The 56,399-nt window shown below is 76.4% G+C and carries 51 protein-coding genes and 1 pseudogene (1 of these 52 running past the window's edge); 24 read left to right on the forward strand and 28 right to left on the reverse strand.

The features are described 5' to 3' along the window. Together RM780_RS11890 and RM780_RS11895 are read left to right on the forward strand one after the other, a co-directional pair. The coding region (locus RM780_RS11890; protein ID WP_311630615.1) for a ThiF family adenylyltransferase at window positions 1–1,151 on the forward strand (1,151 nt) is incomplete at its 5' end. Window positions 1,152–1,201: 50 nt separating this feature from the next. Continuing rightward, the gene (locus RM780_RS11895; RefSeq protein ID WP_311630616.1) at window positions 1,202–2,659 is read left to right on the forward strand and encodes an ABC1 kinase family protein; all 1,458 of its coding nucleotides are present in this window, start codon (window positions 1,202–1,204) and stop codon (window positions 2,657–2,659) included. Between the two features lie 101 nt (window positions 2,660–2,760). Here the strand turns inward: RM780_RS11895 and RM780_RS11900 are convergent, their stop codons facing one another. From RM780_RS11900 to RM780_RS11915, 4 genes are all read right to left on the reverse strand, one after another. Further along, a complete protein-coding gene (locus tag RM780_RS11900; protein ID WP_311630617.1) occupies window positions 2,761–3,069 on the reverse strand; it encodes a hypothetical protein in 309 nt (102 codons plus the stop codon). Then, the gene (locus RM780_RS11905; RefSeq protein WP_311630618.1) at window positions 3,066–3,416 is read right to left on the reverse strand and encodes a WhiB family transcriptional regulator; all 351 of its coding nucleotides are present in this window, start codon (window positions 3,414–3,416) and stop codon (window positions 3,066–3,068) included. Before RM780_RS11905 ends, RM780_RS11900 begins: the two co-directional genes overlap by 4 nt. A 131-nt stretch (window positions 3,417–3,547) precedes the next feature. Continuing rightward, window positions 3,548–3,874, reverse strand: a complete 327-nt coding sequence (locus RM780_RS11910) for a hypothetical protein (RefSeq protein ID WP_311630619.1) — start codon at window positions 3,872–3,874, stop codon at window positions 3,548–3,550. Between the two features lie 150 nt (window positions 3,875–4,024). Then, window positions 4,025–6,217 carry an ATP-dependent DNA helicase UvrD2 gene (locus tag RM780_RS11915; protein WP_311630620.1) on the reverse strand — a complete coding sequence of 731 codons (2,193 nt, stop codon included), beginning with the start codon at window positions 6,215–6,217 and terminating at the stop codon, window positions 4,025–4,027. A gap of 170 nt (window positions 6,218–6,387) precedes the next feature. Between RM780_RS11915 and RM780_RS11920 the strand changes: the two genes are divergently transcribed. Beyond that, a complete protein-coding gene (locus tag RM780_RS11920) occupies window positions 6,388–6,651 on the forward strand; it encodes a mycoredoxin (RefSeq protein ID WP_394812943.1) in 264 nt (87 codons plus the stop codon). Window positions 6,652–6,688: 37 nt separating this feature from the next. Here RM780_RS11920 and nudC read toward each other — a convergent pair whose 3' ends face one another. The 4 genes from nudC to RM780_RS11940 all read right to left on the reverse strand — a co-directional run bounded on the left by nudC (window position 6,689) and on the right by RM780_RS11940 (window position 15,271). After that, a complete protein-coding gene (nudC, locus tag RM780_RS11925) occupies window positions 6,689–7,639 on the reverse strand; it encodes an NAD(+) diphosphatase (RefSeq protein ID WP_311630622.1) in 951 nt (316 codons plus the stop codon). Window positions 7,640–7,649: 10 nt separating this feature from the next. Then, the gene (locus RM780_RS11930) at window positions 7,650–11,015 is read right to left on the reverse strand and encodes an ATP-dependent DNA helicase (protein ID WP_311630623.1); all 3,366 of its coding nucleotides are present in this window, start codon (window positions 11,013–11,015) and stop codon (window positions 7,650–7,652) included. Window positions 11,016–11,093: 78 nt separating this feature from the next. Further along, complete coding sequence (locus RM780_RS11935; RefSeq protein WP_311630624.1) at window positions 11,094–14,612, reverse strand: UvrD-helicase domain-containing protein; 3,519 nt, start codon at window positions 14,610–14,612, stop codon at window positions 11,094–11,096. A gap of 269 nt (window positions 14,613–14,881) precedes the next feature. Next, the gene (locus RM780_RS11940) at window positions 14,882–15,271 is read right to left on the reverse strand and encodes an MGMT family protein (RefSeq protein WP_394812940.1); all 390 of its coding nucleotides are present in this window, start codon (window positions 15,269–15,271) and stop codon (window positions 14,882–14,884) included. An 89-nt stretch (window positions 15,272–15,360) separates the two neighbouring features. On the opposite strand from RM780_RS11940, the gene RM780_RS11945 reads away from it, so the two are divergent. The 6 genes from RM780_RS11945 (at window position 15,361) to RM780_RS11970 (ending at window position 24,059) form a co-directional block, all read left to right on the forward strand. Then, entirely contained in the window at window positions 15,361–18,249 is a 2,889-nt protein-coding gene (locus tag RM780_RS11945) for a lysylphosphatidylglycerol synthase transmembrane domain-containing protein (RefSeq protein ID WP_311630627.1), read from the forward strand. Window positions 18,250–18,360: 111 nt separating this feature from the next. After that, entirely contained in the window at window positions 18,361–18,765 is a 405-nt protein-coding gene (locus RM780_RS11950; protein WP_311630628.1) for a TOBE domain-containing protein, read from the forward strand. A 5-nt stretch (window positions 18,766–18,770) separates the two neighbouring features. Continuing rightward, the gene (modA, locus tag RM780_RS11955) at window positions 18,771–19,559 is read left to right on the forward strand and encodes a molybdate ABC transporter substrate-binding protein (RefSeq protein ID WP_311630711.1); all 789 of its coding nucleotides are present in this window, start codon (window positions 18,771–18,773) and stop codon (window positions 19,557–19,559) included. A 5-nt stretch (window positions 19,560–19,564) separates the two neighbouring features. Further along, the gene (locus tag RM780_RS11960) at window positions 19,565–20,395 is read left to right on the forward strand and encodes an ABC transporter permease (RefSeq protein ID WP_394812941.1); all 831 of its coding nucleotides are present in this window, start codon (window positions 19,565–19,567) and stop codon (window positions 20,393–20,395) included. A gap of 108 nt (window positions 20,396–20,503) precedes the next feature. Beyond that, window positions 20,504–22,156 carry an alpha/beta hydrolase gene (locus tag RM780_RS11965; protein ID WP_311630629.1) on the forward strand — a complete coding sequence of 551 codons (1,653 nt, stop codon included), beginning with the start codon at window positions 20,504–20,506 and terminating at the stop codon, window positions 22,154–22,156. Between the two features lie 253 nt (window positions 22,157–22,409). Continuing rightward, entirely contained in the window at window positions 22,410–24,059 is a 1,650-nt protein-coding gene (locus tag RM780_RS11970; RefSeq protein ID WP_311630630.1) for an alpha/beta hydrolase, read from the forward strand. A 30-nt stretch (window positions 24,060–24,089) separates the two neighbouring features. On the opposite strand, the gene moeZ is transcribed toward RM780_RS11970, so the two are convergent. From moeZ to RM780_RS12000, 6 genes are all read right to left on the reverse strand, one after another. Beyond that, window positions 24,090–25,268, reverse strand: coding sequence for an adenylyltransferase/sulfurtransferase MoeZ (gene moeZ / locus RM780_RS11975; protein WP_311630631.1), 1,179 nt, complete (start codon window positions 25,266–25,268; stop codon window positions 24,090–24,092). Window positions 25,269–25,429: 161 nt separating this feature from the next. Then, window positions 25,430–26,371, reverse strand: a complete 942-nt coding sequence (locus RM780_RS11980) for an NAD-dependent epimerase/dehydratase family protein (protein WP_311630632.1) — start codon at window positions 26,369–26,371, stop codon at window positions 25,430–25,432. 95 nt (window positions 26,372–26,466) lie between these two features. Continuing rightward, complete coding sequence (locus RM780_RS11985) at window positions 26,467–27,492, reverse strand: hypothetical protein (protein ID WP_311630633.1); 1,026 nt, start codon at window positions 27,490–27,492, stop codon at window positions 26,467–26,469. Continuing rightward, window positions 27,489–29,228 carry a DUF3492 domain-containing protein gene (locus RM780_RS11990; protein WP_311630634.1) on the reverse strand — a complete coding sequence of 580 codons (1,740 nt, stop codon included), beginning with the start codon at window positions 29,226–29,228 and terminating at the stop codon, window positions 27,489–27,491. The genes RM780_RS11985 and RM780_RS11990 overlap by 4 nt, the downstream gene beginning before the upstream one ends. A gap of 190 nt (window positions 29,229–29,418) precedes the next feature. Continuing rightward, complete coding sequence (locus RM780_RS11995; RefSeq protein ID WP_311630635.1) at window positions 29,419–30,246, reverse strand: DUF3152 domain-containing protein; 828 nt, start codon at window positions 30,244–30,246, stop codon at window positions 29,419–29,421. 272 nt (window positions 30,247–30,518) lie between these two features. Continuing rightward, complete coding sequence (locus tag RM780_RS12000; RefSeq protein ID WP_311630636.1) at window positions 30,519–31,478, reverse strand: alpha/beta fold hydrolase; 960 nt, start codon at window positions 31,476–31,478, stop codon at window positions 30,519–30,521. Between the two features lie 345 nt (window positions 31,479–31,823). Here RM780_RS12000 and RM780_RS12005 point away from each other — a divergent pair, with 345 nt between their 5' ends. From RM780_RS12005 to RM780_RS12035, 7 genes are all read left to right on the forward strand, one after another. After that, the gene (locus RM780_RS12005; RefSeq protein WP_311630637.1) at window positions 31,824–32,069 is read left to right on the forward strand and encodes a hypothetical protein; all 246 of its coding nucleotides are present in this window, start codon (window positions 31,824–31,826) and stop codon (window positions 32,067–32,069) included. 133 nt (window positions 32,070–32,202) lie between these two features. Next, the gene (locus RM780_RS12010; RefSeq protein ID WP_311630638.1) at window positions 32,203–32,829 is read left to right on the forward strand and encodes a TetR/AcrR family transcriptional regulator; all 627 of its coding nucleotides are present in this window, start codon (window positions 32,203–32,205) and stop codon (window positions 32,827–32,829) included. Between the two features lie 146 nt (window positions 32,830–32,975). Beyond that, window positions 32,976–33,203 (forward strand): DUF3107 domain-containing protein, encoded by a 228-nt coding sequence (locus tag RM780_RS12015; RefSeq protein ID WP_311630639.1) that lies wholly within the window; start codon window positions 32,976–32,978, stop codon window positions 33,201–33,203. A 118-nt stretch (window positions 33,204–33,321) separates the two neighbouring features. Further along, on the forward strand, window positions 33,322–34,341 hold the full coding sequence (locus RM780_RS12020; protein ID WP_311630640.1) for an EamA family transporter: 1,020 nt from the start codon (window positions 33,322–33,324) through the stop codon (window positions 34,339–34,341). After that, window positions 34,338–34,940, forward strand: coding sequence for a suppressor of fused domain protein (locus RM780_RS12025; RefSeq protein WP_311630641.1), 603 nt, complete (start codon window positions 34,338–34,340; stop codon window positions 34,938–34,940). The genes RM780_RS12020 and RM780_RS12025 overlap by 4 nt, the downstream gene beginning before the upstream one ends. Before the next feature lie 78 nt (window positions 34,941–35,018). Beyond that, window positions 35,019–35,657: a DUF6758 family protein gene (locus RM780_RS12030; protein ID WP_311630642.1), complete on the forward strand. Its 639-nt coding sequence runs from the start codon at window positions 35,019–35,021 to the stop codon at window positions 35,655–35,657. Window positions 35,658–35,666: 9 nt separating this feature from the next. Next, window positions 35,667–36,509 carry a PHP domain-containing protein gene (locus tag RM780_RS12035; protein ID WP_311630643.1) on the forward strand — a complete coding sequence of 281 codons (843 nt, stop codon included), beginning with the start codon at window positions 35,667–35,669 and terminating at the stop codon, window positions 36,507–36,509. Window positions 36,510–36,948: 439 nt separating this feature from the next. On the opposite strand, the gene RM780_RS12040 is transcribed toward RM780_RS12035, so the two are convergent. Then, window positions 36,949–37,851 (reverse strand): alpha/beta fold hydrolase, encoded by a 903-nt coding sequence (locus RM780_RS12040; protein ID WP_311630644.1) that lies wholly within the window; start codon window positions 37,849–37,851, stop codon window positions 36,949–36,951. Continuing rightward, window positions 37,848–39,648, reverse strand: a pseudogene (locus RM780_RS12045) (DEAD/DEAH box helicase). The gene RM780_RS12040 and the pseudogene RM780_RS12045 overlap by 4 nt, the downstream one beginning before the upstream one ends. A gap of 229 nt (window positions 39,649–39,877) precedes the next feature. On the opposite strand from RM780_RS12045, the gene RM780_RS12050 reads away from it, so the two are divergent. Together RM780_RS12050 and RM780_RS12055 are read left to right on the forward strand one after the other, a co-directional pair. After that, complete coding sequence (locus tag RM780_RS12050) at window positions 39,878–40,600, forward strand: ferritin-like fold-containing protein (RefSeq protein ID WP_311630645.1); 723 nt, start codon at window positions 39,878–39,880, stop codon at window positions 40,598–40,600. Window positions 40,601–40,625: 25 nt separating this feature from the next. After that, the gene (locus tag RM780_RS12055) at window positions 40,626–41,165 is read left to right on the forward strand and encodes a hypothetical protein (protein WP_311630646.1); all 540 of its coding nucleotides are present in this window, start codon (window positions 40,626–40,628) and stop codon (window positions 41,163–41,165) included. A gap of 141 nt (window positions 41,166–41,306) precedes the next feature. Here the strand turns inward: RM780_RS12055 and RM780_RS12060 are convergent, their stop codons facing one another. Next, complete coding sequence (locus tag RM780_RS12060) at window positions 41,307–42,074, reverse strand: hypothetical protein (protein ID WP_311630647.1); 768 nt, start codon at window positions 42,072–42,074, stop codon at window positions 41,307–41,309. Window positions 42,075–42,157: 83 nt separating this feature from the next. Here RM780_RS12060 and RM780_RS12065 point away from each other — a divergent pair, with 83 nt between their 5' ends. Next, window positions 42,158–43,333: an Mrp/NBP35 family ATP-binding protein gene (locus tag RM780_RS12065; protein WP_311630648.1), complete on the forward strand. Its 1,176-nt coding sequence runs from the start codon at window positions 42,158–42,160 to the stop codon at window positions 43,331–43,333. A gap of 57 nt (window positions 43,334–43,390) precedes the next feature. On the opposite strand, the gene RM780_RS12070 is transcribed toward RM780_RS12065, so the two are convergent. The 5 genes from RM780_RS12070 to sigE all read right to left on the reverse strand — a co-directional run bounded on the left by RM780_RS12070 (window position 43,391) and on the right by sigE (window position 47,951). Next, window positions 43,391–44,065 (reverse strand): hypothetical protein, encoded by a 675-nt coding sequence (locus tag RM780_RS12070; RefSeq protein ID WP_311630649.1) that lies wholly within the window; start codon window positions 44,063–44,065, stop codon window positions 43,391–43,393. A 145-nt stretch (window positions 44,066–44,210) separates the two neighbouring features. Then, a complete protein-coding gene (locus RM780_RS12075; protein WP_311630650.1) occupies window positions 44,211–44,672 on the reverse strand; it encodes a sec-independent translocase in 462 nt (153 codons plus the stop codon). Between the two features lie 159 nt (window positions 44,673–44,831). Beyond that, on the reverse strand, window positions 44,832–46,244 hold the full coding sequence (locus RM780_RS12080; protein WP_394812942.1) for a S1C family serine protease: 1,413 nt from the start codon (window positions 46,242–46,244) through the stop codon (window positions 44,832–44,834). A gap of 46 nt (window positions 46,245–46,290) precedes the next feature. After that, window positions 46,291–47,133, reverse strand: coding sequence for an anti-sigma factor family protein (locus tag RM780_RS12085; RefSeq protein WP_311630652.1), 843 nt, complete (start codon window positions 47,131–47,133; stop codon window positions 46,291–46,293). Continuing rightward, window positions 47,130–47,951 carry an RNA polymerase sigma factor SigE gene (sigE, locus tag RM780_RS12090; protein WP_311630653.1) on the reverse strand — a complete coding sequence of 274 codons (822 nt, stop codon included), beginning with the start codon at window positions 47,949–47,951 and terminating at the stop codon, window positions 47,130–47,132. The genes RM780_RS12085 and sigE overlap by 4 nt, the downstream gene beginning before the upstream one ends. 166 nt (window positions 47,952–48,117) lie before the next feature. Here sigE and RM780_RS12095 point away from each other — a divergent pair, with 166 nt between their 5' ends. Further along, window positions 48,118–48,768 carry an O-methyltransferase gene (locus RM780_RS12095; RefSeq protein WP_311630712.1) on the forward strand — a complete coding sequence of 217 codons (651 nt, stop codon included), beginning with the start codon at window positions 48,118–48,120 and terminating at the stop codon, window positions 48,766–48,768. 107 nt (window positions 48,769–48,875) lie between these two features. Here RM780_RS12095 and RM780_RS12100 read toward each other — a convergent pair whose 3' ends face one another. Further along, on the reverse strand, window positions 48,876–49,043 hold the full coding sequence (locus RM780_RS12100) for a DUF3117 domain-containing protein (RefSeq protein ID WP_019434894.1): 168 nt from the start codon (window positions 49,041–49,043) through the stop codon (window positions 48,876–48,878). Between the two features lie 438 nt (window positions 49,044–49,481). Further along, window positions 49,482–49,880, reverse strand: a complete 399-nt coding sequence (locus RM780_RS12105) for a DivIVA domain-containing protein (protein ID WP_311630655.1) — start codon at window positions 49,878–49,880, stop codon at window positions 49,482–49,484. A 273-nt stretch (window positions 49,881–50,153) separates the two neighbouring features. Here RM780_RS12105 and folP point away from each other — a divergent pair, with 273 nt between their 5' ends. Next, entirely contained in the window at window positions 50,154–50,966 is an 813-nt protein-coding gene (gene folP / locus RM780_RS12110) for a dihydropteroate synthase (RefSeq protein WP_311630713.1), read from the forward strand. Between the two features lie 31 nt (window positions 50,967–50,997). Here the strand turns inward: folP and RM780_RS12115 are convergent, their stop codons facing one another. Both RM780_RS12115 and dapE read right to left on the reverse strand, forming a co-directional pair. Continuing rightward, window positions 50,998–51,750: an LOG family protein gene (locus RM780_RS12115; protein ID WP_311630656.1), complete on the reverse strand. Its 753-nt coding sequence runs from the start codon at window positions 51,748–51,750 to the stop codon at window positions 50,998–51,000. A gap of 42 nt (window positions 51,751–51,792) precedes the next feature. Beyond that, window positions 51,793–52,902: a succinyl-diaminopimelate desuccinylase gene (gene dapE, locus RM780_RS12120; RefSeq protein ID WP_311630657.1), complete on the reverse strand. Its 1,110-nt coding sequence runs from the start codon at window positions 52,900–52,902 to the stop codon at window positions 51,793–51,795. Between the two features lie 71 nt (window positions 52,903–52,973). Here dapE and RM780_RS12125 point away from each other — a divergent pair, with 71 nt between their 5' ends. Beyond that, window positions 52,974–53,945: a hypothetical protein gene (locus RM780_RS12125; RefSeq protein ID WP_311630658.1), complete on the forward strand. Its 972-nt coding sequence runs from the start codon at window positions 52,974–52,976 to the stop codon at window positions 53,943–53,945. 302 nt (window positions 53,946–54,247) lie between these two features. Further along, complete coding sequence (locus RM780_RS12130; protein ID WP_311630659.1) at window positions 54,248–54,646, forward strand: ATP-binding protein; 399 nt, start codon at window positions 54,248–54,250, stop codon at window positions 54,644–54,646. A gap of 59 nt (window positions 54,647–54,705) precedes the next feature. On the opposite strand, the gene dapC is transcribed toward RM780_RS12130, so the two are convergent. Beyond that, complete coding sequence (gene dapC, locus RM780_RS12135; protein ID WP_311630660.1) at window positions 54,706–55,830, reverse strand: succinyldiaminopimelate transaminase; 1,125 nt, start codon at window positions 55,828–55,830, stop codon at window positions 54,706–54,708. After that, window positions 55,827–56,153, reverse strand: coding sequence for a ferredoxin (gene fdxA, locus RM780_RS12140; protein WP_120697453.1), 327 nt, complete (start codon window positions 56,151–56,153; stop codon window positions 55,827–55,829). The genes dapC and fdxA overlap by 4 nt, the downstream gene beginning before the upstream one ends. 129 nt (window positions 56,154–56,282) lie before the next feature. On the opposite strand from fdxA, the gene RM780_RS12145 reads away from it, so the two are divergent. After that, a protein-coding gene (locus RM780_RS12145; protein ID WP_311630661.1) for a GNAT family N-acetyltransferase crosses the window boundary here: on the forward strand, window positions 56,283–56,399 show its 5' end (the start). It continues 852 nt past the right edge of the window; the window shows 117 of its 969 coding nt (coding positions 1–117); it begins with the start codon at window positions 56,283–56,285; its stop codon lies off the right edge, out of view.

The raw sequence follows: 56,399 nt of genomic DNA on the forward strand, positions 1-56,399 counted from the left end.
GGCACACCGTCCGGTACGGCGTGACACCCGCCCACGCCGTGCTCTTCGGGCCGGTGGACACGGCCACGGAGAGCTTCCTCGGACTGCTGGACGGCACGCGGGCGCTGCCCGCGCTGCGCCGGGCCGCCACCGCCCTGGGCCTGGCCGACGGCGCTGCGGACCGGCTGACCGAGCAACTGGCGGCGGCCGGCGTGCTCGACGACGCCACCGCCGAGCGCGAGGCCGCCTGCCGGGTCACCGACGGGCTCCGGCCCGACCTGGCCACCCTCTCGCTGCTGCACCCCGAGCCCGGCGAGGGCCTGCGCAGGCTCCTGGCCCGCGGCCGGACCCGGGTGCAGGTCAGGGGCGCGGGGCGGGTGGGGGTGGCGGTGGCCGCCGCGCTGGTAGAGCACCATGCTGCCCTGGAGGGCGAGGGCCGCCTGCTGGTTGCCCGCGGTGAGGTCGACGCGGATGAGGCGGGGGTTCTGCAGGGCCCAGCGCTGGCCCAGGCCGGGGTGGGCGAGGTGGAGGTGGTCGACGGCGGCCGGGTCGAGCCGGAGGACCTGCTGCCCGCCGGGCTGCGGCCCCAGGACGCAGGGCAGCGCCGGTCCGACGCGGCGCGGCGCGTGGTGCGGGCGGCCGGGGCCTGGCGGGCGCGCCCGCCCGCCGCCGCGGGCGCCTCACGGGAGGGCACGCGGCTGGTCGTACTGGCCCCTCGTGACGGCCTGACGGCCTACGCCCCCGACCCGGCCGCCGCCGAGGAGCTGATGGAGGCGGGCACGCCCCACCTGTACGCGGGCGTGGTGGAGGCCACCGGCTTCGTCGGGCCGCTGGTGCTGCCGGGGGTGACGGGTTGCGCCGACTGCATGCTGCGGGAGCGGGCGGCGCGCGAGCCGGCCTGGCCCCTCCTGGTCGGCCAGTGGCGGAACGCCCGGCGCGCCGGCGTTCCCGCCTGTGACGGCGCGCTGGCCACGGCCGTGGCGGGTCTCACGGCCTGCGCGGCGCTGAGCTTCCTGGACGGTTCGGCGCCGCCGGGGCCGGCGGTCCGCACCGAGGTGGCGCTGCCCGGGCCGGCGACGAGCTGCCGGGAGATCCAGCCGCATCCGGAGTGCGCCTGCCAGGCCGCCCTGTCAACCCGGCCGCCGCCGGCAAGGTCCACAATGAACGGATAGGAGACGCAGAGCCGCGCTTCCTGCGTGCCATGGGAGTTGGAGGGACCGCTATGTCTGACCTACCCCGCAAGGCGGTGACCAGGACCGCGAAGCTGGCCACGCTGCCGCTGAGCTTCGCCGGCCGGGCCACCTGGAGTCTGGGCAAGAGGATCGGCGGGCGCTCCGCGGAGCTGGTGGGCAACGAGCTTCAGCAGCGCACCGCGCAGCAGCTGTTCGCGGTCCTGGGCGAGCTCAAGGGCGGCGCGATGAAGTTCGGCCAGGCCCTGTCGGTCTTCGAGTCGGCGCTGCCGGAGACCGTGGCCGGGCCGTACCGGGCGGCCCTGACGAAGCTGCAGGAGGCGGCGCCGCCGATGCCTTCCGCCTCGGTGCGGGCGGCGCTGGCCGAGCGGCTGGGCCCGGACTGGCGGGAGCTGTTCCTGGAGTTCGAGGAGCGGCCCGCGGCGGCGGCCTCCATCGGCCAGGTGCACCGGGCGGTGTGGCACGACGGCCGGGAGGTGGCGGTCAAGCTCCAGTACCCGGGCGCCGGGGAGGCCCTGCTCTCGGACCTGACGCAACTGGGCCGGTTCGCGCGGCTGCTGGGCCCCCTCATACCCGGCATGGACGTCAAGCCCCTGATCGAGGAGCTGCGCGAGCGGGTCGCCGAGGAGCTGGACTACGGGCTGGAGGCGGAGACGCAGCGGGCCTTTGCCGAGGAGTTCCGCGACGACCCGGACGTGGTGGTGCCGGAGGTGGTCTGTGAGCGCGAACAGGTCCTGGTCACCGAGTGGCTGGAGGGCGTGCCGCTGGCCCGGGTGATCGAAGAGGGCAGCCGGGAGGAGCGGGACCGCGCCGGGCAGTTGCTGGCCAGGTTCCTCTTCTCCGGCACGGGCCGCACCGGCCTGCTGCACGCGGACACCCACCCGGGGAACTTCCGGCTCGTCCCCGAGGATGACCGCCCTGTGGAGGAGTGGCGCCTGGGCGTGCTGGACTTCGGCGCGGTGAACCGCCTGCCCGGCGGCCTGCCCCCGGTGATCGGCCGGGCGCTGCGCCTCACGCTGGAGGGCGACGCGGACGAGGTCTACGACCAGCTCGCCGCGGAGGGCTTCGTGCGCGAGGGCATCGAGCTGGACCCGGACGCGGTGCTGGACTACCTGCTGCCGATCATCGAGCCGGTCCGGGAGGAGGAGTTCGCGTTCAGCCGGGAGTGGATGCGGGAGCAGGCCGGGCGGATCGCGGACCCCCGTTCGGCGGCCCACCAGCTGGCGCGTCAGCTGAACCTCCCGCCGTCCTACCTGCTGATCCACCGGGTGACGCTGAGCACCATCGGGGTGCTGTGCCAGCTGGGCGCGCGGGTGCGGATGCGGGACGAGCTGGTCGCGGGGCTGCCGGGATTCGGCCCCGACCCGGAGGAGGCCGAGGACCCGGCCGAGGATGCCGTCGAGTCGGCTGCGGCCGACGGGGACGCCCTGGAGTACGACGGGGAGGACGCCGGGGCGGACGAGCGGGAGGACCGGCGGGAGCCGGCCTAGCGTTCCCGGGCCCGGGGATCGAACCCGGGCATGGGGAAGCCCCCGGACCGGGGTCCGGGGGCTGGGTGCCGGGGCGGGCCGCCGGCTCTGGGGATCGAGGGTTACTGCATGACCGCCAGGGCCATCGCCCGGCGGGCGCGCCGGGAGGCGCGGTCCGCCCGGCGCTGGAGCCGCCGCGACTTGCGCTGAAGGCGCGCGGCGAGGGCCAACTGCCGTACGAGGCGTTGGGATTCGGCCTCGTGGATCCGTTCCTGCATTTGGGAGCGGGCCAGGGCTTCGGGGATGAGATGCATGGTCGTGGTCCTGTTCTGTTCCCGGCGGGCTGCCGGTTCGCTCTGAGTGAAGGTCATCTCGGTGTCTCGCCGGGGGTCGTGCGGGGCCGGGCGTCCGATGGTGCCGTGGACGTTCATGCCGTGACCGGGTTCTTCCGCGGGCGGCCACGGGGCCGCTTGCGGGGCACGACGACGCCCTGGACGAACAGCTCGCCGCCCCAGACGCCCCAGGGCTCACGGCGGTCCTTGGCGCCGGCCAGGCAGGCCGCGCGCAGGGGGCAGGCGCCGCACAGCGACTTGGCGTACTCCACGTCCTCGGGGGTCTCGGCGAAGAAGACCTCGGGATCGTAGGAGCGGCAGGGCACCGACTGGTCGAGGCGGTCGATGGCCTCGTCCAGCTCGTTGAGGGTGTAGAGCGGGGTCACAGAAGTCTCCGGATCGGGCGGTGAGTTCAGGTCGGGTCGGGCATACGGCGCGAGTGGCACTGTCTTGTCCTCGTGTCGTTCGGTTGTCGGGTCTGCCCGGCGGGTGGCCGGGCGGGCTGTCGAAAACAGAAGGGCCGCGGATCCCGGTGTGGGTTCCGCGGCCCTGGAAGGTGCCGACCTGATCTCGCCGATCAGGCTGGATCACTCCAGGGGTCGAGCCCGCGGAGGGCCCACATCGTGTGAAGCTGCGTCTTCTGCTGTCCAAAGAGCTGGTGTCCGGCGCCGGCGACATCGGCGGTGACGACATAGCCGGTCGTGCCGGCCACTGCCGCTACCTCGGCCACGGGCGCCGTGATCGGTCGCTCATTGGCCGCCGCGCGCGCCACTGCCAGGGAGGCTGCGGGGACGGCCGCGACGGCGGACACACGGGTGCCGGACAGGCGGGCGTCACCGATCGGCGCGCAGGCGAGGTCGACGCGCCGGCGGCCGGACAGTTTGGTGTTGATCTCGATGGCCACGTGACTCGCCTCCTCTACGGCGTCTCGGTGGGAAGGACCTCTCCTGCCCCACGGGGGTTGACTCTCAGTACAGCATGGCTTTCCAGGGAGGGGAACCCTCCTCCGGTGCCACGTGGAGCACGCTATGCGCATCGCTCCGGCGTGCGCAAACTATTTTTCGGCGGCTTCTTCGGGAAGTTCTTCGCGGGCCTGGGCGGAGGCCGAGGGCGGCTCCTCGCCCGCGCACAGCGCCAGGACGTCGGCGCCGAACTGGGCGAGCTTATGGGGGCCCACGCCGGAGATCCGGGCCAGGGCGGACTCGGCCTCCGGCACCTCCTCGGCGATGGCCATCAGGGTCACGTCGGTGAAGACGGCGTACGCCGGGCGGCCCAGCTCCCGGGCCCGCTCCAGGCGCCACTCCCGCAGCCGCTCGTACAGCGCCTCGTCCATCGAGGAGGGGCACTCCGCGCAGCGCCGCAGCTTCACCTCGGGGGCTTCGGTCAGCGTCCGCCCGCACACCCGGCACTGCACCGGCCCGCGCGGGCGGCGCTGCCGGCCGCCCGAGCCGCGGTCCACGCCCCCTCCCCCGCCGGCACTCCGCTCCCCCGGCCGCCCGGAGCCGGGCCTCAGCCCGTCCAGGAACCGGCTGGGCCGCCGCCCCGCCCGGCCGCCCGGCGAGCGGGCCAGCGCCCAGGACAGCGACAGGTGCTGCCGGGCCCGGGTGACGCCGACGTACAGCAGGCGGCGCTCCTCCTCGACCTGCTCGGGCGTCTTGGCGTGGGAGATGGGCAGCATGCCGTCGGTGAGCCCGACGAGGAAGACCGCGTCCCACTCCAGGCCCTTGGCGGTGTGCAGGGAGGCCAGGGTGACGCCCTCCACGGTGGGCGCGTGCTGGGCGGCGGTCCGCTCGTCCAGCTCGCCGACGAACTCGCCGAGCGTGGCCTCCGGGCGGGCACGGCCGAAGTCCTCCGCCAGCCGCACCAGGGCGCGCAGCGACTCCCAGCGCTCGCGGACGGCTCCGGAGCCCGCGGGCGGGTCCGGCGTCCAGCCGGTGGAGCCCAGCACGGCCCCGACCTGGCCCGCCAGGCCGTCGGCGCCGTCCAGGGCGTGGTCGTTCCCCCCCGCGCGGGCGGCGCCGCGCAGCGCGAGGACCGCCTGGCGGATCTCGGCCCGCTCGAAGAACCGCTCGGCGCCGCGCAGCTGGTACGGCACGCCGGCGTCGGCCAGGGCCTGCTCGTAGATCTCGGACTGGGCGTTCGTCCGGTAGAGGATGGCGATCTCGCTGGCGGGCACGCCCGCGCCGCCCTGCTCGGGCGGGGCCAGCAGCCGGGCGATGCGCGCGGCCACCGCCTCGGCCTCGGCGGGCTCGTCGGCGTGCTCGCTGTACTCCGGCTCGGGCCCGGGGGGGCGCTGGGAGATCAGCTCCAGGCGGTGCTCGGCGGCCCGGCCCCTGGCCTGGGCGAGCAGGCCGTTGGCCAGGTGGACGACCTGCGGCGAGGAGCGGTAGTCGCGGACCAGCTTCACCAGCGTGGCCTGGGGGTGGCGGGCGCGGAAGTTCAGCAGGTGGTCGGGGGTGGCGCCGGTGAAGGAATAGATCGTCTGGCTGGCGTCCCCGACCACGCACAGGCTGTCCCGCTCGCCCAGCCACAGGGTCAGCAGCCGCTGCTGGAGGGGGCTGACGTCCTGGTACTCGTCGACGACGAAGTGCTGGTACTGGCGGCGGACGGTCTCCGCGATGTCCGGCCGGTCCGCGAGGATGCCGACGGTCAGCAGCAGCACGTCCTCGAAGTCGATGGCGTTCCGGTCGCGCTTGAGCTGCTCGTACGTCGCGTAGACCAGGGCGGTCTCGGCGGGGTCGCGGGGGGCCTCGCGGCCGGCCTTGACCACCGCCGCCGGATAGTCGTCGGGGACGGTCTGGGTGACCTTGGCCCACTCGATCTCGCCCGTGACGTCCCGCAGCGCGGCCCGCTCCAGCCGCAGGCGGCTTCGGGCGGCGGCCTCCGCGACCAGCGTGACCTTCCGCTCCAGCAGCCGGGGCACCTCCCCGCCCACGGCGCGGGGCCAGAAGTACTGCAACTGGCGCAGGGCGGCGGCGTGGAACGTCCGCGCCTGCACCCCGGCCGCGCCCAGCTGCCGCAGCCGCCCGCGCATCTCCCCCGCGGCCCGCTGCGTGAAGGTGACGGCCAGGACGGTGGCCGGCTGGTAGACCCCCGCGCGGACCCCGTAGGCGATGCGGTGGGTGATCGCCCGCGTCTTGCCCGTCCCCGCGCCGGCCAGCACGCACACCGGGCCGTGCAGCGTCGTCGCCACGGCGCGCTGCTCCGGGTCGAGCCCGTCGAGCACGGCGTCGGCGGAGTCCGGCACCGGTGGGAAGGGAGGGGGCTGCGTTGCTGAAGTCACCCGGCCATGCTGCCAGGTCCGGCAAGAGCGGGGCAGCGGGTTGTCCACAGGCGCCGGAATTACTCATACCGGCCGCCGTGTTCTCCTGGGGCGACCGCGAAGGACGCGGCGGACACGTGAGGAGCGCCGAGACGATGACCGCGCAGGGCAACGTGATCATGTACAGCACCACGTGGTGTGGCTACTGCCGCCGGCTCAAGAGCCAGCTGGACCGCGAGGGCATCGCCTACACCGAGATCGACATCGAGCAGGACCCCTCGGCGGTGGCCGTGGTCGAGAAGGCGAACAACGGCAACCGCACCGTCCCGACGGTGGTCGTCACCCCCGCCGGCGGCGCGCCCGACGTCACCATGACCAACCCCTCGCTGGCCGAGGTCAAGCAGGCCCTGGCCGCCTGACCCCGCGCCGCGCCGGCGCGCCCCGCCGGAGCGCGCCCTACCAGGGCGTGGTGGCCAGCGGCTTGCCGTACCACTGCTCGATCAGCACGGCGGCGATGGACACGCCGTAGGGCGGCAGCACGTCCCCGGCGTCCATCGCCGCCCGCAGGTCCTCCCGGGAGAACCAGCGGGCCTCCTCGATCTCGTCCCCGTCCACCCGCACCTCGGTCGAGGTCGCGTGCGCGACGAACCCGAGCATCAGGCTGGAGGGGAACGGCCAGGGCTGGCTGGCGACGTACTCCACCTCGCCGACCGCGATGCCCGCCTCCTCCGCGACCTCGCGGACGACGGCCTGTTCTATCGACTCCCCGGGCTCCACGAAGCCGGCCAGCGTCGAGAAGCGCCCCTTGGGCCAGTGCACCTGCCGCCCCAGCAGCGCCCGGTCCTCCTCGTCCAGCACCAGCATGATCACGGCCGGGTCGGTGCGCGGGTAGTGCTCCGCGCCGCAGGCCGGGCAGCGGCGGATGTGGCCGGCCGCGGCGATCACCGTGCGCTCCCCGCAGCGGGAGCAGAAGCGGTGCATGCGCTGCCAGTTCTCCAGGGCGACCGCGTGCACCATCAGCTGCCCGTCGCGCGGCGAGAGCAGCGCCGCGGCCTCCCGCAGGCCCGCCGGGCGGGCCACGTCGTCCATCCGCCCGGGCAGGGCGTCCTTCTGGAGGGCGAAGTACCGCACGCCCTCGGCGTCCGAGCCCAGGAAGTACCGGTGGGCCTCGGTGACGGGCGCGTCGAAGGAGGGCATCATCACCAGCTCGGTCCGCCCGTCGGCGGTCTCCTCGACCAGCGCCTGGCCGCCGGAGACGACGAAGACGCGCGTCGAGGGATGGCTCCACGCCGCCCCCAGCCACGCCTCGTCCAGCCGGTGATGGGCGTCGCGGTCGATGCCGCCGGTACCGGCGAGGGGAATCGGCCGGACGGCGCTGTCCTGGGAAGCCGAGCGGGGGATACGCATGCCAATGAGCCTAACCGGGGTCGTTGGGCTCCCACTCATCCTCCCCCAGCAGCAGTCGTTCGAGTCCGCGCCGCCCGGGCAGCACGGTCGGGCGCACCAGCTCGCCGCTGCGGACGTAGAGAAAGGCCGCCGAGACCGCCGACAGCGGCAGGCCGTGCCGCTCGGCCCAGGCCACCCGGTAGATCGCCAGCTGGAGGGGGTCGGCGTCCTGGCGGCGGGAGGTCTTCCAGTCGACGATCTCGAAGCCGCCGCCGACGGTGCGGTACACCGCGTCGATCCGGCCGCGGATCAGCCGCCCCGCCAGCCGGATCTGGAACGGCGCCTCGACCCGGTACGGCGTGCGGGAGGCGTAGGGCGTGCGCGCGAACGCCTCCTTCAGCAGCGCGAGATCGCGCTCGTCGCGGATCTCGGCGTCCTCCTCCGGGTCGCCGCCCGGCAGCTCCTCGGGGCCGAGCAGGGGCAGGGCCAGCGTCTCGAAGCGGGCCTCGACCCAGGCATGGAAACGGGCGCCGCGCCGCGCGGCCGGCTGCGGCGGGCGTGGCATGGGCCGGGCCAGCTCGCGCGCGAAGCCCTCCGGGTCGGCCGCCAGCCGCTGGACCTGCGAGGCCGACAGGCTGGCGGGCAGCGCCACGTCCCGCACCGCGGCCCTGGCCTGGCGCAGCTCGCGGGAGAGGGCGGCGAGGTCGCGGTCCCAGGAGGCCACGGCCCGCTGCTCCTCGGGGGTGAGACCACCCACATGCTCGCCCTCCCCCGGCGGCCCGCCCTCCGGCTCGCCGTCCGCGGCCGGACGCGCAAGGCCCGTGGCGGGCCCGCCGCCGTCCTCCGCCCCGCCCCGCTGCCCCGGCACGCCGCCGGCCAGCCGCTCCAGCACGGCGTCCGCCGCCTCCCGCCGCCGGGCGTACGCCTCCGGGTCCAGCGGCAGCGGCCAGGCCAGGTCCCGGCGCGGCCCGTCGAGGGCGGGGTTCTCCGCGTCCTCCTCCGGCGCCTCGGCCCAGCGTTCGACCTCGCCGTGCGCGGGGTCGGCCTCGCAGTGGGCGCGCAGGGCCTGGAGGAAGGGCGAGGGCCCGCGCCGCCGCTTCTGGCTCGGCCCCCACCAGTGCCCCGAGCCCAGCAGCAGCGAGCGCGGCCGGGTGACCGCGACGTACCCCAGGCGCAGCTCCTCCAGGTCCAGGTGCGCGCCGACCCGCGCCGTGTACTCCCGCAGGGCGGCGGGCGTCCACTCCGTGATCCCGGGCAGGGTCGCGGCGTCCCCGCGCAGCGGGTGCGGCAGCGCCCGCGCCTGCCGCAGCCAGGAGTCGCGCGAGGCGCGGGCGGGGAACTGCCCGGCGCACAGCCCCGGCAGGGCCACCACGTCCCACTCCAGACCCTTGGCCTTGTGCGCGGTCAGCACCTTGACCGTGTCCTCGCCGCCGGGCAGCGAGCCGTCCAGCCCCTTGTCGTAACGGTCGGCCGCGCGCAGGAACGCCAGGAACGCCGGCAGCGTGGCCTCCCCGCCCTCCGCCGCGCCGCCGCGCCCGGCGGCGAAGCCCGCGGCCAGGTCGAGGAACGCGCCCAGGGTCTCCCGGCGCCGCGCCGCCAGCGCCTGCGGGGAGGCGGCCAGCTCGACCTCGAGGCCGGTGACCGCCAGCACCCGGTGCAGCACGTCCATCAGCGGGTCGCCCAGCGCGCGGCGCAGCTCCCGGATCTCCGCGGCCAGGTGCGCGAAGCGGACCCGGGCCGCGGGCGAGAACGGCAGCCCGTCCGCCGGCCCGCCGCCTCCGGGCCCGCCCTGCGCGGGCCCGCCACCGCCCGGCCCGCCCTGCACGAAGGTGTCCAGCGCGTCCGCCAGGGACACGGTCTCCGAGGGGTCCGTGCCGGCCACTGCGGCGGCCAGCCGCCCCGCGTCCGCCGCGTCCACACCCCCGGCGCGCACCAGCACCCGGGCCAGCCGCCCCAGCAGCGCAAGGTCGCGCGGCCCGATCCGCCAGCGCGGCCCGGTCAGGAGCCGGACCAGGGCGGCATTGGCCGTGGGGTCGGCCAGCACCTCGCACACGGCCACCAGGTCCGCGACCTCCGGCAGGTGCAGCAGGCCGGAGAGGCCCACCACCTCCACGGGCACCTCGCGGTCCACCAGGTGCCGCTGGATCTCCCCGAAGTCGCCCGCGGTGCGGCACAGCACGGCGATCGCGCCCGGCGGGGTGCCGGTGCGCACCAGGTGCGCCACCGAGTCGGCCAGCCAGGCCAGCTCCTCGGCGTGCGTGGCCAGCAGCGCGCAGCGCACCAGCCCCTCGTGCTCGGCTCCCTCGGCCGGGCGCAGCGGGGCCACGCCCGGGTGGCGCTCGCGCAGCGGGGCTGCCAGGTCGTTGGCCAGGCGCAGCAGCCGGCCGCCGCTGCGGCGGTTCTCGCTGAGGGAGTCCTGGCGGGCGGGGCTGCCGTCGCGGTGCGGGAAGTGCCGGGGGAACTCGTCGAGGTTGGCCACCGAGGCGCCGCGCCAGCCGTAGATCGCCTGGCAGGGGTCGCCCACGGCGGTGACGGCGTGCCCGGTGCCACCGCCGAACAGCCCGGCCAGCAGCACCCGCTGGGCCACCGAGGTGTCCTGGTACTCGTCCAGCAGCACCACGCCGAACTCCTCGCGCAGGGCCCGCCCCACCTCGGGAACGTCCCGGGCCAGGCGGGCGGCCAGCGCGATCCGGTCCCCGAAGTCCAGAAGGTCGCGGGCGCGTTTGCGCGCGCGGTACGCCTCCACCACGCCCAGCAGCTCGCCGCGGGCCCGCGCGGTCTCCGGGATCAGCCGCAGGTCGGCGTTGCTCAGCTTCGCGCCCTCAAGATCGGCCAGGAGCGCGCGGTCGAACGCCCGGAGCGCGGCGGGCTCCACCAGGTGCTCCGCCATCTCGGCCTCCAGCGCGACCAGGTCGGCCACCAGCGTGGCGAAGCCCCGCCCGCCCGGCTCGAATTCGGCCGGGGCCGCGCGCAGCGCCTCGGCCGCGAGCTGGAACCGCCCGGCGTCCGCCAGCAGCCGGGAGGCGGGCTCCACGCCGAGGCGCAGGCCGTGCTCGCTCAGCAGCCGCCCGGCGAAGGCGTGGTAGGTGGAGATCTGCGGCTCGCCCTCCTCGGCGGTGTCCACCCCGGCGCGGGCCAGGGCGCCACGCACGCGCTCGGCCAGCTCGCCGGCCGCCTTGTTCGTGAACGTCAGGCCCAGGACGCGCGCGGGCTCCACCTGCCCGGTGCCGGTGAGCCACACCACGCGGGCGGCCATCACGGTCGTCTTGCCCGAGCCGGCGCCCGCGACGATCGCCTGGGGGGCGGGCGGCGCGGTGATGCACGCCATCTGCTCCTCGGTGAACGGGATGCCCAGCAGCTCCCTGAGCTGCTGAGGTTCACTGAGTCGGGCGGGCACTCCCAGAGACTAGCCGCCGCCACTGACAGTTCCCGCCCGCCGCCCGCGCAGTCCCCGTGCGCGGCCGTTACGCCACCCCTACTCCACCACCTGGCGCCCCTCGGGCCGCGCGCTGCACGCCCCGCGGAAGGAACAGGCCCCGCACTGCTGCCCGGTGGCGGGGCCGAAGCGCTCGTCCAGCACGCGGCCCGCGGCCGTGGTCAGCAACTCCGCGACCCAGTCGCCCCCTTCGGCGCCGGGCGGCTGCTGCCGCTGCACGGCCGGAAGCGCCTCGCCCCCGTCCCGGCGCGCCGCGCCCTGCCGCAGGTGGACCAGCTCGGCGCCGCCGGGCTCGCCCCACGGGCCCCCCCCGGCGCCGTCGCCGCCCTCGCGCTCGCCGTGACGGACGGCCAGCTGGTAGACGGCGAGCTGCGGATGGCGTTCCACCTCCGCGCCCGTGGGCCGGGTCCGGCCGGTCTTGAAGTCCACGACGTAGGCGCGGCCCTCGGCGTCGCGCTCCACGCGGTCCAGCACGCCGCGGATGCGCACCCGGTGCTCCCCGGCCTCCAGGGTGATGTCGAACGGCGCCTCGCTGGCTACCGGTTCGCGCCCGGCCTCGCGCTGGGCGACGTGCCAGCGCAGGAAGCGCTCCAGCGCGGCGCGCGCCTCGGTGCGCTCGCGCCGGGACTGCCAGGGCGCCTCGAAGGCCAGGGAGTCCCAGACGGTCTCCAGCCGCTCCATCAGCACCGACAGGTCGGCCGGGGTGGTGCCGGAGGCGACCTCGTCGGCGAGGACGTGCAGGACGTTTCCGAAGCCCTGGGCCGTGGTGGCGGGCGGCTCGGCGTGCGCCTCGCGGCCCAGGAACCACTGCAGCGAGCAGGCGTTCGCGAGCTGGCCCAGGGCGCTGCCGCTGAGCGCGACCGGCTCCTCGGGGTCGCGCAGCGGGGCGGGGGAACGCGTGGGTCGGCGCAGGCCCCACCAGCGGTCGGGGTGGGCGGCGGGCACCAGGGCGTGGCCGTCCTCGTCGGTCAGCGCGGCCAGTTCGGCCAGGCGCCGGGCCGCGGCGCGGCGCAGCGCCGGGGAGGCGGCCGGGTCGACGGTGGTGGCGCGCAGCTCGGCGACGAGGGCGGCCGGGGAGAGGGGGCGGCGCGGGCGGCCCGCGATCTCCTGCGGCTCGACGCCGAGTTCGCGCAGGAAACGCGAGGGCTGGTCGCCGTCCTCGGCGCCCCGGACGGCGGTGACGACCAGGCGCTCCTTCGCGCGGGTCACGGCCACGTAGAACAGGCGCCGCTCCTCGGCCAGTAGGGCGGCGGGGGTGAGCGGCTCGGCCAGGCCGTCGCGGCCGATGCGGTCGGCCTCCAGCAGCGAGCCGCGCCGCCGCAGGTCGGGCCACAGGCCCTCCTGCACGCCCGCCACGACGACCAGGGACCACTCCAGGCCCTTGGCGCGGTGGGCGGTCATCAGCCTGACGGCGTCGGGGCGCGCGGCGCGCGCGTGGAGCGTGTCGGCGGCGATGTCGTGCGCCTGGAGCTCGCTGAGGAAGTTGCGCGCGCCCCGGCCGCCGGTGCGCTCCTCGGCGTGGGCGGCGACCTCGAACAGGGCGCAGACGGCGTCCAGGTCGCGGTCGGCGTTGCGCCCGGCGGCGCCCCCGCGCAGGGCGGCGCGCTCCAGCCGCTCGGGCCAGCCGGTGCCGTCCCACAGCAGCCACAGGGCCTCCTCGGCGGTGCCGCCGCCCTCCAGCAGCTCGCGGGCCTTGCGCAGCAGCAGGCCCAGGCGCTGTGCGCCCCGCGCGTACGCCGGGTCGTGCGCGACCAGGCGCTCCGGCTCCGCGAGCGCTCGCGCGATCAGCTCCCCCGAGGGCGGGGGCACGGCGGCCCCGGCCGCGCGCTCCTCGTTGCGCAACGCCCGCCCCAGCCGCCGCAGATCCGCCGCGTCCATCCCCCCCAGCGGCGAGGTCAGCAGCCGCGCGGCGCTCTCGGCGTCGAAGGCGAGCCTGCCGACGCCTGCGGCGTCGGCGGCATCCTCCGGGGCCCGCCCCGGGGGGCCGTTGCGCTGCGCGCCCAGGCCGCCTCCGGCGGGCCCGGGCCCGGCGGCGCGCCGGGTCGCCGGACCGTCCCCGGCTCCGGACGCCTCGTCGGCGAGCCCGCCGCCCCGGACGGCCGCACCGCCGTCCACGCCCTCCGGCGCTCGGGCGTGCGCCGGGTCGGCCGAGCCTGCGGACCCGCCGCTTGCGGCTTGTGCGACGGCCGTCCCCGGGGCCTCCGTCGGCTCCTCCGCCGTGGGCGGCGGCGCCTCGTCCGGGGACGGCTCGCCCGCGATCGCCTGGAGGGCGGCCAGGAGGGGGGCCACGGCCGGCTCCTGGTGGAGAGGGAGGTCCTCGCCGTCCACCTCGACGGGGACGCCAGCGGAGGTCAACGCCCGGCGCACGCCCGGCAGGGAGCGCGCGCCCGCGCGCACCAGGACGGCCATCTCGCCCCAGGGCACGCCGTCCTCCAGGTGCGCCCGGCGCAGCAGGTCCGCGATGTTCTCCAGCTCGGCCCCGGGCGTGGGGTAGGTGAACACCTCGACCCGCCCGCCCTCGCGCTCGGCCGTCAGCGCCCGGTGGCGGCGCACCGCCTCGGCCGGGAGCCGGGCCAGCGGCATCCGCTGCGCCACCTGCCGGGTGGCGGCCAGCAGCGCCGCCCCGCTGCGCCGCCCCGTCGTCAGCACCGCGACCGGCGCGGGCCGCCCGTCGGCGGTGCGGAACGCGTCCGGGAAGCCGAGGATGCCGCCGACGTCCGCGCCGCGGAAGGCGTAGATGGACTGATCCGGGTCGCCGAAGACCATCAGGTCGCGGCCGTTCCCGGCCAGCGCCCGCAGCAGCTCGGCCTGCGCCGGGTCCGTGTCCTGGTACTCGTCGACGAAGACGGCGTCGTAGCGGGCCCGCACCTCCGCGGCGGCCTTCGCGCCGGCCAGCAGCCGCGCGGCGTCGCGCACCAGCCCGGCGTAGTCGAGGACACCCTGCGCCTGGGTGACGTCCAGGTACTCGGCCATGAAGCGGGCCGCGGCCTCCCAGTCGGGCCGCCCGGTGCGGCGGGCGAACGCGGCCAGGCGCTCGGGGTCCAGGCCCAGCTCCCGGCTGCGGGCCAGCACGGCGCGCAGCTCGTCCGCGAAGCCGCGGGTGGTCAGGCAGGCGCGCAATTCCTCGGGCCACGCCGGGGCGGGCAGGCCGGCGCGCTCCAGCTCCCGGTGTCCCGCGAGGAGTTCGCGCAGGTAGAGGTCCTGCTCCGGACCGGTCAGCAGGCGCAGCGGCTCGGCGAACAGCTCGCGGTCCTGGTGTGCGCGCACCAGCGCGTAGGCGAAGGAGTGGAAGGTGCTCGCGGCCGGGGCGGTGCCCTCCAGGCGGGCGGCGAGGCGGTCGCGCAGCTCGACGGCGGCCTTGCGGCTGAACGTCAGCACCAGGACGCGCTCGGGGTCCGTGCCGCCCTCCACCCGGCGCGCGACCGCCTCCACGAGCGTGGCGGTCTTGCCCGTCCCCGGCCCGGCGAGCACCAGCAGCGGGCCGCCCCGGTGGTCAACCACCGCGCGCCGCGCTGCGTCCACCGTGGGGACGCGCGCTTCGCCCAGCGGCGTGCGCACCAGTCGGTACGCTCCGGGGACGGACGGCGGCCGGTCAGTGAACGGGACGGAGTGACTCACGTGGATGGCGCATTCTCGGGGACGTCGGGGGTGCTGCGGATCCCGCGGACGGTGCGGAGGCGGCGGACGCGGGTGCGGCGCGCGCTCCCGACGCTACGCCAGTCGGCTCCCGTGGCGCAGCCCTTCCCCGCCGTCCCCCGCCGGGCCGCCTCCAACGGCGGTGCGGGAAGCCGGTGTCCATGAGCCGGTGCGCTAACGGCCGGACCGCCTCAGCCGCCCGACCAGTCCCAGCGCGCCCGGCGCAGGTCGATGCGGCAAGGCGCATCGGGGCGCGCGCCGTCGCGCAGCGGGGTGCCCTCCGCGCGGTAGTGCTCCAGTGCGCGGTGCTCGTGGCCGGGCAGCGGCCGGCCGTCCGCGCGCACCACGCGCCACCACGGCGCGGCGCCGCCGTACAGGGCCATCACCCGGCCGACCTGCCGCGGGCCGCCCTCCCCGAGCAGGGCGGCGATGTCCCCGTAGGTGACCACGCGCCCCGGGGGCACGCTGTCGGCGGCCTCCAGCACCCGCTCGGCGTAATCCGGGAGCCGGTGCGCGGCGCGCGCCCCGGACGCGTCCGCGGGGTCGGGGGCGCCCTGCGCGCGGGCGTTGCTGCGGGCCATGCGCCCCATCGTGCCGCACCTTTGGCGCGCGGCCCTCGCCGGGAGCCGGGCGGACCGGCGCACCCGCGCCGCCCGCGGCGGCGCACCCCATGCCACTATCGTCCCAGCGCGGGGGGGAGCTGGTCGGCAGTTCCAGCGCGAGGCGAATCCCGAGGAAGCGACCAGTGATACGGGGCGAAGAAGAGCGGGCACAGCGGCCGGACGAGCACGTGCCCGCAGCGGAACGACAGGGGGCCGCCCCGGCGGCGGCCACCCCACCCACCACCGGCCGGCCGGCCCGGCCGGCCGTCTCCCCGGGCAGGGCTCCCGGCCAGGACGGGGCGGATGGCGGCGTGCCCGCCGCGGGCGGAGCGGACGGCGCGCCCCAGCGGGACGGCGCCGTGCGGATCGGCGGGGACGAGCCGATCCTGGCCGCGCGGGTGCACCGGCCGGCCGACCTGCTGCGGGTGCTGCTCGGGCTGCTGGGGATCGGGCTCGTGCTGGGCCTGGCCATCTTCGCCATCGGCACCACCGAGGGCATCGAGCGGGACGTCGACAAGGGTGCGAGCCAGGCGCCGTCCCTGCTGATCGAGTTCGCCGGGTTCCTCTCCGCCGCCGCCGTCCTGGTCGTCCCCGTGGCCTTCGCCATCGAACGGGTGATGAAACGCGACGGGCTGCGCATCGCCGACGGCGTGCTGGCGGCCGTTCTCGCGCACGGCGTCTCGCTGACGTTCAGCCTGTGGGTGGCCCGCCTCTCCCCCGACTCGGTGCAGGACGCCCTCACCCGCCAGGCCCCCAACGGCGGCGGCCTGACCGACCCGGTCCACGGCTACCTCGCGCCCGTCATCGCCTACGCCACCGCCGTCGGCATGACCCACCGCCCGCGCTGGCGGCCCGCGATGTGGGCGGTGCTGGTGCTCGACGCCGTCGCGGTCCTCGTCGCGGGCTACACCACGCCGTTCTCCATCCTCGTCACCGTCCTCATCGGCTGGACCATCGCCTACGCCACGCTGTACGCGGTCGGCTCCCCCAACGTCCGCCCCACCGGCCAGCAGCTCCTGGCCGGCCTGCGCCACCTCGGGTTCCGCCCGGTCTCCGCCCTGCGCGCCGAGGGCCCCGAGGCGGAGGCCGCGGAGCCCGGAGGCGGGGAGGGCACGGAGCGCCGCGAGCGCACCGAGCCCACCCGCCACTACGTCGTCACCCTGGAGTCGGGCCCGCCCCTGGACGTCACCGTCGTGGACCGCGCCCAGCAGGCCCGCGGCTTCTTCTACCGCGCCTGGCGCCGCCTGGCGCTGCGCGGCAGCGTCACCCGCCGCAGCCTGCCCTCGCTGCGCCAGGCGCTGGAGCAGGAGGCCCTGCTGGCGTACGCGGCCATCGCCGCCGGGGCCAACGCCCCCAAGCTGATCGCCACCTCCGAGCTGGGCCCGGACGCGGTGATGCTGGTCTACGAGCACATCGGCGGCCGGAACCTCGACTCCCTGCCCGAGGACGAGATCACCGACGAGCTGATGCGCGCCGCCTGGGGCCAGGTCGGCGCGCTCCAGTCCCGCCGCATCGCCCACCGCCGGCTGGACGGGCGCTCCCTGCTGGTGGACCGGGAGGGCCGGGTCTACCTCACCGACCTGCGCAGCGGCGAGATCGCCGCCGGGGACCTGCTGCTGCGGATGGACGTGGCGCAGCTCCTGACGACGTTCGGCCTGCGGGCCGGCGCCGAGCGGGCCGTTGCCTGCGCCGTCGCCGTGCTGGGGCCCGACGCCGTGGCCGACAGCCTGCCGCTGCTCCAGCCCATCGCGCTCAGCCGCCCCACGCGCGCGGCGCTGCGCCTGCGCTCCCGGGAGCGCGCCGGGCGCGAGCGGCAGGCGGTCCTCGACGCCAGCCGCGCCTACCGCGAGGCCCGCGGCAGCCTGCCGGAGAACGCCGACCGGCGCGCGGTGCGGGCGTTCAAGCAGGCGGAGAAGCAGGCCATGGAGGAGGCGCTGGACGACGCGCGCGAGCCCGACCTGCTGGCGCTGATCCGCCAGCAGGTGCTGCTGATCCGGCCGCAGGCGGCGATAGAGCCCGCCCGGATCGAGCGCATCCGCCCGCGCACCCTGGTCACCGTCGTGGCGGCGGCCTTCGCCGCGTACCTGCTGGTCAGCCAGTTGATCAACCCCGAGTTCCAGCGGGTGTGGGACGACGCGAACTGGGGCTGGGTGCTGGTGGCCGCCGGGTTCTCGGCGCTGACCTACTTCGCCGCCGCGATCAGCCTGCTCGGCTTCGTCCCCGAGAAGGTCGGCTACCTGCGCACGGTGGCCGCCCAGGTCGCCGGGTCCTTCGTCAAGCTGGTCGCCCCCGCGGCCATCGGCGGCGCCGCGCTGAACGCCCGCTACCTGCAACGCCAGGGGCTGCGGCCGGGCCACGCGGTGGCCAGCGTCGGGGCCTCCCAGCTGTTCGGGCTGGCCGCGCACATCGCGCTGCTCCTGACGTTCGGCTACCTGACCGGGACCGAGCAGGCCCCCTCCATCTCCCCGTCGAGGACGGTGATCGCGGGGCTGCTGACTGCGGCCGTCGCGGTGCTGATCGTCACCGCCGTGCCGGTGCTGCGCAAGAACCTCTCCGAGCGGGTGCGCAGCCTCTTCGCCGGGGTGGTGCCGCGGATGCTGGACGTGGTGCAACGGCCGCGGAAGCTGGTCGCGGGCATCGGCGGGATGCTGCTGATGACCATGGGCTTCGTGCTGTGCCTGGACTCCTCGCTGCGGGCCTTCGGGGCGCCGGACCTGAGCCTGGCCGCCGTCGCGGTGGTGTTCCTGGCGGGCAACGCCGTCGGATCGGCCGTCCCGACCCCCGGCGGCCTGGGCGCGATCGAGCTGGCCCTGAGCACCGCGCTGATCACGCTGCACGGGGTGCCGTCCAACACGGCGCTGGGCGCGGTGCTGCTCTTCCGCCTGCTGACCTTCTGGCTGCCGGTGCTGCCCGGGTGGCTGGCGTTCACCCAGCTCACGCGCAGGGGGCACCTGTAGGGGCGGGCGTTGCCGCGGGCATTGCCGCAGACGTTGGAGGGGGCGCATTCGCGGGGGGTTGACGCCGCATCGCCTTGCGTCTGCGAGCCGGGGCCGCCTAAGGTCCCGCACATGCGCTCCTACTCCATCGGCCGGGCGGCCCGGCTGCTCGGCGTCAGCCCCGACACCGTGCGGCGCTGGGCCGATGCCGGACGGCTGCCCACGCGCCGGGACGAGGCGGGCAAGCGGCTGATCGCGGGCGAGGACCTGGCCGCGTTCGCCGGCGCCCTGGCCGCCGAGGCCGCCGCCGCGGGCCCGGAGCGGGGCGTGCCCTACACCAGCGCGCGGAACGCGTTCCCCGGCATCATCACGGCCGTCACCCTCGGGGACGTCGCGGCGCAGGTGGAGATCCAGGCCGGGCCGCACCGGCTGGTCTCCCTGCTGACCCGGGAGGCCGTGGAGGAACTCGGCCTCGCCGTCGGCATGGAGGCCGTCGCCCGCGTCAAGGCCACCAGCGTGCACATCGACAGGACGTGACCCCCGTGCCCCTCGCCCCGCGCACCCGTCTCCTTCCGCACCTCCTGCTCGCCCCGGCCCTCGCCGCCGCCCTGGCCCTGGCCGCCGCCTGCTCCTCCGGCGGGGAGGACGGGAACGCCGGCGGCGGGGGGACCACCCTCACCGTGCTCGCCGCCGCCTCCCTCACCGACGTCTTCGAGGAGGCGGGCGCGGCCTACGAGGACGCGCACCCGGGCGTCGCCGTCCGCTTCTCCTTCGCCGGCTCCCAGGAGCTGGCGACGCAGGTCACCCAGGGCGTTCCCGCCGACGTGCTCGTCACGGCGGACACGGACACGATGGAGGGCGTGTCCGGGGAGACCGGCGAGCCCACCGTCATCGCCCGCAACGAGCTGACCATCGTCACCCCGCCCGACGACCCGGGCGGGGTGGCCGGCCTGGCGGACCTCGCCGACGCGGACCTGCGCCTGGTGCTGGCCGCGCCCGAGGTGCCGGCGGGGCGGTACGCACGGCAGATCCTGGACGCGCAGGGGATCGCCGCCGCGCCGGACTCGGAGGAGCCCAACGTCCGGGCCGTGCTCAGCCGGGTCAGGCTGGGCGAGGCGGACGCCGGGCTGGTCTACGTCACCGACGCGGCGGGGGCGGGCGGGGACGTGCGCACCGTGCCCGTCCCGGCGGAGCAGAACGTCGTCGCGGCCTACCCGGCGGCGGCCCTGGACGCCTCGGAACACCCGCAGGAGGCCGGGGAGTTCGTGGCCTGGCTGGCCTCGGAGCCCGCGCGGGAGCTGCTGTCGGGCGCGGGCTTCCTGCTGCCGTGACGGCCGTGCGCCCCCGCCCTCCGCGGCGACGGCCCCGCTCAGGGCCCCGCCGCCCGCCCCTGACCCTGGCGGCCCCCGCCGCACTGGCCGCGGCCTTCCTCGCCCTCCCGCTGGCCGGGGTCCTGGCCGACGCGCCCTGGTCGGGGCTGGCGGGCCGCCTGACCTCCCCCGCCGTGGTCACCGCTTTGGGCCTCTCGCTCCAGGTCTCGGCCTGGGCGCTGCTGTTCTCGCTGCTGCTGGGCGTTCCGCTGGCCTGGCTGCTGGCGAGGGCCGAGTTCCGGGGCCGTACCCTGCTGCGGTGCCTGGTGCTGCTGCCGATGGTGCTGCCCCCGACCGTGGCGGGCGTGGCGCTGCTCCAGGGGCTCGGGCGGCGGGGGCTGCTGGGCGGGCCGCTGGACGCGCTCGGCGTCACGCTGCCCTTCTCCACGGCCGGGGCGGTGGTGGCCGCGACCTTCGTGGCGATGCCCTTCCTGGTGATCAGCCTGGAGGGGGCGCTGAGCGGCCTCGACCCGCACTTCGAGGAGGCGGCGGCCACGATGGGCGCGGGCCCGCTGACCACGCTGCGGCTGGTCACGCTGCCGATGACCGGGCCGTCCCTGGCGGCGGGGGCGGCGCTGTGCTGGGCGCGGGCGCTGGGCGAGTTCGGGGCGACGCTCACCTTCGCGGGCAACCTGCCCGGCACCACGCAGACCCTGCCCCTCCACGTCTACCTGCTCCTCCAGGAGGACCCGGCCGGCGCCACGGCCGTCTCCCTGCTGCTGCTGGCCGTTGCCGCCGCCGTGCTGATCGCGCTGCGCGGGCGCTGGCTCGCGCCGGGGCGCACGTCACCCGGCTGACGCAGCCCGCGTGCGCCGCCCGGGGCACCCGCCCACGATGAGGCTTATCGGCCCATTCGGAGCAACGAGCCGGAGCAACGAGCCGCAGCAACGACGGGAGCCCGCGCCATGCCCCAGAACCCCCGCCGCGCGGCGCGCTCCGCGACCGGCGCCACGCCCGCCCCGGCCGTTCTCGCCGTCTTCCTCGCGGGCGCGCTCGCCGCCGGCTGCGCGGGCCCGGCCGCCCCCGGCCCCGCCGCGAGCCGGGTCGCGGCGCCGCGCTCCGATCCCGCCGACACCGGGGAGCTGCCCGAGGCGCTCACCGGCCAGGAGCCGGACTGGGAGGAGTGCGAGGCCCCCGACCCCGCTCAGGGCGACGACGCCATGTCCCCCAGCCCGCTGCCCGAGGGCTCCGCCTGGCAGTGCGCCACCCTGCGCGCCCCCCTGGACTACCGCGACCCGGGCGGGGAAACGATCGACCTGGCCCTGATCCGCTCCCGGACCCAGGCCCGCGCAGACCGCCGCATCGGCTCCCTGGTCTTCAACTTCGGCGGCCCCGGCGGCTCGGGCGTGGCCACGCTGCCCGCCTTCGGGGAGGACTACGCGGGGCTGCACGAGCGGTACGACCTGGTCAGCTTCGACCCGCGCGGGGTCGGGGACAGCGAGGGGGTCTCCTGCCTGGACGGGCCGGGGCTCGACGCGTTCTTCGCCTCCGACCCGGTGCCGGACAACGACCGCCAGCGGCGCGAACTCGACGAGCGGCTGCGGGAGTTCACGGAGGGCTGCGAGGAGTCCGCCGGGCCGCTGCTCCCGCACCTGACCACCGCCAACACCGCCCGGGACCTCGACCTCCTCCGGCACGTACTGGGCGACCGGAAGCTGCACTACTTCGGGATCTCCTACGGCACCGAACTCGGCGCCGTCTACGCCCACCTCTTCCCGCGCCGCGTCGGGCGGGCAGCGTTCGACGCCGTCGTGGACCCCACCGGGGACGGCGAGGAGGGGGCGATCGGCCAGGCCAAGGGCTTCCAGCTCGCCCTGGAGACCTACCTGGAGCACTGTGCCGAGGCCGGGGACTGCCCGCTGGGCGAGGACCCCGAGGAGGCCGAGGACCGCCTCACCCGCTTCCTCGCCCGCCTCGAACGCGACCCGCTGCGCACCCAGGACCCCGACGGGCGCCGCCTGACGTACGCGCTGGCCTGGGCCGGGATCGCCCAGTCCCTGTACTCCGAGGAGTTCTGGCCCTATCTCTCCCAGGGCCTGGACGACGCGCTGGCCGACGAGGACCCGGACGGCACCGTACTGCTGGCCCTCGGGGACTCGATGAACGGCCGCAACCCCGACGGCACCTACTCCACCCTCCAGTCCTCCCTCACCGCCATCGGCTGCGCCGACTCCCGCGACCGCTACACCGCCGAGGACGTGCGCGGGCTGCTGCCCGAGTTCGAGGACGCCTCGCCCGTGTTCGGCCCGCCGATGGCCTGGTCGCTGATGAGCTGCGCGCACTGGCCCGCCCGCGGCACCCGCTCCCGGCCCGAGGTCTCCGCCCGCGGCGCGGCCCCCATCCTGCTGATCGGCACCACCGGCGACCCGGCCACCCCCTACGCGGGCACCGAGCACATGCAGGAGGCCCTCGGCGGCCCGGAGGTCGCCGTCCGCCTCACCTACGAGGGTGAGGGCCACGGGGCGTACAACGCGGGAAACGACTGCGTCCGGGAGGCCGTCGACGCCTACCTCCTGCGCGGGCGGGTGCCGGAGGACGACACCCGCTGCGGCGGCTGAGCGGCCGGGGCGTCACGGGGCTCCCGCGGGTCCCGGGGCCTGCCCGGGGCCGCTGTCAGTGGCCCCGGCTAGCCTCGGAGGAAACCACGAGGGGGGCGAAGGGGGTCTGAAGGGAGCGAGGGGGGACACCGCGTCCGGCGCCGTCCACGCGCACCCGCCGCACCCGCCGCACCCACCGCGCACCTGCCGACGGGCCCGCCCCGGCCGGGAGGTACGTTCGCCCTCCGGAGTGACGCACAGAGACGGACGAACGATGAGCACACTCACCCCAGCGCGCGCCCGCCGCACGCCGCCGCGGAGCCGCCGGGTCCTGGCCGCCGTCGCGGGCGCGCTGGCCCTGCTGGCGGTCACCGCCTGCTCGGGCGACGACGAACGGCCGCGGGAGCGGGGCCCGGGCGTCGAGTCGCGCCCGGCCGAGGACTCCTACCCCGGGCTGTCCGAGGAGCTGGCCGGGCAGCGGCTGCGCTGGGGCCCGTGCGAGGCGCCCACCCCCCTTCAGGGAGAGGGCACCGCGCCGGGCGAGGAGTGGCAGTGCTCCACGCTGACCGTCCCGCTGGACTGGGATCAGCCGGACGGCGGAACGATCGACCTGGCGCTGATACGCAGCCGGACCACCGCCTCGGCCGAGGACCGCGTCGGCTCCCTGGTCTTCAACTTCGGCGGCCCGGGCGGCTCCGGCGTGCTGTCCCTGCCGCAGTTCGGCACCGAGTACCAGGAGCTGCGCGAGGGCGGCTTCGACCTGGTGAGCTTCGACCCGCGCGGCGTGGGCGACAGCGCCCCGGTGACCTGCCTGGACGACGCCACGACCGACGCCGAGGCCCAGGAGCCGGGCGGCCCGCCGGAGAACGCCGCCGAGGAGCGGGAGTTCACGCGGGAGAACGAGGAGTACTACGCCGCCTGCGAGGCCAACGCCGGCGAGCTGCTGCCCCACGTCACCACGGCCAACACCGCCCGCGACATGGACCTGCTGCGCCACGCCCTGGGCGACGACCGGCTGCACTACTTCGGCATCTCCTACGGCACCCAGCTCGGCGGCGTCTACGCCCACCTCTTCCCCGAGCGGGTCGGCCGCACCGTGCTCGACGCCGTCGTGGACCCGACCCCCGACCGGCTCGCGCAGACCCGCCTCGACCTGGAGGGCTTCCAGCTCGCCCTCGACCACTACCTCCAGCACTGCGTGGAGTTCGAACGCCAGGACTGCCCGATCGGCTCCGACGCCGAGGCCGGGAACGGCCTGCTGGCCGACCTGGTCGAGCAGCTGGAGGAGACTCCCGCGCCCACCTCCGACCCGAACGGCCGCCGGCTGACCGCGGACCTGGCGATGACCGGCATCATCGCCAGCCTCTACTCCGAGGAGAGCTGGGAGTACCTGACCCAGGGGCTCCAGGAGCTGTTCTGGACCTCCACGGGCGACACCCTCCTGCTGCTGGCCGACTTCTACAACGGCCGCGACGCCCAGGGCCGTTACAGCAACCAGAACGCCGCGCTGACCGCCATACGCTGCGCGGACGACCCCTCGGGGATGTCCATAGCCGAGCTGCGGGAGTACCGCGAGGAGTTCATGGAGACCTCGCCCCTCTTCGGCGAGTGGATGGTCTGGGGGCTGAGCGGCTGCGAGGGCTGGCCCGTCCCCGCCGATCAGACCGAACGCCCGCGGTACGCCGCCGAGGACGCCGCCGAACCGATCCTGCTGGTCGCCAACACCGGCGACCCGGCTACGCCCTACGCCGGCGCCGGCCGGATGCAGGAGGCCATGGGCGGCCCGGAGGTGGCGCCCCTGCTGACCTACCACGGCGAGGGCCACAGCGCGTACACCACGGGCGACACCTGCGTGGTCAACACCGTCAACGCCCACTTGCTGGAAGGCACCGTCCCGCAGGACGGACACACCTGCGGCGAGTGACCGCGGGGACCGGCCCCCGGGCTTCTGCCGTCAGTAGACGGGCTTCTCGGGCTCGATCTGGTTGACCCAGCCGATGACGCCGCCGCCGACGTGGACGGCGTCCGCGAAGCCGGCGTTCTTCAGCACCGCGAGCACTTCCGCGGAGCGGACGCCCGTCTTGCAGTGCAGGACGATCCGGCGGTCCTGCGGCAGCCCGCTGAGCGCGTCCCCCATCAGGAACTCGTTCTTCGGGATCAGCCGCGCGCCGGGGATGGAGACGATCTCGTACTCGTTCGGCTCCCGGACGTCGATGATGTCGATCTTCTCGTCGCCGTCGATCCACTCCTTGAGCTGCGCCGGAGTGATCGTGGAGTCCTTGGCCGCCGCCTGCGCCTCGTCCGAGACGACGCCGCAGAACGCCTCGTAGTCGATCAGCTCGGTGACGGTCGGGTTCTCGCCGCAGACCGCGCAGTCGGGGTCCTTGCGGACCTTGACCTGGCGGTAGGTCATCTCCAGGGCGTCGTAGATCATCAGCCGCCCGACCAGCGGGTCGCCGGTGCCGGTGAGGACCTTGATGGCCTCGGTCACCTGGATCGAGCCGATCGAGGCGCACAGCACGCCGAGCACGCCGCCCTCGGCGCAGGAGGGGACCATGCCGGGCGGCGGCGGCTCCGGGTAGAGGCAGCGGTAGCAGGGGCCGTGCTCGGACCAGAAGACGGAGGCCTGGCCGTCGAAGCGGTAGATGGAGCCCCAGACGTACGGCTTGTTCAGCAGCACGCACGCGTCGTTGACCAGGTAGCGGGTCGCGAAGTTGTCGGTCCCGTCCACGATCAGGTCGTACTGGGCGAACATCTCCAGCACGTTGGAGGAGTCCAGGCGCTCCTCGTGGATGTTCACCTGGACGTAGGGGTTGATGCCCTCCACCGTCTCCTTGGCCGACAGCGCCTTCGGCTTCCCGATGTCCGCCTGGCTGTGGATGATCTGGCGCTGGAGATTGGACTCGTCCACCACGTCGAACTCGACGATCCCCAGCGTGCCCACCCCGGCCGCGGCGAGGTACATCAGCGCGGGCGACCCCAGGCCGCCCGCGCCCACACAGAGCACCTTGGCGTTCTTCAGCCGCTTCTGCCCGTCCATCCCGACGTCCGGGATGATCAGGTGGCGCGAGTACCTGCGAACCTCGTCGACGGTGAGCTCGGGGGCCGGCTCGACCAGCGGTGGCAGCGACACGGTGACTCCGTAGGGTCGGGGTGGGTCAGTCGTTCCGGCTTCAACACTGCCACGGCCCTCCCCATTCCGAGACTCCCCTTCCACAGTCCGGGCAGCCACAGTCCGGGCAGCCGGGGGCCGGCCGGCCCCGCGGCGACGGCCCCGCTACGCGGCGCGCGGTCTCACATCCGGCAGGCCGCCTCCATCCAGATGTCGGCCAGCGACTCCTCCAGGCCGATCCGGGCCCGCCAGCCCAGCCGGTCCCGGGCGGTGCGCACGTCCGCCTGCTGCCAGGGCCCGCACCCGTCCGGATAGGGAACGGCCGGGGCGGCAGCCGCGGGGCCCTCCCCGCCGTGCCGGGGCGGCGGGGGCGCGTCCAGCTCGTGGAGCGTCCCGGCGAAGCCGGAGATCCGGGCGAGCGCGGCGGCGGCGTCGCGCAGCCGTACGGCGTGGCCGGTGCCGATGTTCACCACCCCCTGGGCGGCCGAGAGCGTGGCCGCGTGGACGGCCCGCGCGATGTCCCGCACGTCCACGAAGTCCCGCTGCACGCCCAGGCCGCCGAGCTTCAGCTCGCTGTCCCCGTGCTGCATGGCCCTCCGCAGCGAGTCGGCCAGGCGGCCCAGGGGCGAGCCGGCGGGGGTGGCCGGGCCGGTGGGCGAGAAGATCCGCAGGACGATGGCGTCCAGGCCCGAGCCCAGGACCAGCTCCGTGGCGGCCAGCTTGCTGACTCCGTAGGGGCCGCCGGGCCGGGCGACGGCGTCCTCGGCGATGGAGGAGCCGTTCGGCGAGGGGCCGTACTCGGCCGCGCACCCCAGGTGCACCAGGCGGGCCCGGCAGCCGCTGCGGCGCAGCGATTCGCACAGCGTGGCGGTGGCCACGGTGTTGTGCCGGGCCAGCTCGGAGGCGGTGCCGCGGATCGCCCCGGCGCAGTTGACGACGACGCCCGGGTGCACGGCGTCCAGGAAGCGGGTCAGAGCCCCGGGGCTGCCGGTGGAGAGGTCGAAGCGGACGTCGGCGTCGTCGCCGCGGCCGAGCGCGGTGAGCTGGACGGCGGGATCGGCGAGCAGCCGGTCGGCCACGAACCGGCCCAGGTAGCCGCCGGCGCCCAGAAGCAGCACTCTCATCGGTTTCTCTTGCTCCTTGCGTTGCGTGTGCGTGTGTCGGGTTGGTCGGGGGGCCTCGGGGCCGTGCGGGGCGGCGTGCGGTGGAGCGGCGCGCCCTAGGGCCCGCCTCGGGGCGCGTGGTGCGCGGCGGCGCGGGGCAGGGCGCGGGCGGCGTGCGCCAGCAGCGCCAGGGCCGCGCCGCCGCAGGCCAGGGCGGGAACGGCCGCCGTGCCCTGCGCGGCCAGCAGCCGCAGCAGCGGGCCCGCCGCCTCGGCGGTGCCGGGCAGCGGCAGCCACGCGGCGGCGGCCAGTGCGAGGGCCAGCAGCTCGACGGCCCCGGCCGAGGCCAGCCCCGCGGCGGCGGCCCGGCCCTGGCCATGGGCGGCCAGCAGCACGGTGAGGCCGAGCAGCAGCCCGGCCGCGGTGACCGAGGCGACCCCGGCGGCGCTCGCGGACAGGCCCCCGGCGGCGGCCTGCACGGCGAGCAGCCAGGCCAGGAACGCCAGCAGCGCGGCGGCCAGCAGCCCGCGGGTCCGGGCCGTGAACTCCGCGACGCCGCGGCTGGCCGCGAGCAGCCCCGCGGCCCGGCGCGCGAACCACCCGCCGCACCAGACGGCGGGCGCCGCCGCGAACCCCAGGGTCAGGGCCACGGCCGCGGGCCCTGGCGCCCCGGCCGCGGCGCCCGGCGCCAGCGCGGCCAGGGCCGCGTCCCCGCCCAGGGCGAACCCCAGCGGCGGCAGCGCCCACAGGGCCGCGGGCCCCGGCGGCCTGCGGCGGAAGAGGACCACCCGCGCGGCGCCGATCGCCGCCGCGCCCAGCACGGCGGCCAGCGCCGGGCGTTGGCCCCCCGCGGCCAGCGCGGCGGCGCACAGCGTTCCGGGCAGCAGCGGCGCCAGGTGCCGCAGGGGGCGGCGGCGCGGCGCGGGCGCGGCGGGCTGCGGGGCCTCGGCGGGCGCGGCGGCGCGGGCGTACAGCTCCTCGGCCAGCGAGAAGAGGTCCCGGTGGCGGAACCGGGCGGCGGCCCGGTCGGTCAGCCCGCTGGCCTCAAGCCCCGCGGCGATCTCCAGCGGATCGACGGCCCCGGCGCACAGCGCCCGGTGATCCGCCAGCAGCTCCCGCACCGGGTCGGCGGACCCCCTCACGTCCCCTCCCCCCACGCCAGGCTCGCGGCCACGCCCCCGCCCGCGCGAGACCCGCCCGGCAGGCCCACGCTCCGCAGGCCCGCGCGCGAACCGGCACCCGCGGCCTCCGGGCCCGGGGCGCGCGCGGCGGATATGGGCGGGTGCGGCAGCGGCGTCCCGGGGTCCGGCGGGCCGGAGGCCGCGGGGGCGAGCTCGCGGTAGATCGCGTCGAAGGCGGCGATGCTGCGCTCCACCGTGAAGAGGTCGAGCGCCCTGGCGCGCGCCGCCGCGCCCAGCGCGGCGCGGCGCGCCGGGTCGCGCAGCAGCGCGAGGCAGGCCGCCGCGAGCGCGGCCGGATCCTCCGGCGGGACCAGCACGCCGGTGTCGCCCAGCGCCTCGGGCACCGCGCCCGCCTCCGCTGCGACCACGGCCCGCCCGGCGACCATGGCCTCGATCAGCGGCACCGGGAAGCCCTCGGCGGCCCCGGCGAGCACGGCCACCGCGCCCGCGGCCCAGGCCTCGGCCGGCGTGGGCACCGCGGCGCTGCCGACCTCGGTGAAGACCACCGGGCCGACCCCGGCGCCCCGCGCGGGGCCGCCGGGGCTCCCGGGGAACAGCCGCGCGGCCAGATCCCGGCAGTGCGCGAGGTACGACTCGTCCGCCCGGCCGCGGGCCGGCGCGCCCACGATCCACAGCCGCGCGCACGGCTCGGCCTCCCGCACCGCGCGGAAGGCGTGCAGCAGCCCGGTCAGCCGCGCCTCGGGCCCCGGGCGCCCGGCCCAGACCAGCGCGGGCCCGGCCGGACCCGGCGCGGGGGCGGGGAACGGCCGCGCGTCGGCGCCGGGGTAGACGGTCCGCAGCCGCGCGGGGTCGGCCCCGCACCGCTCCTGCCAGCGCCGGGCCAGGCCGTCGCCCGGCGTGATCAGCGCGGCCCTGGCGTACGCCTCCCGCGCCAGGCGGACCTGGAACGCCGCGAGCAGCGCCCGCACGGGCGCCCCGGCGGCCGAGGGCGCGAGGGACAGATAGTGCTCCCGCAGCCGCACCCGGTACTCGGTGATCAGCAGGGGCGTTCCGAAGAAGCGCCGGGCCAGCAGCCCGGGCAGGGCGGCCGGCCCGCCGCCCACGGCGTGGCACAGGTCTACCCCGGCCAGCCCGTCGCGTCCGTACCAGGCCAGGGAGAGCGGGCGCAGCGCGCGTTCGAGGCGCTCGGCCACGGCGAGCAGGTCCGCGACCTGGGCGGCGTGCACGGCCCGGGGCGCCCCGGGGCTGCGGCAGGCGGCCTGGAGGATGCGGACGGCCTGTTCGGAGTAGAGCCAGGTGGAGAGGCCGCCGTGCCGGGCCGCCGACTCGGCCAGCCCGTACAGGCCGTTGGCGAAACGGTCCGCCTGAGGTCCGTCCCTGTCCTCTCCCAGCGGCTGGTACCCGGGGCACAGCGCGGCCGTCAGCTCGGTGAAGCACTCCGCGAACCGGCGGGCCAGGCGCCGCCCGACGCGCCCGGCGGGCGGCGGCCCCCACAGCGGGGCGGTGCGCACGCGGCGGACGTTGGGCGGCTGCGGGCGGCGGGGGCCGAGCACCTGGCGGCGGCTGCGGCTGAGGGCGCAGACGTGGAAGTCGTGCCCTGCCAGGCCGCGCAGCAGCCGGTCGCTCCAGGCCACCGACTCGCCCTGTGCATACGGGTATCCACCCTCGGTAAGCAATGCGACGCGCACCGGCGCACCCCCAGCCTCTCCCCGGTCCCCGGTCCCTGTCTGGCTCATGTCGGGAAGACGGTATGTCTACATGTGGCTGGTGCGACGGACGGTTGTCCGTCGCACCATCAAAAGGGGTGAATTATCGTGACCCTGCCCCGGGGCGTGTCGTTAGGACACGGCCGCCGGGGCGGGGAAGGGCCGGGACAACGGCCGGAGGCGGGCCCGGGGAAAGGCCCGTCCGAGACCCGGCGGAGGCTCAGTTCTCCGGGTGCGGCCAGGGGTTGGGCGTGCAGGTCAGGCCCTCGGTCTCCAGGAACTTCGTCTGCTGCATCATCACCGGCGCCGGCTCCCCCTCGCCGGGGCAGAGCACGTGGTTGTACCCCAGGCGGTGGCCCACCTCGTGATTGACCAGCATCTGGCGGTACCCGGCGATGTCCTCGCCGTAGGTCTCGGCTCCCCGCGACCAGCGCCAGGCGTTGATCATCACCCGCTCGGTGCTCGCGGAGTCGCAGGAGACGTTGTCCTCGGTGGTGTCCAGCCCGGAGAGGGCGCACCACTCGGCGGTGGTGCCGGGGCTGGCCAGGGTGATGACGAAGTCGTAGTCCCCGCCGGAGACCCGGGCGAAGCCGCGCTCGCCGCCGTTGCCCCAGCCGCGTTCGTCGTTGAGCGTGCGGTGCACCATCTCGGCGAAGAACTCGCCGTCCAGGCCCAGACCCGACTCCACGTCCACCCGGTAGCGGTAGACGGTGGCCGCGTCCGGGTCGGAGGCCGGGTCGCTGCCGCCCACGGGGACCAGCTCCCCGGAGCCGGTGGCCTCGGGGTCCATCCGGAACATCGTGTGCAGCAGCTCGTCGTAGGCCGGGGCGGCGCCCGGCTCGGCGTTCGTCCCGCCCGGGCCGCCCTGGAGCGTGTCGGGCGCCGGCGTGCCCCCCTGGTCGGCTCCCCTGCCGCCGGCCGGCTCCTCCTGCCCGGGCCGCTGCCCGTCGGCCACGGCCGCCGCGCCGGGCTCCGGGCCGGCCAGCCGCAGCGCGGCGAAGACGCCGAGCGCCGTCAGCGCCGAGGCCGCGGCGATCCCGGTGATCATCCTGGTCCCGCGGCGGGACCTTCCGGGGCTATGCACGGGCGCCGCCCACCGGCGCTGCTTCGGCTTCGCGTGCCGGCCGCGGCGCGGCGCCGTCCCCGCGGAGTGCGCAAGGCGCTCCGCGGGGTCGGGACTTCGCTGCTGCGGGACGTGCGGCACGGCACGCCCGGCGAGGGCGTCCGCGCCGCCGGGGCCGTCGGGCCCCTCGGAGGCATCAAGGGCATGGGGATACTCCTGGTGCGGCGCCGGGGTCTGACGGTGATCCATCGGCGTCCTCAACCGCCCGGCGCCGCGGCGGCGAGGAACTCGCGGAACGCGCCCGCCACCTCGTCCGGGTATTCCATCATCGCGACGTGCCCAGCCTCGGGAAGCACGACGAGACGGGAGGAGGCGAACGCCCGAGCGGCCCGCTGCGCCATGCGGAACGACACCAGCCGGTCGCGTACCCCGTACACCAGGAGCGTGGGGGCCAGCACCCGTTCGGCCTGCCGCCACAGGGAGTGCTGGCCGCCGAGGGTGTAGGCGTTGACGATGCCGCGGGCGGTCCTGCTCAGCGACTCCCAGAAGTAGGGGAGGGTCTGGCGCCGCTCCAGCTCCGCCTCGGCGGCCGAGAACTCCTCCGGCGTGATCCGCGCCGGGTCCCCGTAGCACAGCCGCAGCACGGAGCGGGCGCGCTGGCCGGCGGGCAGGTCCCGCGTCCAGCGGCCCAGCAGCCGGCCCATGCCCGGCATGCCGAGCAGGCCGGTCGGGAGGGCGGAGCGCTGCGGCGGCAGCTCGGGCATGGCCGGGGAGATCAGGGTGAGGCTGCGCACCAGGTCGGGGCGCAGGGCGGCGACCCGGGTTGCCGCGGCGCCGCCGAGGGAGTTCCCGAAGAGGTGCACCGGGCCGCGCCCGCTGGTCTCCAGGCAGCGGATGACCGCCCGGGCGTGCCCGTAGACGGAGTAGTCGCCGCTGTCCGGGGGCGGGGAGGCGCCGAAGCCGGGCAGGTCCACGGCCTCGCACTCGACGTCGGCGGAAAGCAGCTCCATCAGCGCCGACCAGTTGCGCGAGGAGCCGCCGAGGCCGTGCACGAAGAGGGCGGGCTCCAGGTCGTCCAGGGCCGCGGCGCGGCGCCGGATCGCCAGGGACAGGCCGGGCAGGGCCACGGTCCGCAGGGTCTCGCCGTCCCGCACCCCGGGCCAGCCCTCGGCAGCGGCAAGAGCCGCGTTGGCCCGCTGCTGTTCGGTGGTCGGCATGGGCGCCATAGTACGAGCCCCGCTCCGCGGCTCCTACGCGTGCTTCCGCGCCACCTCCCGTTTCCTTCCCCTTTCTCCTGCCTTCCGCCGGGAATTGTGCGGCGGATGAGCCCTCCGGCCGGGGCGGGCGGGCCCCGGGAAGCGCCCCCGCCGAGCTCCCCGCCGCGCCCGGCGTGCGCCCGGGGCAGCGGCTCGCGGACCCGCCCCCGCCCGCCTAGGGTGGAAATGTCCCGCCGCCGGGCATGCGCGGCCCGGGACCGAGCAGAAGAGCGGGAGCGACGTCCGCCGCCGGACCCGGTACGGACGGATCACCAGAACCAGCAGACGAGCGGAGAGGTGGCGGCCGTGTCCCAGGACCCCAGGGAGCCGGAGACCCTCGAGGAATTCCTCGCGGAGGAACGCGAGGAGGCCGAGCTGTTCGAGCCCGGCCTGGCCGACGAGTCCCCCGAGGCGGACACCGCGGAGCAGCGCGCGGCCCTGCTGCCGCTCCCCGACGCCCCTCCCCCGGCGCTGCCCCCCGAGGAGGCCGATCCCGCGGACGCCGCCGAGCAGGCCCGGATCGTCGACCCGGGCGAAGACGAGTACCGCTGAACGGTCCCGGCTGTCCGCAGAGTGAAATCCTGGCCGCACAGTACTCCCCGCGCAGCTACTCGAACGTAGGATGACGGGCGGGCGTACTACCAGCACGCGTGGATCGCACCGACCCACACCACCGGGAGGCGGCGTGACAGCCACTGAGCAGACCGAGGCACGGCCGCGCGGCACGCGCCTGCCGCGCCGGGCCCGGCGCAACCAGCTCCTGGGGGCGGCACAGGAGGTGTTCGTCGCCCAGGGCTACCACGCGGCGGCGATGGACGACATCGCCGACCGCGCCGGGGTGAGCAAGCCGGTGCTCTACCAGCACTTCCCCGGCAAGCTGGAGCTGTACCTGGCCCTGCTCGACCAGCACTGCGAGGCCCTGGTCAACGCCGTGCGCCAGGCCCTGGCCTCGACGCACGACAACAAACTGCGCGTGGCCGCCACCATGGACGCCTACTTCGGGTACGTCGAGCACGAGGGCGGCGCCTTCCGCCTGGTCTTCGAGTCCGACCTGACGAACGAGCCCTCCGTGCGCGAGCGCGTGGACCAGGTCTCCCTGGACTGCGCCAAGCTGGTCAGCCAGGTGATCGCCGAGGACACCGACCTGCCCGACGACGAGTCGATGCTGCTGGCCGTCAGCCTGTGCGGGATGGCGCAGATCACCGCCCGGCACTGGCTCAGCTCCGGCCAGAAGATCCCCCGGGACACCGCCCGCAACCTCACCGCCTCCCTCGCCTGGCGCGGCATCGCCGGGTTCCCGATGCAGCACTGAGGGCCACGCCCCGGCCCGGGGAACGCCCCCGGGCTGTTCGCTGTGGGCGTGGCCGCCCGCGACCAGGCCGCGCGAGCGGCGCGGCTAACCTGTGCTGGTACGGCGCGGATCACCGCGCACGTCAGGGAGCAGCGGAGGAACAAGCCGTGGAGATCAAGATCGGCGTCCAGCACACGCCGCGCGAGATCGTTCTGGAGAGCGGGCAGTCTGCCGAGGAGGTCGAGGGCGCCGTCGCCACCGCGCTGTCCGGGGACGGGAAGCTGCTCACGCTGGTCGACGAGCAGGGCCGCAAGATCCTCGTGCCCGCCGACCGGGTGGCGTACGTGGAGATCGGCACGCCCACGCCCCGCCGGGTGGGCTTCGGCGCGCTCTGACTCCCGCTGACCACGCCGCGGCGGCCGGGTCCCCCGGCCGCCGTTCAACGTCCGGGTGCCCGCCGGGGAGCGGTGCGCAGCCCGGCGCGGGACCGGGACCGCGAGGGGAGGAAGGGCGGTGTCCGCCACCGCGGGGAGCCGTGCCCGGCGCGACGGGCCGCTGCTGGCCGTCGCGGTCGCGGGCATCTCGCTGTCGGGGCCGCTGATCGCGGCCACCGCCGCCCCGGCCCTCGCCATCGCCTTCTGGCGCAACGCCCTGGGCGTGGCCGCTTTGGCCCCGGCCGCCGCGCTGCGCCCCCGGCTGCGGGCCGAGGCGGCCTCCGTGCGCGGCAGGGCCCTGCTGCTGAGCCTGGCCTCGGGGGCGGCGCTGGCCGCGCACTTCGCGCTGTGGCTGCCCAGCCTGAGCCTGACCTCGGTGGCCTCCTCGGTCGCGCTGGTCACCACCACCCCGCTGTGGACGGCGGTGCTGCTGCGGCTGACCGGCCGGCGGCCACCCGCGGCGGTCTGGGCGGGCTCCCTGCTGGCCTTCGCCGGGGTGCTCGCGCTGACCGGCGTGGACCTGGCCGCCTCCCCCCGGGCCCTGGCCGGGGACGCGCTGGCCCTGGCCGGCGGGATCACCTCGGCCGTGTACGTCCTGCTCGGCGCCGAGGTGCGGCGCACCACGAGCACCACCGCGTACACGCTGTGGTGCTACGGAACGGCCGCGGCGCTGCTGCTGGCCGCCTGCCTGGCGGCAGGCGTTTCCCTGGGGCTGGGCGGCGGGGCCGGGGGCTATCCGGCGGAGACCTGGCTGCGGCTGCTGGCCCTGACCGCCGCCTCCCAGCTCCTGGGGCACTCGCTGCTCAACCGCGTGGTGCGCGGCCTGGGCCCGTCCGTCACCTCCACGGCGCTGCTGCTGGAGACGCCGGGCGCCGCGCTGGTCGCCGCGGCGTGGCTGGGGCAGGCGCCGCCGGCCGCGGCATGGCCCGCGCTGGCGCTGATCCTCCTGGGCCTGGCGCTGGTCGTCCGGGCCGAACGCGCCCCCGGCGCGCCCCCTTCCGCGCCCCCGGGCGCGGCCGACGCGCCCCTTCCCCGGCCCCGACGACCGGGACGACCACGACGACCGGAACGACCCGAGCGAGGCGAGACCACGAGATGACCGGCGGCACCGAGGTGACGAAGCTGGTGGAACGGCGGCTGGCCGAGGCGTTCGGCGAGCCCGGCGCGCGCGCGGCGGTGACGTTCCTCGGCACCGACCGGATCGAGGTGCTCCGCTTCCTCGACCCCGGCCAGGGCCTGGTCAGGTACGCCACGCTCGGCATGTCCGCCGCGCCCATGGCCGACCCCGCGGCGCTGCTGGCCGACCCCGAGCGCGGGCCGCGCGCCGAGCTGCTGCTGACGCTGCGCGGCGGCCGGGCCGCCACCGACGGCGTGCTGCGGGCGCTGGCCGTCTTCGCCGCCACCCCGCAGGTGGAGGGCCTGGTGGTCGCGGCGGGCGGCTCGCTCGACCTCGGGGAGCCGCTGTGGCCCGGGGCGCCGTTCACCTCCGTGCTGGTCGGCGAGGGCGGCGGCCTGGTGCCCGACCTGGACCTGGAGGAGCCGCGCGAGCCCGTGCGCTTCCTGCCGCTGCTGCCGATGACGCCGAACGAGGCCGCCTGGAAGCGGGTGCACGGCGCGGAGGCCCTGCAGGAGCGCTGGCTGACCGGCGGCACCGACCTGCGCGACCCGCTGCGCTCCGGGGTGGCGCTGGGCGCCTGAGCCCGCCCGGGAGAACGCCCGGCCTGCGCGTGTGACAACGCTTGACGCGCGCCCGGCGCGGGGGGACCGTTGGACACCGTGAAAGGGGAACCCAGGTGCCCCAAGTGCGGCGGACGGGTCCGTGAGCCGGGCCTCTTCGCCGACGCCTGGGAGTGCGCCGCGCACGGCCCCGTGCACCCGCTGCAGCCGGTGCTCCCGCCCAGCGTCAACGCCCTGGCCGCGACCGTCGCGCGGACCCTGGTGCCGGTGTGGATGCCCTGGCCGCTGCCGGTGGGCTGGCTGTTCACCGGGGTCGCCTCGGCGGGCGCAGACCGCGACGGCGGCCGGGCCAGCGCCGTGGCCTGCACCGGGCCCGGCCCGCTCGGCGGGCCCGGGGAGCTGCTGCTGATCGCCGAGGAGCCGGGCGTGGGCCTCGGCTCCCGCTACGCGGGCCTGGACGGGCCCGACCCCGGGCCGCTGCTGGACCCCTCGCGGCCGGCGAAGGCGAAGGTGCTGGCGGGCGGGCGGCCCACGCCGCTGTGGCTGCTGGACGCGGCGCCCGCGGACCGGGCGGTCTTCGCGGGCGAGGCGATGGGCCTGTGGCTGTGGGCGGTGGTCTGGCCGCAGGAGTGCGGGCTGCTGCTGTACGACGACCTGGTCCTGGCCGACCTGCGGGACGCGGGCTCGGAGCTGGACCTGGTGCCGTGCGGCGCCCTGTCGCCGCGCATCCTGGCGTAGCCTGTTCGGGTGCTCATCGACCTGCACACGCATTCCACGGCCTCCGACGGCACCGACTCGCCCGAGGAGCTGGTCCGCAAGGCCGCCGCGGCCGGGCTCGACGTCGTCGCCCTGACCGATCACGACACGGTGGCGGGCCACGCGGCGGCGGCTGCCGCCCTGCCGCGGGGGCTGACCCTGGTGACCGGCGCGGAGCTGTCCTGCCGCCTCGACGGGGTGAGCCTGCACATGCTGGCCTACCTCTTCGACCCCGAGGAGCCGGCCCTGGCCGCGGAGCGCGACCTGCTGCGCGACGACCGCGTGCCGCGCGCGCGGGCCATCGTCGAGAAGCTCCAGGGCCTCGGCGTGCCGATCACCTTCGAGCGGGTGCGCGAGCTGGCCGAGGGGGCGGTGGGCCGCCCGCACATCGCCGCGGCCATGGTCGAGGCGGGCGTCGTGGAGGACGTCTCGGCGGCCTTCACCCCGGAGTGGATCGCCGACGGCGGCCGGGCCCACGTCGATAAGCACGAGCTGGACGCGTTCGAGGCGATCCGCCTCATCCACGGCGCGGGCGGGGTCGCCGTCTTCGCCCACCCGCTGGCCGAGCTGCGCGGCCGGGTCGTCCCCGACGACGCCATCGTCCGCCTGGCCGCGGCCGGCCTCGACGGCGTCGAGGTCGACCACATGGACCACGACGAGGCGGCCCGCACCCGCCTCCGTGCCCTGGCCACCGGCCTGGACCTGCTGACCACCGGCTCCAGCGATTACCACGGCACCGCCAAAACGATCGGCCTCGGCGGCAACACGACCTCCCCCGAGTCCTACGCCCGCCTCATCGCCCGCGCGACGGGCGCGAAGCCTCTGACGGCCTGACGGCCGCCCCGCCCGGCGCCGCCCCGGGCGAACGGCCAACGCCCGGCTCACCGGAAGCGGGCGACCACGACCATCCGCGCCGCGCAGGCACCCGCCGCGGACGCCCGTCCCGCGCCGCCCGTGGCCGGGGGGGCCTTCGCCGAGGCCCCGGTCGTTCCTCTCCGGCTCGGCCCGCTCCGCAGGGCACCGCGCGCCGATCTGCCGGTCGCAGGCCTGAGGACCCGCACACGGACGCCGGTCCCGTCGCTCCCAGCCGGAGCGGCATCCGGAGGCCGTGGTGTGTGGCACGTCCGTGCCGGGGCGCTCTCTCCCCCCGTGCGGACCGGTGCGACGGCCGGCGTTGGCCGGCAGCGACGCCTCGCGTCCGGCGGCGTCTTTGCCGCGCCGGGACGCGGGCGAATCCGTGGCGCGGTACCGCGCGTGGCGCGGTACCGCGCGCTCAGGCCGGGGCGGCCGTTCTCCGGCCGGCCGGCGCCGGGCGGGAGGTGGCCGTCAGCCAGAAGTCCGTGAGGGCCGCGGCCGTGGCCTCGGGCTGCTCCGCGTTCGGGGAGTGCTCGGCGTCGCGGATCACGGTGCGGCGGGCGTTGAGCCGGCGGGCCATGCGGTCCAGCAGGGGGACCGGCCAGGCGCCGTCGCGCTCGCCGGAGAGGACGTGGACCGGCAGGCCCGCCGCGGCCAGGCGCGCGACGCGGTCGGGCTCGTGGCGCAGCGTCCGGCCGGTGGCCAGCAGTTGCTGCGGCGTGTGGGCCAGCCAGCGGGTGCGCAGAAACGCCCCGATCTCGCCGGCCTCGGGGCGGGGGTTCCACATCCGCCACACCGCGGAGGGGCCCAGCACCGGCAGCGTCGCGACCAGCAGCCGCACCCGCCAGCGCTGGAACCGGGCCACGCGGGCGGGGCCCGAGGCCATCAGCGTCAGGGAGGCGAAGGGCGCCGGCAAGGTGCCCGCGGCCATCGCGCGCAGCACCGCGCCGCGCGCGATCAGGCCGCCGAGCGAGTGCCCGGTCAGGTGCACGGGGCCGCCGCCCGCCAGGGCCTCGCCCTGCGCGAGCACGTCCTCGGCCAGCGCGCCGAGCCCGTACGCGGCCCGCGAGCCGGGGCCCAGCGTCTCGTACTGCCCGCGGCCGTCCACGGCGACCGCGCGGAACCCGGCCGCCGCCAGCGGCCGGAGCAGCGCGATGAAGTCCTCCTTGCTGCCGGTGTACCCGGGCACCAGGAGAGCCGTGCCGGCGCACGGGATGCCGGGCGCGGGCCCGGCATCGAGAACGGCGAACTCGCCGCGCCGGGTGGCGAGCCGGTGGGCCCGCACCCCGGCCGGCGGGACGCAGAAGGGAGGGCGGCTCACTCCGCTTCGGGGGCGGCGGACTGGCCGCCCCGGGTGCGGCGCCGCCTGCGGCGGCGCGGGGCGCGGGACCCCTCGGCCCCGTCCGCGGCGCCGTCGGAGGATGGCCCGGCCGCTGCGGACGGCCCGTCCGGGGACGCCTGCGGCGCCTGGGACGCGCCGTCCTCGCCCGCGACGGCGAGGCCGCCCCGCGTGCGCCGCCGCTGCCGGGGCGCGCGCGCCCGCTCCGGGCGCGGCTCGCGGCTCTCGCGCGCGCCGCGCTTGCCCCGGGCGCCGGGGCCGCCGAGGTCCTCGACCTCCTCCGCGTCCAGGCCCGCGCGGGTCCGCTCGGCGCGCGGCAGCGTGCCCTTGGTGCCCTCGGGGATGTCCAGCGCCTCGAAGAGGTGCGGCGAGGTGGAGTAGGTCTCCGGCGGGTCGGGGAAGTCCAGGCCCAGCGCCTTGTTGATCAGCTGCCAGCGCGGGATGTCGTCCCAGTCGACCAGCGTGACGGCGATGCCGGTGGCCCCCGCGCGGCCGGTGCGGCCGATGCGGTGGAGGTAGGTCTTCTCGTCCTCGGGCGTCTGGTAGTTGATCACGTGCGTGACGCCGTCCACGTCGATGCCGCGGGCGGCCACGTCCGTGCAGACCAGCACGTCGACCTTGCCGTTGCGGAACGCCCGCAGCGCCTGCTCGCGCGCGCCCTGGCCCAGGTCGCCGTGCACGGCCCCCGAGGCGAAGCCGCGCCGCTCCAGCTGCTCGGCCACGTCCGCGGCGGTGCGCTTGGTGCGGCAGAAGATCATCGCCAGGCCCCGGCCGTTGGCCTGGAGGATGCGGGAGACCATCTCGGCCTTGTCCAGCGAGTGCGCCCGGAAGACGTGCTGTGTGGTGTTGGCCACCGTGGCGCCCTCGTCGTCGGGCTCGGTGGCGCGGATGTGCGTGGGCTGGCTCATGTAGCGGCGGGCGAGCCCGATCACCTGGCCGGGCATCGTCGCCGAGAACAGCATGGTCTGCCGGGTGGACGGCAGCCGCTCGATGATCTTCTCGACGTCGGGCAGGAAGCCCAGGTCGAGCATCTCGTCGGCCTCGTCCAGCACCAGGCAGCGCACGTGCGAGAGGTCGAGCTTCCGCTGGCCGGCCAGGTCGAGCAGCCGCCCGGGGGTGCCGACGACGACGTCCACGCCGCGGACCAGGGCCTCGACCTGTGGCTCGTACGCGCGTCCGCCGTAGATCGACAGGACCCGGACGTTGCGGACCTTGCCTGCGGTCAGCAGGTCGTTCGTCACCTGCTGGCACAGCTCGCGGGTGGGGACGACCACGAGGGCCTGCGGGGCGTCGGTCAGCAGCTCGGGGCCGGCGCGGCCGGCCTCGACGTCGGCGGGGACGGTGACGGCCTCCAGCAGCGGCAGGCCGAAGCCGAGCGTCTTGCCCGTGCCGGTCTTGGCCTGGCCGATGACGTCCCGGCCGTTGAGGGCGACGGGGAGGGTCATCTCCTGGATGGGGAACGGGGTGATGATGCCGACGGCCTCCAGGGCCTCGGCCGTCTCGGCCAGGATCCCGAGATCTCGGAAGGTGGTAGCGGACAGGGTGGTTGCCTCTTCTGTGTGACGCGGCGCGCGGCGGCGAGGCGGGTCTGCTCACCGAGCCGTCGTGGAACGTCCGCCCCTGCGTCGGGGCAGGCCGCCCGTCCGGCGCGGGACCCGGTCGTCTCGCTCAAGCGCACGCACCGCGCGAGCGGGTCCCTCATGCCGCGGCCCGTGCGGGGAGCACGCGCCGTGCGGAGGGCTGGTCAGGTCGGAGCCGATCGGGCCACCGACCGGGCATCCTCGGGGATCCTGGGCTCCGGTCGTCCGGGCCCAGGGGTCTCCAGCATGGGGATGGGCCCACCACCTAGAAGCGGGCCTCTATATCACTGTACCTCGGAACCGCGCACATGTGTCAGGCCGTGTTTCCGGGGGACTGTGCGCGGGTGACTGTCCGCCCGGGGCGCCCGGGCGGGGCCAGGCTATTGTTCACACGCGCCGCAGAGCCGCCCGCGAAGGAGAACCGCCAGATGGAAGCACCCACGCCCGACGAGCCGGTCACCGTCGCCGCGGCCGACTGGCCGCGCGCGTCCGCCGACCCGCGGTACCGGGCGGCCGTGGTCGACCTCCTCGGCGCGCTGGCCTACGGCGAGCTGGCGGCCTTCGAGCGGCTGGCCGAGGACGCGAAGCTGGCGCCGACGGTGACGGACAAGGCCGCCCTGGCGCGGATGGCCGCGGCCGAGTTCCACCACTTCGAGCAGCTGACCGAGCGGCTGCGGCAGATCGACGAGGACCCGGTCACGGCGATGGAGCCCTTCGCGGCGCCGCTGGAGGAGTTCCACCGGCTGACGGCGCCCTCGGACTGGCTGGAGGGCCTGGTCAAGGCGTACGTGGGCGACGCCATCGCGGCCGACTTCTACCGCGAGGTGGCCTCCCGGCTGGACACCGACACCCGCTCCCTCGTCCTGGGGGTGCTGGACGACACCGGGCATGCCTCGTTCGCCGTGGAGAAGGTGCGCTCCGCGATCGAGGCCGAGCCGCGGGTCGGCGGGCGGCTGGCGCTGTGGGCGCGGCGGCTGATGGGCGAGGCGCTGTCCCAGGCGCAGCGGGTGGTCGCGGACCGCGACGCGCTGTCCACGATGCTGGTGGGCGGCGTGGCCGACGGCTTCGACCTGGCGGAGATCGGGCGGATGTTCTCGCGGATCACCGAGGCGCACACCAAGCGGATGGCGGCGCTGGGCCTGTCGGCCTGAGCCGGGCGGCCGTTACGCTCCCCCCATGACGCACGACGCTCCGTCCGCGACCGCGCGGCACCTGATCGAGGAGGCCGCGCGCAAGTCCTCCCTGGCCTGGGTGCGCGGCCCCCAGGGGCCGGCCCGCCCGCTGTGGCACGTCTGGCACGAGGGCGCGCTGTGCCTGGTCGGCGGCCCCGGGGAGCAGCCGCTGGACGGCCTGGGGCTCGTGGACGGCTCAACGGCCACGGTGACGCTGCGCAGCAAGGACAAGGGCGGGCGGCTGGTGGTCTGGCCGGCCGCGGTGCGCGAGCCGGAGCCGGGCGGCGAGGAGTGGCGGGCGACGGCCGCGGAGCTGGCGGGCAAGCGGCTGAACGCCCCGCGGGACGCGGAGGCGCTGACCGCGCGCTGGGCCGGGGACTGCCGGGTACTGCGGCTGGTCCCCGCGGGCGAGCCGGAGGAACGCCCGGGAACGATGCCGTCCTCCCTCCAGGCGGCCCCGCCCCCACCGACCTCCGCAACCACCCGCGGCCCCCTCCCCACGGGCCTCCCGGCCCGCCGCGGCCCCGGCCGCCGGCCGGGCTGACCAGGGGGCTTCGCCGGCAGGCCCGGACAGCCTCCCGGACCCGCCGGACGCCAGGCCGGGCGTGGTCTCCCCGCCGGGCCGAATGGCCTCCCGGCCCCCGGGCGGCCGGAACGCATGCGGGCCCGAGCCGCCCGGCAAGGGCTACTCGGGCGAGATGACCTCCTCGCCGTAGTCGACGATCTGTTCCTCGTCCGGTGGGGTGAGGGGGAACTCCTCGCCCCAGGCGTTCAGCGTCACCGTGCCGGCGTCGCCGCCGCGCTCCAGGCGCAGCGGGTAGGGCTCGCCGATCAGCGCGACCTCCATGGCACCGCCGGTGCCCTCGTCGCCCTCGACGCGGATGGTCCGCACGCCCTCCCGCTCGCCCCGGTCCCCGGCCTCCAGCTCGCCCTGGAGCGAGAGCAGCCCGTCCAGCAGCGTGTTCTTGTCCGTGAAGCCGCTGAACTCCGCGTACGCCGGGTCCTCGGGCGGGACCCGGACGTAGCGGCCCTCCAGCGTCTCGGCCGGGTCGGTCTCCAGCTCCTCGGGCAGCTCCGCGGCCTCCCAGAACGCCGCGTCGGCCCGGATGTACAGCTCCTCGCCGATCCGCAGCAGCTCGAAGGTGGTGCCCTCCGCGGAGACCTGCCCCGCCGCGCCCTCGGTGCCGAGGCGGACGTCGAGCTCGTAGGTGACCCCCTGGGTGAGCACGGTCCCGGAGAGCCGGACGGTCTCGGCGGAGGCGGCGGCCCGCCGCGCGCGTTCCGCGATCTCCTCGGGCGGCAGCTCGCCGACGCCGTTGGTGCCCTCGTCGGGGTCCTCGGGGGAGGAGCAGGCGGCCGAGGTCAGGGCCAGCAGCCCGGCGCAGGCCAGGCTGGCCGCGGCCCTGCGCCACCGGGACCGGCGTACGCGGGTGGCGGGGGCGGTTCGGATCACGACGCAGCAGCGTACCGGCTGCCCCGCGGGCCCCGTGACGGGCCGGTCCCCCGCCGCACCGGCCGCGCCGTACCATCGGGGGCATGGCTACCGATACTCCCACCGCCCCGGGCGCGGCCGGCACCGTCCCCACCGAGGAGGCCGTGCGCGCGGCCCTCGCGCGGGTGAACGACCCGGAGATCCACCGGCCCATCACCGACCTCGGCATGGTGAAGTCCGTGGAGATCGCCCCGGACGGCTCCGTGGCGGTCGCCGTGTACCTGACCGTCCAGGGCTGTCCCATGCGGGAGACGATCACCTCGAACGTCGCGGAGGCGGTGCGCGGCGTGGCCGGTGTGACCGGGGTGCGGGTCGAGCTCGACGTGATGAGCGACGAGCAGCGGCGGGAGCTGGCGACCACGCTGCGGGGCGGGCAGGCCGAGCGGGAGGTGCCGTTCGCCAAGCCGGGCTCCCTGACGCGGGTGTACGCGGTGGCCTCCGGCAAGGGCGGCGTCGGCAAGTCCTCGGTCACGGTCAACCTGGCCGCGGCGATGGCGGCCGACGGCCTGAAGGTGGGCGTCGTGGACGCCGACATCTACGGCCACTCGGTGCCGCGGATGCTCGGCGCGGACGGCAGCCCCACCCAGGTGGAGAACATGATCATGCCGCCGTCCGCGCACGGCGTGAAGGTGATCTCGATCGGGATGTTCACGCCGGGCAACGCGCCCGTGGTCTGGCGCGGCCCGATGCTGCACCGCGCGCTCCAGCAGTTCCTGGCGGACGTGTACTGGGGCGACCTGGACGTGCTGCTGCTCGACCTGCCCCCGGGCACCGGCGACATCGCCATCTCGGTCGCGCAGCTCGTGCCGGGAGCGGAGATCCTGGTGGTCACCACCCCGCAGCAGGCCGCGGCCGAGGTCGCGGAGCGCGCCGGGGCCATCGCGGTCCAGACGCACCAGAAGGTCGTCGGCGTGGTGGAGAACATGGCCGGCCTGCCCTGCCCGCACTGCGGCGAGATGGTGGACGTCTTCGGCAGCGGCGGCGGCCGGCAGGTCGCCGAGGGGCTGACCCGGACGACGGGCGCCGAGGTGCCGCTGCTGGGCTCGATCCCCATCGACGTGCGGCTGCGGGAGGGCGGCGACGGCGGGAAGCCGGTCGTTCTCTCCGACCCGGACTCCCCGGCGGGCGCGGCGCTGCGCTCGATCGCGTCCTCGCTGGGAGTCCGGCAGCGCGGCCTGGCGGGCCTCTCCCTCGGCCTGACGCCGCGCAACAAGTTCTGACGGCCCCGCCCGGGGCCCGCCCCTGCCCGTCCGGGCAGGGGCCCCAGGGCGAGCGCCCTAGGCGTAGCTCTCGATGTCCTTGACCACGGCGAAGCCAAGGCCGTAGGCGCTCATCCCGCGCCCGTACACGCCGATGTGCACGTCCCGGTGCGTGGAGCCGGCCAGCACCCAGCCGTACTCGGACTCCCGGTAGTGGAAGTCGGTGGGCACGCCGTCCACCGGCAGCGAGAGCCCGGTCCAGCTCCCGCCGTCCAGGTCGTCGGCCAGCTCCCAGGCGATGGCGGTCTGCTGCTCCAGCCAGTCCTGCCGCAGCGCGCGCTCCATCTGGGTCGGCCAGGTGCAGGACAGCAGGCCGGACCCGGCCAGCCAGGCGGCGGAGGAGACGGATGTGGCCTCCAGCACGCCGGTGCCGTCGGGGCTGCGGCGCACCGGCCGGCTGGCGACCGTCACCACCACGGCGAATCGCTGCTCCTCCTCGCCCAGCTCTCCCCGCAGCGACGGCTCGTCGCCGTGCCCCGTGGAGCCGTGCTCCACCGCGCCGTCGGCGGCCACGCCGACCTGCATCAGCCAGCGCGGGCCGGTGAACGCGTCGTCCAGCCCGTACCAGGGGAAGCCGGCCATCAGGTAGCCCTCGACCGCGCGGCGCGCGCCCGGCACGCCCTGGCCCTGCTGCTGCGGCGCTGCCTGCCCCCCGGACGCGTCCTGCGGCTCCGCCCGACTCGTCGTCTCCATGTAACGCGACGCCTCCTCATTGGCCTCGAGATTGGCCTCGTCCTGGGCACACCCCGGACATAGGGAGGATAGCCACACTGGTTGGACGGGCGGGCGGGGCGGGAGACCGGTCGCCGTCAGGTGCCCCCGAAGGGGCCGCATCCACTCAGGTGGCGTCGGAGTCGTAGGGCGCCGGGTCCTTGGGGGCGGAGGGGCCGGCGGTGCCCTTGTCCAGCCGGACGGCTCCCCCGGCCGCGGGACGGGGGACGCCGGTGCCGTTCCTGCGGGCCGGGCGGCCGTTCGCCGCGTCCGTGGCCTCGGAGAGGTCCTGGCGCACGTCCAGGCCGCTCGTCAGCTCCTTCAGCTCCTTGAGGCCGTACTCGTCCTTGTCGTTGAGCAGGTGCTTGCGGGCGAAGGTGCGGGGGTTGAGGTCCTCGAAGTCGAAGTCCTGGAAGTCGGGGCCCAGCTCGCTGCGGATGTCCCGCTTGGCGTTGTCGGAGAACTCGCGGATCTTGCGCAGGAACGCCGCGGCGTCCTGGATCATCTTCGGCAGCTTCTCCGGCCCGAACACGAGGATGGCGAGGATCACCAGGACCAGGAACTCAAGGGACCCTATATCGAAGAACACCTGGCAGCTCCCTCACGCATGCGGTAGACGGCCACGGTACCCCGCCGGGGGCGGCCCGCGGGAGACGATGCGGGCCACCGCGGGGTGAACGTCCGGCCACGCGCCCGCCGCCGTCCGCGCGCCGGGGGCCGCTCCGGGCCGCGTGCGGAGGCGGCCGGCTCAGTCACCCGAGGACTCGCCCAGGGTGACCGGCAGGGACAGCTCCTGGCCGCCGCGCTGGACGGTCAGGGTCAGCTCGTCGCCGGGGCGGCGGCTTCGGATGCGGACGATCAGCTCGTCGCCGCTGCGCACCCGGTCGCCGTCCACGGCCGTGATGATGTCGCCCTCGCGCACGCCCGCCCGCTCGGCCGGGCCGCCGGGGACCACGGCGGGCTGGCCGTTGGAGCTGCCGATGCGGGCGCCGTCGCCGAGGTACCCGGTGTCGAGGGTGACGCCGATGACGGGGTGGGTGGCGCGGCCGGTGTTGATCAGCTGCTCGGCGACGTCGCGGGCCTGGTTGACCGGGATGGCGAAGCCGAGGCCGACGCTGCCGGCCTGCCCGGCGTCCAGGCCGCCGCTGTCGGCGGTGCGGATGGCGCTGTTGACGCCGATGACCCGGCCGCCGATGTCGACCAGCGGGCCGCCGGAGTTGCCCGGGTTGATCGGGGCGTCGGTCTGGAGGGCGTTGACGTAGCTGACGTCGGAGCCGTCGGCCTCCTCGCCGCCCGCCGTGATGGGGCGCTCGGTGGCCGAGATGATGCCGGAGGTGACCGTGCCGGCCAGGTCGAAGGGAGCGCCGATGGCGACCACCGGGTCGCCCACCCGCACGGCGTCGGAGTTCCCCAGGGTCAGCGGGCTCAGCCCGGAGACGCCGGAGACCCGCACGACCGCGAGGTCGTAGCCGCTGTCCTGGCCGACGACCTCGGCCTGGGCGGTGTCCCCGCTGCTGAAGGTGACCTCTATCACGCCGGCGGCCCCCGCCGGGCGGACCACGTGGGCGTTGGTGAGGATGTGGCCCTGGTCGTCGAGGACGAAGCCGGTGCCGGTGCCAGAGGAGCCGCCGCCCGAGACGTGCAGGGTGACCACGCCGGGCAGCACGGCGTCCGCGATCCCGGCGATGCTGCCGTCGGCGGGCGGGCCCTCCGAGCCGCCGGCCTGCGGGAGCCGCACCTCGCTGAAGGCGCCCTCGCGCTCCAGGTAGACGCCGAGGACGCCGCCGAGGACCCCGGCCAGCAGCGCGATCGCGGCGGCGCCGGCCACCAGCCGGGCGAACGGCGGGCGTCCCTCGCGGGGGGACGGCGGCGCGCCGGGGCCGGGCGGGGGCGGGGCGCCGGTCGTCCCCGAGGTGGCCCAAGGGTCGTACCGCACGGGCTCGGCGCCCTCGGGCGGCGGCGGCAGGTCCGCGGGCACGGGCTGCGGGGGCGGCACGTGGGTGCCGGCCGGCGGGGTGGGCGTGGGGCGCTGCACCGGCGGCGCCGGGGCCCAGGGGCCGGGCTGGCCGTACGGCGGGGTGCTGTACGGGTCCTCGCGGTCCGCCTCCCGGCCCGGAAGGCCGTTCCCCTTGTCCATGGCAGCTTTCCCCATCGTCTTCACGCCGTGCTTACCCGGAACTGAATTGAACCAGGTCAGTCGGCGGAAATCAGCGGGGGCTCACGGCGGGCAGCACCGACGGCTCCGCCGCGGGACCCACCGCCGGGTCGGGCGCGGACACCAGCTCGAACCGGGCCCCCAGCAGGGGAAGCAGCTGACCGCCGTGGCCGACCGGCCCGCTGGGCGCGCTGAGGGCGGCAAACCCGGCGGCCTGCGCGGAGTACACCAGCGGGAGGCGGTCCTCGGCCTCGGCCTCCGAACGCCCGCCCGCCGGGCGGCCCGTGCTCGCCGGGGTGACCCCGGCGCCCGCGGCCACGGAGCTGAGCGCTCCCTGGGCCCCGCCGGGCGCCTGGCCCGCCCCGGCACCCGCGCCGCTCACGGCGCCGCCGATGGCGAAGGCCGCCAGCGAGACCGCGCCCGCGGCGGCGAAGGCCAGCCGGTGGCCCCGGTGCGCCCGGAGGGCGCCCGGCTCGTGGATCCGGAAGCCCCGGCCGCCGGTCAGCGGCGGCGGGCCCAGCAGCGCCTCGCGGCGCCTGCCGCCGAGGACGAGCTGGAGGCCGGGCGAGGCGCGGGGCGTCTCGCGCGCGGGCGGGTCGCCGCCGCGGTCGCCGCGCGGGTCGCGGGGCTCGCGGGCGGAGGGCTCGGCCCGGCCTTCGGCCGGAAGGCTCTGCAGACGCGCGAGAAGCCCGTCCGGAGGGGCGGGCAGGGGGCTGGCGGCGAAGGCGCTCTTCAGCTCGCGCTGGGCGTCGGCCTCCGCCTTGCAGCTGGGGCAGGTGGCGAGGTGGGCGAGGACGCGGTCCCTGCTGTCATGGGACAGCTCGCCGTCCACGAGGGCGGCCAGGCTCTCGCCGAGGTGGTGGTCGGCCTGGCCCGGCTCGGCGGCACTGGTCACTCCCTGCCGCCTTCCTCCGCGGCCCCGCCGGCGGGGACGGCCACGAGGCCGGGGCTCTCCGGCGCGGCGGCCCGGGCCCGGGGCGAGCGGTGCAGCAGCGCCTTGCGCAGGTGGGAACGCCCGCGGTGGATGCGGCTGCGGACGGTGCCGAGCTTCACGCCCAGGGTGGCGGCGATCTCCTCGTAGCTCAGGCCCTCGATGTCGCACAGGACCACGGCGGCGCGGAAGTCGGGGGCCAGGGTGTCCAGCGCCTGCTGCACGTCCGCGTCGAAGTGGGTGTCGTTGAAGTGCTGCTGGGGGGTGGGCTCGCGGCTGGGCAGCCGGTCGGCGGCGTCCTCGGCCAGGGCGTCGAACCGGATGCGCTGCCTGCGGCGCACCGAGTCGAGGAAGAGGTTGGTCGTGATGCGGTGGAGCCAGCCCTCGAAGGTGCCGGGGGTGTACGTGGACAGCGACCGGAAGACCCGGACGAAGACCTCCTGGGTGAGGTCCTCGGCGTCGTGCTGGTTGCCCGTGAGGCGGTAGGCCAGGCGGTAGACGCGCGCGCTGTGCGTGCTGACGATCTCCTCCCAGCTGGGCGCGGCCCAGGCGGAGCCCTCGGCGGTGTCGTTGAACGTGGCGACAGTCGCGGCAGGGGCAGAGGTGGAAGCGGGAGTCTCGTCGGTGGTGGCACGCGCCTGGTGGGCGCCGGCGTCCAAGTGCTCGGTCACGGAATTCGGCCCGCCGGAGGACCGGAGGAGCCGCTTCAGCACCCCCCGGCCGGTGGACGTGGCCGCACCTCCCCTGTCGGCTCTGGTGGTGTCCAGTCGGGTCCCTACCATAGCCACCTCGCCCGTTAGCTCCGGATAAGCATTCCTGACGCTCCCGAAACGGCGCACCTGTCGCTGCGGGCGCCGCCCGTGGGATTCAACGTCCCATCCCGGCGCCCTGTTCCCCGGCGGAGTCGATACCCTCAAAGCGCGTGACAGACGGGGACAGGAGAGGGCGATTACCGGCAACCGGCTGACGAGCTGGGCGTTCGCCGAGGCGTACGGCGCACCGGACGCCGAGAGCGCCGAGGGGGCGGCGCTCCGCTGGGCCCGCGAGCGGGCCGCCGACGCCGGGGTGCGCCCGGTCTCTCCGGGGACGGGAGACGCCCTGCGCCTGCTGGCCGCCGTGGCGGGGGCCAGGGCGGTGGTGGAGATCGGCACCGGCACGGGGGTCTCGGGCATCCACCTGCTGTCGGGCATGCGGCCGGACGGCGTGCTGACGACCGTGGACGTGGAGCCGGAGCGGCTGCAGTTCGCGCGGCAGGCGTTCCGGATCGCGGGGTTCGCGGGAAACCGGGCCCGGCTCATCCCCGGCCACGCGCTGGACGTGCTGCCGCGGCTGGCCGACGGGGGCTATGACCTGGTGTTCTGCGACGGCGACCGGCTGGAGTGCCTGGAGTATCTCGCAGAATCGTTGCGGCTTCTGAGGCCCGGCGGGCTGATCTGCTTCGCGGGCGTGTTCGCCGGCGGGCGGACGGTGGACTCGGCGGCACAGCCTACCGAGGTGCGGCGGCTGCGCGAGCTGCTGCGGGCCGTCCGGGAGAGCAAGGACCTGGTGCCCGCGCTGCTGCCCGCGGGCGACGGGCTGCTCTGCGCGGCCCGCGCCTAGGACGGGCGGGCCGGGGCGGCGGCCCCGCGCGGGGGGCGGAACGCGAGCGGCGCCGCCCCGGGGCGCGTCCGGGGCGGCGCCGGTGTGTCGGCGCGGGGAGCGGCGGCTCAGCCGGTCACCTTCTTCAGCTCCTCGTCGAGCGCGACCGCTTCGTCCGGGGTGAGCTCGACGACGAGTCGGCCACCGCCCTCAAGCGGAACGCGCATGATGATGCCCCGCCCCTCCTTGGTCACCTCAAGCGGACCATCGCCCGTCCGCGGCTTCATGGCCGCCATGCTCGTTCCCCTTCCTGAACCAGCCCGTCGAAGCCGGCGGCGCACCCGGCACCACCGGGGGCACCGGCCTCGAACACATTGCTTCAGGTCATTATCCCGCATGGAACGTGCCGATGACCAACATTGGGCGGTATCCCTTCGGCAACGCACACGCGCAAAACCACTCAATCCGCCGATCGGTGCGGAGATAGCGCCCCGCCGCGTAACCGACCGTCCCGCCGGCGTCACGGGGAATCGCGGCCCTCCCGGAACAGCGGGGAAGGCCCGGATCTCGCGCGGGGAAGGCGCGCGGAAGGAGACCTCAAGGGAAGCGGAAGGAGGCCGCGAGGGAACGCAAGGGAACGCAAGGGAAGGGGAAGGCGCGCGGAAGCGGGAGAGGGGAAGGCGGCCGGAAGTGAGCCGGAAGGCCGCGGAATTCCCCGCCCGCCCTCAGCCCGCTCAGCCCTCGTCCGCCGGGGGCGGGATCTCGCGCGGCGGGAGCGGCGGGCGCCCCGGCCCGGGCGGCCCCCCGGCCGCCAGCCCCGCGCCGGCCCCGGCGAGCGCGGTCTCCAGCTCGGTGATGCGGGCGTCCCGCTCGGCCAGCTCGGCGGCCAGCCGGTCCAGCACGTCGTCCACCTCGGCCATCCGGTACCCCCGCGGGGCGACGGGCAGCCGCACCCGGACCACGTCGGCGGGGCCGACCGGGCGGTCGGCGGGCAGCGGGTCGGCCAGCCGGTCCGGCTCCGCGTCGGCCATGCCCCCGGCGGCCGGCCCTCCCGAGCCGTCCCCGCTGCCGAGCACGGCCAGCGTGACCGCGGCGATCACCACCACCATCGCCGCCATCAGAAACCAGAACACCACGCCTCCCCTGGGCCCTCCGCCCGGTCCTCCGCCGGGCCACGTCCACCTCCCGATGGTCGCACGCCGCACTGACAGCGCCCGCGCGCCGCACGCCGGGCCGGAGGTGTGCGCACCCCCGTGCCGGGCGCCGCCCCGGCCGGGGCGGTCAGTAGGCTTCGCCGAATGGGACTGGCTGAGCGGCACAGGAGCCACACGAGCGGGGAGCGCGGCGTCCGGCAGGGCCCGCTGCGCCTGGGGACCCGGGAGTTCGGCCCCGACGAGCCGGTGATCATGGCCATCGTCAACCGCACGCCCGACTCGTTCTACGACCGCGGCGCGACCTTCGCCGAGGACGCGGCGCTGGCCCGGGTCGAGCGGGCGGTGGCCGAGGGTGCGCAGATCATCGACGTCGGCGGGGTGAAGGCCGGCCCCGGCGCGGAGGTGGACGCGGCCGAGGAGATCCGCCGCACGGCCGGCTTCGTCGCCGAGGTGCGCCGTCGCTTCCCCTCCGTGGTGATCAGCGTGGACACCTGGCGGCACGAGGTCGGGGAGGCGGCCTGCGCGGCCGGGGCCGACCTGCTGAACGACGCCTGGGGCGGGGCCGACCCACGGCTGGCCGAGGTGGCGGCCCGGCACGGGGTGGGCCTGGTGTGCACCCACGCGGGCGGCGCGCGCCCCCGCACCCGCCCGCACCGGGTGGCGTACGAGGACGTGATGGCGGACGTTCTGCGCGTGACCACGGGCCTGGCCGAGCGGGCCGTGGGGCTGGGCGTGCGCCGGGACGCGGTGCTGATCGACCCGGGGCACGACTTCGGGAAGTCCACCCGGCACTCGCTGGAGACCACGCGACGGCTGGACGAGATGGCGGCGACGGGCTGGCCGGTGCTGGTCTCGCTGTCCAACAAGGACTTCGTCGGCGAGACGCTGGACCTGCCGGTCCGGGAGCGGCTGCTGGGAACGCTGGCCACGACCGCCGTCTCGGCCTGGCTGGGCGCGCGTGTCTACCGGGTCCACGAGGTGGCCGAGACCCGGCAGGTGCTCGACATGGTCGCCTCCATCGCCGGCCGCCGCCCCCCGGCCGTGGCCCGCCGCGGCCTGGCCTGACGCGGCCCGGCCGGGCGCGGGCAGAGCGCCGTCAGGGCTTGGTGACCAGGGCGATGGCCTCCTCCGGGTCGTCCGTGACGTGGAACAGGTCGCTGTCCACCGGCGCCGCCTTGCCCTCCGCGACCACCGTGTCCCGCAGCCAGTCCACCAGCCCGCCCCAGTACGCGGAGCCGACCAGCACGATGGGGAAGCGGGTCACCTTCTTCGTCTGCACCAGCGTGAGCGCCTCGAACAGCTCGTCCAGCGTGCCGAAGCCCCCCGGCAGCACCAGGAAGCCCTGCGCGTACTTGACGAACATCGTCTTCCGCACGAAGAAGTAGCGGAAGTTGATCCCTATGTCGACGTATTCGTTCAGCCCCTGCTCGAAGGGCAGCTCGATGCCCAGGCCCACCGAGACGCCGCCCGACTCGCTCGCGCCGCGGTTGGCCGCCTCCATCGCGCCGGGCCCGCCGCCGGTGATCACGGCGAACCCCGCCTCCGCCAGCCCGCGCCCGATGCGCCGGCTCAGCTCGTACTCCGGCGCGCCGGGCCGGGTCCGGGCGGAGCCGAAGACGCAGACGGCTGGCCCCAGTTCGGCGAGCGCGCCGAAGCCCTCCACGAATTCCGACTGGATGCGCAGCACCCGCCAGGGGTCCCCGTGCACCCAGTCCGAGGGCCCGCGGGTGTCCAGGAGCCGCTGGTCGGCGGTGCCCGGCGTCACCTGCTCGCGCCGGCGCACCACCGGGCCCAGGCGCTGCTCGCGCCGCTGCTCGCCCGCCCCCGGCGGGTCGCTGTCGCCGCTCATGCCCTGCTCCTCACTCCGCCTCCTGATACGTCCTGGTGCAGCCTACGGCCGGGCCGCGGCGGGCGGCGCGGTCAGCCAGGCCCGCAGCCGCTCCTCGCAGCGCAGCACGTCCGCCACGCTCACCCGCTCGTCCGCCTTGTGGGCCAGGTTCGGGTCGCCGGGGCCGTAGTTCACGGCCGGAACGCCCAGCGCGCTGAAGCGGGCCACGTCCGTCCAGCCGTACTTGGCGCGCGGCTCGCCGCCGACCGCCGCGATGAACGCCCGCGCCGCCGGGTGGGACAGGCCGGGCAGCGCGGCCGGCGAGTGGTCGTCCACGACGAACTCCGCGACCCCGCAGTCCGCGAAGACCTCCCGCACGTGGGCGACGGCCGCGGCCTCGTCCCGGTCGGGCGCGTAGCGGTAGTTGACGGTCACGGCGCAGGCGTCGGGGATGACGTTCCCGGCCACGCCCCCCTCGATCCGCACCGCGTTCAGGCCCTCGCGGTACTCCAGGCCGTCGACCACGGGCCGGCGCGGGCGGTACGCGGCGAGCCGGGCCAGCACCGGGGCGGCGGCGTGGATGGCGTTCTCCCCGGTCCACGAGCGCGCCGAGTGGGCCCGGCGGCCCGGCAGCCGCAGCAGCATCCGCAGGGTGCCCTGGCAGCCGCCCTCCACCTCGCCGCCCGAGGGCTCGAGGAGGACGGCGAAGTCCCCGGCCAGCCAGTCGGGGTGACGCGCGGCCAGCCGGCCCAGGCCGTTGAGGTGGGCGGCGACCTCCTCGTTGTCGTAGAAGACGAACGTCAGGTCGCGGTTCGGCTCGGGAACGGTGGCCGCCACCCGCAGCTGGACCGCGACGCCCGACTTCATGTCGCAGGTGCCGCAGCCCCACAGCACCCCGTCCGCGTCCAGCCGGGAGGGCAGGTTCTCCGCCACCGGCACGGTGTCCAGGTGCCCGGCGAGCACCACCCGCTCGGGGCGGCCCAGGAAGGTGCGGGCGACGACGTTGTTCCCGAGGCGGTCCACGCGCAGCCAGGGCAGCTCCCGCAGGGCGGCCTCCACGGCGTCGGCCAGCGGGCCCTCCGCGCCGCTGACGGAGGGGATGTCCACGAGCCGGGCGGTGAGGGCGGCGGCGTCGGGGCCGAGGCGGAGCGCGGGCGGGGCGGAGGTTTCCATGGGCCTCACCGTAGCCGCGGGCCCCTTCCCTCGCGGGTCCGGTGCCCCGCCCCACCCGTTACTCTCTTCGCGTGCCCGAGCCGACGACGCCGACGACACCGACGCCGACGAACGACAGGCGGCCCCGCCGCGCGCTGCGCCGCGCCCTGGCCACGTTCGTCGTGCTCGCCACGCTCGCGATGCTCGGGGCGGGCGCCTGGTTCGTGATGCAGGTGCTGCGGTTCCTGCCCGAGGAGCGCCCGGACCCGCCCCGCTGCGCGGTGGCCGCGCGGGACGGCGGGGAGGCGGCGTACACGCTCCAGCCGCAGCAGGCGGCGAACGCGGCGACCATCGAGGCCGTGGCCTCCGCCCGCGGCCTGCCGGAGCGCGCGGTGACGATCGCCCTGGCCACGGCGATCCAGGAGTCCACGCTGCGCAACCTCGGGTACGGCGACCGGGATTCCCTGGGCCTCTTCCAGCAGCGGCCCTCGATGGGCTGGGGCACGGCCGAGCAGGTCACCGACCCGGTGTACGCCGCCGGGGCGTTCTACGACGGGCTGGTCGAGGTCCCCCGCTGGGAGACGATGCCGCTGACCGAGGCCGCGCAGGCCGTCCAGCGCAGCGCCTACCCCGACGAGTACGCCGGGCACGAGGAGGAGGCCGCGCTGCTGGCCGCCGCCCTGACCGGCCGCGCCGGGGCCACGCTGACCTGCTCCTGGGACGAGGAGGCCGCGCCCGTGGCGGACCCGGCGCCCGAGGGCGACGCGGGAACGGTGGAGGCGGAGCTGGCGCGGCAGTTCGGCGCCGACGTCGGTGCCGTCACGGACGGCGAGTTCCTGAGCGTGCCGCTGGAGGAGGCGGACGCGGCCCGGACGGCGCGCGGCTGGGAGCTGGCGCACTGGGCGATGGCGCACGCGGCGGAGCTGGGCATCGAGCGGATCACCCTCGGGGACCGGCTCTGGGAGGCGGAGCGCTCGCAGGAGGGGTGGCAGCGGATGTCCGAGGAGAACGTGGCGAGTTCGGAGCCGGGGCTGCGCCTGTCGGTATTCCCCGCCGCCTCCTGAGCGCCGCCTCCCGCGCCCGCGCGGCGTAACCCGTCCGGCCCCACGGCGACCGGCACACCCGTGCGGCAATTCGCCCCCCGGGTGACGGGAAGGGAAGCCGGAAAAACGCGGAAAACACGGAAAACGCGGCCGGAAACGCTTTCCCCGGCGCCGGAGAACGCCTTTCCGTTTCCCGGTCGCGCACGCCCCGGGCGCCGCGAAATCCGGCCGCATTACCAATCCTTTACCCGGGGCAGCCGCAACCTCCCCGCGCTCCGGAGCGATAGGCACAGCGTCCGAACCGACGAAGGCTAAGGAGCATCATGTCTCACCCCCTCAAGCGCCGCATGGCCCGGGCCGCCCTGCTGCTCGCGGCCGGCGCCGCGCCCGTGATCGCGGCGGCCGGCCAGGCGAGCGCCGATTCCCACGGCGCCCGGCCGAGCGGCCTGGCGGCGCTGGAGGGCGACGGGGTCGCCGAGGTCCTGGAGGGCTCCGTCGGGGTCGCCAACGAGCTGGCCGCGGAGGCGGGCGGCGACCTCGGCAAGGCCGTGATGCCGGTCGCGGGCCCCGTCGTGGAGGAGGCCGGCTCCGGCGCCGCGCGGACCACGGGCAACCTGGTCGGCGGCGTCTCCCGCACGGTCGCGGAGAACGGCCCCTCCCCCGAGGCGCTGGTGGACTCGCTGCCCTCCATGGACCGGCAGCTCAACAACCTCAGCCTCTGACCCGGGCCGCGCGCCGCGGCGGGCGCCCCGGGACGCCGCTCACGCTCCCGGGGCGCCGCTCAGGCCGCCAGCCGGCGGACCGCCGCCGCGATCCGCTCGTCGGTGGCCGTCAGCGCCACCCGCACGAACTCCTCGCCCCCGGGCCCGTAGAACTCCCCCGGCGCCACGAGGATCCCCTGCTTGCTCAGCCCGCCGACCGTCTCCCAGCACGGCTCGCCCCGGGTGGCCCACAGGTACAGCGAGGCCTCGCTGTGCCGCAGGCTGAACCCCTGCCCGAGCAGGGCCTCCCGCAGGACCGCCCGCCGGGCCGCGTACCGCTCGCGCTGCTCCTCCGCGTGGGCGTCGTCCTCCAGCGCCGCCACCATCGCCGCCTGCACCGGCGCCGGCAGCATGAACCCCGCGTGCTTGCGCACCGCGAGCAGCTCGCCCAGCACCGCCGCGTCCCCGGCGAGGAAGGCCGCCCGGTACCCGGCGAGGTTGGACCGCTTGGAGAGGGAGTGCACCGCGACCAGGCCCTCGGCCGAGCCCCCGCACACCTCCGGGTGCAGCACCGAGACCGGCTCCGCCTCCCAGCCCAGCTCCAGGTAGCACTCGTCGCTGACCACCAGCACGCCGCGCTCCCGCGCCCACGCCACCACGGCCCGCAGCTCGGGCACGCCGAGCACCCGCCCGGTGGGGTTGGACGGGGAGTTCAGCCACAGCAGCCGCAGCCCCGGGACGTTCTCCAGACCCGTCGGCTCGGGGCCCCCGGGGCCCGTGCGGTAGGGCACCGGCTCGGCCCCGGCCAGCAGCGCGCCGACCTCGTAGGTGGGGTAGGCCGGGACCGGGTACGCCACCTTCTCGCCCGGCCCGATGCCGAGCTGGGCCGGCAGCCCGGCGACCAGCTCCTTGGAGCCGATCACCGGCAGGACGTTGGCGTGGTCCAGGCCGCGGGCGCCCGTGCGGCGCCCGCACCAGCCGAGGATCGCCTCGCGCAGCCGGGGCGTTCCCCACACCGTGGGGTAGCCGGGGCTGTCCGCCGCAGCCGCCAGCGCGCGGCGCACGGGCTCGGGCACCGGGTCGACGGGGGTGCCGACCGACAGGTCGACGATCCCGTCCGGGTGCCCGGCCGCGGCGGACTTGTACGGCTCCAGACGGTCCCAGGGGAAGACCGGCAGGCGGGCCGAGACGGCGACGCGCGTCACTCGTCGTGGCTCTGCGGGGGCAGCGCCGCGATCAGGGGGTGGTCGCGCTCGATCAGGCCCAGCTTGCTGGCCCCGCCCGGCGAGCCCAGCTCGTCGAAGAACTCGACGTTGGCCTTGTAGTAGTCCTTCCACTCCTCGGGGGTGTCGTCCTCGTAGAAGATCGCCTCCACCGGGCACACAGGCTCGCAAGCACCGCAGTCCACGCACTCGTCGGGGTGGATGTAGAGGGCGCGCTGGCCCTCGTAGATGCAGTCGACAGGGCACTCCTCGATGCAGGCCTTGTCCTTCAGGTCGACGCAAGGCTCCGCGATGACGTAGGTCACGCTGTCTGTCCTCCTCGATGGGGGCGGTCGGTCCGCCATTGGGGCGCGCGGGAGCGCGGGGTCGGCGATGCTCAGCCCTAGTATCGCCGCTGCGGGCCACTGGGCGAACAAGAGGGGGCTGATCGAACCGTGCAGTTCTCCACGGGCGGACATCTCGTCGTGCGGATCACGCCGGACGACGTGGGCAAGCGGGTCTCGGTCAGGACGCTGGCCGGCCCGGGCGAGCACCCGGCGCGGTTCACGGAC

Source organism: Streptomyces boetiae (genome assembly GCF_031845405.1).
GTDB classification, from domain to species: Bacteria; Actinomycetota; Actinomycetes; order Streptomycetales; family Streptomycetaceae; genus Streptomyces; species Streptomyces boetiae.

Excerpts from the sequence above, each read along its gene's own strand:
- RM780_RS11895 (WP_311630616.1), top strand. The coding sequence starts at position 1,202 with ATGTCTGACCTACCCCGCAAGGCGGTGACCAGGACCGCGAAGCTGGCC.
- RM780_RS11900 (WP_311630617.1), bottom strand. The coding sequence starts at position 3,069 with ATGAACGTCCACGGCACCATCGGACGCCCGGCCCCGCACGACCCCCGG.
- RM780_RS11920 (WP_394812943.1), top strand. The coding sequence starts at position 6,388 with ATGACCGCGCAGGGCAACGTGATCATGTACAGCACCACGTGGTGTGGC.
- nudC (WP_311630622.1), bottom strand. The coding sequence starts at position 7,639 with ATGCGTATCCCCCGCTCGGCTTCCCAGGACAGCGCCGTCCGGCCGATT.
- RM780_RS11940 (WP_394812940.1), bottom strand. The coding sequence starts at position 15,271 with ATGGCCCGCAGCAACGCCCGCGCGCAGGGCGCCCCCGACCCCGCGGAC.
- RM780_RS11945 (WP_311630627.1), top strand. The coding sequence starts at position 15,361 with ATGCCACTATCGTCCCAGCGCGGGGGGGAGCTGGTCGGCAGTTCCAGC.
- RM780_RS11950 (WP_311630628.1), top strand. The coding sequence starts at position 18,361 with ATGCGCTCCTACTCCATCGGCCGGGCGGCCCGGCTGCTCGGCGTCAGC.
- RM780_RS11965 (WP_311630629.1), top strand. The coding sequence starts at position 20,504 with ATGCCCCAGAACCCCCGCCGCGCGGCGCGCTCCGCGACCGGCGCCACG.
- RM780_RS11970 (WP_311630630.1), top strand. The coding sequence starts at position 22,410 with ATGAGCACACTCACCCCAGCGCGCGCCCGCCGCACGCCGCCGCGGAGC.
- RM780_RS11980 (WP_311630632.1), bottom strand. The coding sequence starts at position 26,371 with ATGAGAGTGCTGCTTCTGGGCGCCGGCGGCTACCTGGGCCGGTTCGTG.
- RM780_RS11990 (WP_311630634.1), bottom strand. The coding sequence starts at position 29,228 with ATGAGCCAGACAGGGACCGGGGACCGGGGAGAGGCTGGGGGTGCGCCG.
- RM780_RS11995 (WP_311630635.1), bottom strand. The coding sequence starts at position 30,246 with ATGATCACCGGGATCGCCGCGGCCTCGGCGCTGACGGCGCTCGGCGTC.
- RM780_RS12000 (WP_311630636.1), bottom strand. The coding sequence starts at position 31,478 with ATGCCGACCACCGAACAGCAGCGGGCCAACGCGGCTCTTGCCGCTGCC.
- RM780_RS12025 (WP_311630641.1), top strand. The coding sequence starts at position 34,338 with ATGACCGGCGGCACCGAGGTGACGAAGCTGGTGGAACGGCGGCTGGCC.
- RM780_RS12050 (WP_311630645.1), top strand. The coding sequence starts at position 39,878 with ATGGAAGCACCCACGCCCGACGAGCCGGTCACCGTCGCCGCGGCCGAC.
- RM780_RS12055 (WP_311630646.1), top strand. The coding sequence starts at position 40,626 with ATGACGCACGACGCTCCGTCCGCGACCGCGCGGCACCTGATCGAGGAG.
- RM780_RS12065 (WP_311630648.1), top strand. The coding sequence starts at position 42,158 with ATGGCTACCGATACTCCCACCGCCCCGGGCGCGGCCGGCACCGTCCCC.
- RM780_RS12070 (WP_311630649.1), bottom strand. The coding sequence starts at position 44,065 with ATGGAGACGACGAGTCGGGCGGAGCCGCAGGACGCGTCCGGGGGGCAG.
- sigE (WP_311630653.1), bottom strand. The coding sequence starts at position 47,951 with ATGGTAGGGACCCGACTGGACACCACCAGAGCCGACAGGGGAGGTGCG.
- RM780_RS12100 (WP_019434894.1), bottom strand. The coding sequence starts at position 49,043 with ATGGCGGCCATGAAGCCGCGGACGGGCGATGGTCCGCTTGAGGTGACC.
- folP (WP_311630713.1), top strand. The coding sequence starts at position 50,154 with ATGGCCATCGTCAACCGCACGCCCGACTCGTTCTACGACCGCGGCGCG.
- RM780_RS12115 (WP_311630656.1), bottom strand. The coding sequence starts at position 51,750 with ATGAGCGGCGACAGCGACCCGCCGGGGGCGGGCGAGCAGCGGCGCGAG.
- dapE (WP_311630657.1), bottom strand. The coding sequence starts at position 52,902 with ATGGAAACCTCCGCCCCGCCCGCGCTCCGCCTCGGCCCCGACGCCGCC.
- RM780_RS12130 (WP_311630659.1), top strand. The coding sequence starts at position 54,248 with ATGTCTCACCCCCTCAAGCGCCGCATGGCCCGGGCCGCCCTGCTGCTC.